The organism is Streptomyces sp. NPDC059256, assembly GCF_042753785.1.
Classification (GTDB): Bacteria; Actinomycetota; Actinomycetes; order Streptomycetales; family Streptomycetaceae; genus Streptomyces.
Genome location: NZ_JBHYZO010000002.1, coordinates 315438 through 373108, shown reverse-complemented (window position 1 = coordinate 373108; position 57671 = coordinate 315438). Strand labels below are relative to the sequence as shown.

The 57671-nt window shown below is 68.5% G+C and carries 48 protein-coding genes and 1 tRNA gene (2 of these 49 cut by a window edge); 17 read left to right on the top strand and 32 right to left on the bottom strand.

What is annotated here, in order from left to right:
* On the top strand, positions 1-522 hold the 3' portion of the coding sequence (locus ACFXJL_RS06185) for a flavin reductase family protein (protein WP_384689625.1). It extends 138 nt beyond the left edge of the window; the window shows 522 of its 660 coding nt (coding positions 139-660); its start codon lies beyond the left edge, outside the window; its stop codon occupies positions 520-522.
* Positions 523-777: 255 nt separating this feature from the next.
* Here the strand turns inward: ACFXJL_RS06185 and ACFXJL_RS06180 are convergent, their stop codons facing one another.
* The 5 genes from ACFXJL_RS06180 to pdhA all read right to left on the bottom strand — a co-directional run bounded on the left by ACFXJL_RS06180 (position 778) and on the right by pdhA (position 7563).
* A complete protein-coding gene (locus ACFXJL_RS06180) occupies positions 778-1950 on the bottom strand; it encodes a molybdopterin molybdotransferase MoeA (RefSeq protein ID WP_384689622.1) in 1173 nt (390 codons plus the stop codon).
* Between the two features lie 578 nt (positions 1951-2528).
* Complete coding sequence (locus tag ACFXJL_RS06175; RefSeq protein ID WP_384689619.1) at positions 2529-3713, bottom strand: DUF6457 domain-containing protein; 1185 nt, start codon at positions 3711-3713, stop codon at positions 2529-2531.
* Positions 3714-3797: 84 nt separating this feature from the next.
* Positions 3798-5411: a dihydrolipoamide acetyltransferase family protein gene (locus tag ACFXJL_RS06170; protein WP_384689616.1), complete on the bottom strand. Its 1614-nt coding sequence runs from the start codon at positions 5409-5411 to the stop codon at positions 3798-3800.
* Positions 5411-6430: an alpha-ketoacid dehydrogenase subunit beta gene (locus ACFXJL_RS06165; RefSeq protein WP_358876947.1), complete on the bottom strand. Its 1020-nt coding sequence runs from the start codon at positions 6428-6430 to the stop codon at positions 5411-5413. Before ACFXJL_RS06165 ends, ACFXJL_RS06170 begins: the two co-directional genes overlap by 1 nt.
* Positions 6427-7563: a pyruvate dehydrogenase (acetyl-transferring) E1 component subunit alpha gene (pdhA, locus tag ACFXJL_RS06160; RefSeq protein WP_384690321.1), complete on the bottom strand. Its 1137-nt coding sequence runs from the start codon at positions 7561-7563 to the stop codon at positions 6427-6429. Before pdhA ends, ACFXJL_RS06165 begins: the two co-directional genes overlap by 4 nt.
* A 189-nt stretch (positions 7564-7752) precedes the next feature.
* On the opposite strand from pdhA, the gene ACFXJL_RS06155 reads away from it, so the two are divergent.
* The gene (locus ACFXJL_RS06155; RefSeq protein WP_383532014.1) at positions 7753-8286 is read left to right on the top strand and encodes an Lrp/AsnC family transcriptional regulator; all 534 of its coding nucleotides are present in this window, start codon (positions 7753-7755) and stop codon (positions 8284-8286) included.
* Positions 8287-8425: 139 nt separating this feature from the next.
* Here the strand turns inward: ACFXJL_RS06155 and ACFXJL_RS06150 are convergent, their stop codons facing one another.
* Positions 8426-9031, bottom strand: a complete 606-nt coding sequence (locus tag ACFXJL_RS06150; protein ID WP_329021305.1) for a TetR/AcrR family transcriptional regulator — start codon at positions 9029-9031, stop codon at positions 8426-8428.
* The gene (locus ACFXJL_RS06145) at positions 9028-10818 is read right to left on the bottom strand and encodes a 3-hydroxyacyl-CoA dehydrogenase (RefSeq protein WP_384689613.1); all 1791 of its coding nucleotides are present in this window, start codon (positions 10816-10818) and stop codon (positions 9028-9030) included. The genes ACFXJL_RS06150 and ACFXJL_RS06145 overlap by 4 nt, the downstream gene beginning before the upstream one ends.
* Positions 10819-10941: 123 nt before the next feature.
* Here ACFXJL_RS06145 and paaN point away from each other — a divergent pair, with 123 nt between their 5' ends.
* Entirely contained in the window at positions 10942-12618 is a 1677-nt protein-coding gene (paaN, locus tag ACFXJL_RS06140) for a phenylacetic acid degradation protein PaaN (protein ID WP_384689610.1), read from the top strand.
* A 173-nt stretch (positions 12619-12791) separates the two neighbouring features.
* Here paaN and ACFXJL_RS06135 read toward each other — a convergent pair whose 3' ends face one another.
* Genes ACFXJL_RS06135 through ACFXJL_RS06125 form a run of 3 tightly spaced genes read right to left on the bottom strand, consistent with a single transcriptional unit; the run spans position 12792 to position 15997 of the window.
* Positions 12792-13577 (bottom strand): TrmH family RNA methyltransferase, encoded by a 786-nt coding sequence (locus ACFXJL_RS06135; protein WP_384689607.1) that lies wholly within the window; start codon positions 13575-13577, stop codon positions 12792-12794.
* A gap of 9 nt (positions 13578-13586) precedes the next feature.
* Positions 13587-14843: an HTTM domain-containing protein gene (locus ACFXJL_RS06130; RefSeq protein ID WP_384689604.1), complete on the bottom strand. Its 1257-nt coding sequence runs from the start codon at positions 14841-14843 to the stop codon at positions 13587-13589.
* Positions 14840-15997, bottom strand: coding sequence for a DUF5819 family protein (locus ACFXJL_RS06125; RefSeq protein WP_384689601.1), 1158 nt, complete (start codon positions 15995-15997; stop codon positions 14840-14842). Before ACFXJL_RS06125 ends, ACFXJL_RS06130 begins: the two co-directional genes overlap by 4 nt.
* 274 nt (positions 15998-16271) lie before the next feature.
* Here ACFXJL_RS06125 and paaA point away from each other — a divergent pair, with 274 nt between their 5' ends.
* The 5 genes from paaA to ACFXJL_RS06100 are packed head-to-tail and all read left to right on the top strand — an operon-like array spanning position 16272 to position 19854.
* Positions 16272-17309: a 1,2-phenylacetyl-CoA epoxidase subunit PaaA gene (gene paaA, locus ACFXJL_RS06120; protein WP_384689598.1), complete on the top strand. Its 1038-nt coding sequence runs from the start codon at positions 16272-16274 to the stop codon at positions 17307-17309.
* The gene (gene paaB, locus ACFXJL_RS06115; RefSeq protein ID WP_358876954.1) at positions 17306-17596 is read left to right on the top strand and encodes a 1,2-phenylacetyl-CoA epoxidase subunit PaaB; all 291 of its coding nucleotides are present in this window, start codon (positions 17306-17308) and stop codon (positions 17594-17596) included. The genes paaA and paaB overlap by 4 nt, the downstream gene beginning before the upstream one ends.
* On the top strand, positions 17593-18309 hold the full coding sequence (gene paaC / locus ACFXJL_RS06110) for a 1,2-phenylacetyl-CoA epoxidase subunit PaaC (RefSeq protein ID WP_384689595.1): 717 nt from the start codon (positions 17593-17595) through the stop codon (positions 18307-18309). The genes paaB and paaC overlap by 4 nt, the downstream gene beginning before the upstream one ends.
* Positions 18303-18797: a 1,2-phenylacetyl-CoA epoxidase subunit PaaD gene (paaD, locus tag ACFXJL_RS06105; RefSeq protein WP_358876956.1), complete on the top strand. Its 495-nt coding sequence runs from the start codon at positions 18303-18305 to the stop codon at positions 18795-18797. Before paaC ends, paaD begins: the two co-directional genes overlap by 7 nt.
* A 1-nt stretch (position 18798) precedes the next feature.
* A complete protein-coding gene (locus ACFXJL_RS06100; protein WP_384689592.1) occupies positions 18799-19854 on the top strand; it encodes a 2Fe-2S iron-sulfur cluster-binding protein in 1056 nt (351 codons plus the stop codon).
* Positions 19855-20003: 149 nt separating this feature from the next.
* Here ACFXJL_RS06100 and ACFXJL_RS06095 read toward each other — a convergent pair whose 3' ends face one another.
* From ACFXJL_RS06095 to ACFXJL_RS06070, 6 genes are all read right to left on the bottom strand, one after another.
* Complete coding sequence (locus ACFXJL_RS06095) at positions 20004-20348, bottom strand: rhodanese-like domain-containing protein (RefSeq protein ID WP_384633974.1); 345 nt, start codon at positions 20346-20348, stop codon at positions 20004-20006.
* Between the two features lie 81 nt (positions 20349-20429).
* The gene (locus ACFXJL_RS06090; RefSeq protein WP_384633977.1) at positions 20430-21263 is read right to left on the bottom strand and encodes a hypothetical protein; all 834 of its coding nucleotides are present in this window, start codon (positions 21261-21263) and stop codon (positions 20430-20432) included.
* Between the two features lie 385 nt (positions 21264-21648).
* On the bottom strand, positions 21649-23175 hold the full coding sequence (locus ACFXJL_RS06085) for a DUF2252 domain-containing protein (protein WP_358876959.1): 1527 nt from the start codon (positions 23173-23175) through the stop codon (positions 21649-21651).
* 442 nt (positions 23176-23617) lie between these two features.
* Positions 23618-24283: a response regulator transcription factor gene (locus tag ACFXJL_RS06080; RefSeq protein ID WP_329021288.1), complete on the bottom strand. Its 666-nt coding sequence runs from the start codon at positions 24281-24283 to the stop codon at positions 23618-23620.
* 248 nt (positions 24284-24531) lie between these two features.
* Complete coding sequence (locus ACFXJL_RS06075; RefSeq protein WP_384689589.1) at positions 24532-26277, bottom strand: sensor histidine kinase; 1746 nt, start codon at positions 26275-26277, stop codon at positions 24532-24534.
* Positions 26278-26581: 304 nt separating this feature from the next.
* A tRNA-Leu gene (locus tag ACFXJL_RS06070) sits at positions 26582-26668 on the bottom strand.
* Positions 26669-27781: 1113 nt separating this feature from the next.
* Here ACFXJL_RS06070 and ACFXJL_RS06065 point away from each other — a divergent pair.
* From ACFXJL_RS06065 to pknB, 6 genes are all read left to right on the top strand, one after another.
* Positions 27782-28624: a DUF3662 and FHA domain-containing protein gene (locus ACFXJL_RS06065; RefSeq protein WP_358876961.1), complete on the top strand. Its 843-nt coding sequence runs from the start codon at positions 27782-27784 to the stop codon at positions 28622-28624.
* Between the two features lie 10 nt (positions 28625-28634).
* Positions 28635-29147: an FHA domain-containing protein gene (locus ACFXJL_RS06060; RefSeq protein WP_329021284.1), complete on the top strand. Its 513-nt coding sequence runs from the start codon at positions 28635-28637 to the stop codon at positions 29145-29147.
* Positions 29148-29283: 136 nt separating this feature from the next.
* Positions 29284-30819, top strand: a complete 1536-nt coding sequence (locus ACFXJL_RS06055) for a PP2C family serine/threonine-protein phosphatase (RefSeq protein ID WP_358876962.1) — start codon at positions 29284-29286, stop codon at positions 30817-30819.
* 26 nt (positions 30820-30845) lie between these two features.
* Positions 30846-32255: an FtsW/RodA/SpoVE family cell cycle protein gene (locus tag ACFXJL_RS06050; RefSeq protein ID WP_358876963.1), complete on the top strand. Its 1410-nt coding sequence runs from the start codon at positions 30846-30848 to the stop codon at positions 32253-32255.
* Complete coding sequence (locus ACFXJL_RS06045) at positions 32252-33706, top strand: penicillin-binding transpeptidase domain-containing protein (RefSeq protein WP_358876964.1); 1455 nt, start codon at positions 32252-32254, stop codon at positions 33704-33706. Before ACFXJL_RS06050 ends, ACFXJL_RS06045 begins: the two co-directional genes overlap by 4 nt.
* Positions 33707-34284: 578 nt before the next feature.
* Entirely contained in the window at positions 34285-36282 is a 1998-nt protein-coding gene (gene pknB, locus ACFXJL_RS06040) for a Stk1 family PASTA domain-containing Ser/Thr kinase (protein ID WP_358876965.1), read from the top strand.
* Positions 36283-36546: 264 nt separating this feature from the next.
* Here the strand turns inward: pknB and ACFXJL_RS06035 are convergent, their stop codons facing one another.
* The 5 genes from ACFXJL_RS06035 to ACFXJL_RS06015 form a co-directional block, all read right to left on the bottom strand.
* A complete protein-coding gene (locus tag ACFXJL_RS06035; protein ID WP_384689583.1) occupies positions 36547-37227 on the bottom strand; it encodes a class E sortase in 681 nt (226 codons plus the stop codon).
* Between the two features lie 40 nt (positions 37228-37267).
* On the bottom strand, positions 37268-38590 hold the full coding sequence (locus tag ACFXJL_RS06030) for a class E sortase (protein WP_384689580.1): 1323 nt from the start codon (positions 38588-38590) through the stop codon (positions 37268-37270).
* Positions 38587-39225 (bottom strand): aminodeoxychorismate/anthranilate synthase component II, encoded by a 639-nt coding sequence (locus ACFXJL_RS06025; RefSeq protein ID WP_358876968.1) that lies wholly within the window; start codon positions 39223-39225, stop codon positions 38587-38589. Before ACFXJL_RS06025 ends, ACFXJL_RS06030 begins: the two co-directional genes overlap by 4 nt.
* Positions 39222-39440 (bottom strand): hypothetical protein, encoded by a 219-nt coding sequence (locus ACFXJL_RS06020; RefSeq protein ID WP_358876969.1) that lies wholly within the window; start codon positions 39438-39440, stop codon positions 39222-39224. Before ACFXJL_RS06020 ends, ACFXJL_RS06025 begins: the two co-directional genes overlap by 4 nt.
* A 196-nt stretch (positions 39441-39636) precedes the next feature.
* Entirely contained in the window at positions 39637-40437 is an 801-nt protein-coding gene (locus ACFXJL_RS06015; RefSeq protein ID WP_384689577.1) for a DUF881 domain-containing protein, read from the bottom strand.
* A gap of 139 nt (positions 40438-40576) precedes the next feature.
* Between ACFXJL_RS06015 and crgA the strand changes: the two genes are divergently transcribed.
* Complete coding sequence (gene crgA, locus ACFXJL_RS06010; RefSeq protein ID WP_329021272.1) at positions 40577-40834, top strand: cell division protein CrgA; 258 nt, start codon at positions 40577-40579, stop codon at positions 40832-40834.
* 584 nt (positions 40835-41418) lie between these two features.
* Here the strand turns inward: crgA and ACFXJL_RS06005 are convergent.
* Both ACFXJL_RS06005 and ACFXJL_RS06000 read right to left on the bottom strand, forming a co-directional pair.
* Complete coding sequence (locus ACFXJL_RS06005) at positions 41419-42315, bottom strand: rhomboid family intramembrane serine protease (RefSeq protein ID WP_358876970.1); 897 nt, start codon at positions 42313-42315, stop codon at positions 41419-41421.
* A gap of 111 nt (positions 42316-42426) precedes the next feature.
* Positions 42427-42957: a peptidylprolyl isomerase gene (locus tag ACFXJL_RS06000; RefSeq protein WP_358876971.1), complete on the bottom strand. Its 531-nt coding sequence runs from the start codon at positions 42955-42957 to the stop codon at positions 42427-42429.
* A gap of 331 nt (positions 42958-43288) precedes the next feature.
* Between ACFXJL_RS06000 and ACFXJL_RS05995 the strand changes: the two genes are divergently transcribed.
* Positions 43289-43975, top strand: a complete 687-nt coding sequence (locus ACFXJL_RS05995) for a DUF5324 family protein (RefSeq protein WP_358876972.1) — start codon at positions 43289-43291, stop codon at positions 43973-43975.
* Positions 43976-44018: 43 nt separating this feature from the next.
* On the opposite strand, the gene ACFXJL_RS05990 is transcribed toward ACFXJL_RS05995, so the two are convergent.
* Complete coding sequence (locus ACFXJL_RS05990) at positions 44019-44837, bottom strand: DUF6344 domain-containing protein (RefSeq protein ID WP_384689574.1); 819 nt, start codon at positions 44835-44837, stop codon at positions 44019-44021.
* Between the two features lie 849 nt (positions 44838-45686).
* Between ACFXJL_RS05990 and ACFXJL_RS05985 the strand changes: the two genes are divergently transcribed.
* Positions 45687-47612: a protein-arginine deiminase domain-containing protein gene (locus ACFXJL_RS05985; RefSeq protein WP_384689571.1), complete on the top strand. Its 1926-nt coding sequence runs from the start codon at positions 45687-45689 to the stop codon at positions 47610-47612.
* Between the two features lie 81 nt (positions 47613-47693).
* On the opposite strand, the gene ACFXJL_RS05980 is transcribed toward ACFXJL_RS05985, so the two are convergent.
* From ACFXJL_RS05980 to ACFXJL_RS05945, 8 genes are all read right to left on the bottom strand, one after another.
* The gene (locus tag ACFXJL_RS05980) at positions 47694-48680 is read right to left on the bottom strand and encodes an iron-siderophore ABC transporter substrate-binding protein (protein WP_358876975.1); all 987 of its coding nucleotides are present in this window, start codon (positions 48678-48680) and stop codon (positions 47694-47696) included.
* A 61-nt stretch (positions 48681-48741) separates the two neighbouring features.
* Positions 48742-49743 (bottom strand): ABC transporter ATP-binding protein, encoded by a 1002-nt coding sequence (locus ACFXJL_RS05975; RefSeq protein WP_384689568.1) that lies wholly within the window; start codon positions 49741-49743, stop codon positions 48742-48744.
* Between the two features lie 3 nt (positions 49744-49746).
* Positions 49747-50814 carry an iron chelate uptake ABC transporter family permease subunit gene (locus ACFXJL_RS05970; protein ID WP_358877082.1) on the bottom strand — a complete coding sequence of 356 codons (1068 nt, stop codon included), beginning with the start codon at positions 50812-50814 and terminating at the stop codon, positions 49747-49749.
* A 59-nt stretch (positions 50815-50873) separates the two neighbouring features.
* Positions 50874-51950, bottom strand: coding sequence for a FecCD family ABC transporter permease (locus ACFXJL_RS05965; protein WP_384634007.1), 1077 nt, complete (start codon positions 51948-51950; stop codon positions 50874-50876).
* Positions 51951-52250: 300 nt separating this feature from the next.
* Positions 52251-54920 carry a hypothetical protein gene (locus ACFXJL_RS05960; RefSeq protein ID WP_384689565.1) on the bottom strand — a complete coding sequence of 890 codons (2670 nt, stop codon included), beginning with the start codon at positions 54918-54920 and terminating at the stop codon, positions 52251-52253.
* Positions 54917-56017: a hypothetical protein gene (locus ACFXJL_RS05955; protein ID WP_358876977.1), complete on the bottom strand. Its 1101-nt coding sequence runs from the start codon at positions 56015-56017 to the stop codon at positions 54917-54919. The genes ACFXJL_RS05960 and ACFXJL_RS05955 overlap by 4 nt, the downstream gene beginning before the upstream one ends.
* Positions 56014-57201 (bottom strand): hypothetical protein, encoded by a 1188-nt coding sequence (locus tag ACFXJL_RS05950; RefSeq protein WP_384689562.1) that lies wholly within the window; start codon positions 57199-57201, stop codon positions 56014-56016. The genes ACFXJL_RS05955 and ACFXJL_RS05950 overlap by 4 nt, the downstream gene beginning before the upstream one ends.
* Positions 57191-57671 carry the 3' end of a hypothetical protein gene (locus ACFXJL_RS05945; RefSeq protein WP_384689559.1) on the bottom strand. Its footprint extends 2207 nt past the window's final position, so only the last 481 of its 2688 coding nucleotides appear in the window; the start codon falls outside the window, past its right edge; its stop codon occupies positions 57191-57193. The genes ACFXJL_RS05950 and ACFXJL_RS05945 overlap by 11 nt, the downstream gene beginning before the upstream one ends.

The following is a 57671-nucleotide window of genomic DNA, read 5'->3' as shown; positions in this document are numbered from 1 at the left end:
TCCTTCAACCTCGCCCCGATGTCATCGGCCTGGGCACTGGGACAGGCGATCGTCCTCGGTCTGGGAGGCGAGGGGCAGACCGCGCACAACCTCCGCGAGCGCCCAGAACTCGTGATCAGTATGCCCGCGCCCCCTCAGTGGCAGGCGGTGGAGAGACTCGCGCCCCTCACCGGCCGCTCCCCCGTGCCGGTGAACAAACGCGACAGATTCCGATTCGAGCGGGACAAGTTCGTGGCTGCCGACCTACGGTCCACGCCATCCGAGCTGGTCCGGCCGCCCCGAGTTGCCGACTGCCCGCTCCAGCTGGAAGCCCGTGCCACCAGGGTCCAACCCGATGTCTCCGGCGGATTCCTCATCGTCGAAGCCCAAGTGCTCAGGGTCCACGCGGATCCACGCATCGTCGTCCCCGGCTCTCAGCACATCGACCCGGCCCGGTGGAGCCCATTGATCTACAACTTCCGCCACTACTTCGGGCTCGGCCCCGAGCTGGGCCATAGTTTCCGTTCCCAGACACCCCACTGAAGTTCAGGCAATCCATAGCGGCGCCGCGTGGACGGCCGGATCGGCCGGATCGGCCGGATCGAGGCAGTGTGGACGGCTGCGCAGCCCAACGTCCCCCAGGGCTGATCGAAGCTCTCATCCGGCGAACGACCGAGGCCCGAGCTGACCTACCCAACGGCGGTGAGGGAACGGTGGCGAGGGAACAGCGAGGTGGAGTGGCACAGGTGCAGTACATGACCCGTCTGGCACGTTTCACGTGAAACATGGCGACACGGTTTACGCTCCCAGGGCCCAGGGGAGGTCCAAAAGCTCCACGACCTCTCCGGAGCGAACACCGCCCGGTGGCACCACGGCCAAGCCGTCGGCAGCGACCACACCCCGCAGCATGGCCGGTCCGCCATAGCGCAGCGGTACCAGTTGGCCTTCGCGGAGGACAGCGGGGATGAGTCGAGTGTCCTGTGGGTGGCCCGGCAGCGGCTCCCTCATCGGCGCACGGTGGGGGTCGGTCAGGGGCAACCCCATGAGTCCCCTCAGCAGCGGCTGAACAAGAGACAGCAGTCCAGAGACCGCGGCGAGCGGATTGCCGGGCAACCCCACCAGATATCGGGGGCGACCGCCACTCCCTCGGAGTCCCCAGGCCGCCAGCAACATCGGATGCCCCGGACGAACGGCTACCGAATCGATGAGCAGCTCCGCGCCTGCCTTGTGAAGCACCGGATGGACATGGTCGACCGGGCCTGCCGCAGTACCACCGGTCGTCAGGACGAGATCGGCTTCGGAGGTGATGACGGCCTGGTAGAGCGCATCTGCGTCATCGCCGATGAGCCGGGTACCGATCACATCGACACCGAGCGCGGCAAGCCAGGGGCCGACCAGCGGGCCCAGGGCGTCCCGGATCAACCCGTCGTGTGGCAACCCTTCGGTGAGCAGTTCGTCTCCGAGGATCAGCACCTCAGCACGTGGTCGCACGACGATCGAGAGTTCGTCGTATCCGGCGGCGGCAGCCATTCCCAGGACTGCGGGGGTGACCAGGGCGGAGGCAGGAAGCAACTGGTCTCCGGAGCGGCATTCCTGCCCTCGTGGCCTGATGTCCTGCCCGGGGCTGGTGGAACGGTCCGTGCTGAGCTGTCGATGCTCTGCATCCGTGCGGGCGTGTTCGGTACGGATCACGGCGGTGGCCTCAGGAGGAATACGAGCACCCGTGGCGATCCTGACCGCTGACCCGTCCTCCAAGGGAGTCGTGGCGCCCTGTCCTGCCAGCAGAGAACCGCCGCCGACGATCCCCCAGGGCCCCGGTCCGGCCACCGCCCATCCGTCCATGGCCGAGGTGTCGAAGGGGGGCAGATCGCAGAGTGCGACAAGCGGAGCCGCGAGCAGGTGGCCCAACGACTGCTCCAGGGAGACCTGTCGGATCCGCGGCGGGCAGGCTCGGCCGGCGCGTACCGCCATGGTTCGAGCCGAGTCCCATGCCATGGGTCGCGGTTCACCTCTCCGATCAGCAGCTTCATTCCGGGTTCTCCCGAGGACAGCGGCGGAGGGCTGCTGGCGGCCCACGAGGGCGAGTGCCTCCGCAAAGCCGTCGGGCTCGCCCACCGGCAGCTCCCCTTGCTCGGGGTCGCGGCGATGCGCCGTGTTCCCACCGTCGTCGGAGCGATCCACCGTGTTGTCGCCATTGCCGTCGGGGGCTTCGGAGCGTTCGAGGAGCGCGGCTCGGAGAGATCGTCGGGTGGTGCTCCTGGTCGTCGGCCGAGGCTGAGGCTCATGACTCTCGGTCGTCTCGGTCGGCTGACTCTCGGTCGGCGATTGGTGCGCGGGTGAAGAGCTTCCGATGGATTTCCCGCCAGCTCCGGGTGCGGCACCGGCTCCGGGTGCGGCACCGGCTCCTGATGTACGCGCTCGGGGTGGGGCTTCAGCCCCTGACCTGACATCGGCTCCTGGCGTGGCACCTGCCTCTGGCGTGCTCACCCTGGGCGTGGCTTCAGTCGCTGGTGAGCCCGCTCCTGGAGTGGTCTTGCGAGGTCGACGATTCATCTGGCACCCGTCTCTCCCGGACCGGACTCGGAGGCAGGGGGAGCACCCCGACCGTTGTCTTCGCCCTCACCCGGCACCGGCTGATCAGCGGCAGAACGTGACTCGGCGCGCCGTGGCTGGCCCGCGGTACCGGTGGTGGCTTCCTCGGCCCAGCGGCGAGCGAGCGCCTCGGCCTTACGGGTGGCTGCCGCGACGGCCTCCTCGCCTCGATGGGCTGCTGCACCGGCCGCGTACCCGACCAGGAAGGTTGTCAGGGGCGCGGCTGGCCGTGCCACCCCATGGGCGGCGTCCCGGGCGAGGTCGAGCAGCCCGGAGACATCCACATCGAGTTCGATGTCGAGTTCGTCCTTGACCGCGGCAATCCATTCATCGAGCACATGTCCATGCTCCCTGATGCGGGCCCTGGCGGCGGAGACGTCCTCCCAGGTGTCGCAGTCGAATGCGGCCGATGGCTCATCAGCCAGCCGCCCGAGGTCCAGCTCTCCGGTGAGCAGCCGTAGTGACAGTCCGGACAGGCTCCCGTACTCGGTGGCCAGGAGAGCGATCTCCCGGCGCAACGGCTCGGCCCGGTAGACGGCGACCAATGGCTGCTCACGCCCTGTGGCATCGGTGAGCAGCACTCCTTCTCGGCCGTTCCCTTCACCCTCCAGTGTGCGGATCAGTCCTTGGACGGTCGGTTCTCGCAGGAAGGGCAGATCTGCCGAGAGGACCAGGACGTTTCGAGGCTCGCCCGGCTCCTGGCCCCCGGCACGACCCCCGGCTCCTGCTTCGGCTGCGGCTCCGGCTGCGGCCGTCGAACGTTCACTGCCCGCCCCGCTCCTACCGCGTACATCCCCCTCGCTTCGGCTCCCCGCCGCGACTCGATCGGTATCCCCCGCGCGGCCGGTATCGGCGGCCGACCGCTGCCACTCCCTGGCCAACTGTCGAAGTCCCGCGTCCAGAGCGGCCACAGGACCGCCCCCCGGAGGGTTCTCCTGGGCCCAGACCACCGGGCGCTCGGTACCCCTGCGCCCTCCGACGACCACCGTGCGCCGCGCACCCCGGCAGGCGGCGAGCACCCGGTCGAGCAAGGTGCGCCCACCCACGCTGAGCCCTGGCTTGTCGACCCCGCCCAGTCGTTGTGCCCTGCCTCCGGCCAGCACGATGGCGTCAAAGGCGTCCGTGGATGTCGTGTCGGTCATGGCTGAAGTATCGTGCGCCCGCCACGGTCGGAGAAGCGGCCGGAGCCGCTGCCCGACCCGTATGGCCAGACCGCGTCCGTATGGCTAGAGACCGCGCAGAAGGACCGCCGGCTGCTCCACGCAGTCGGCCACGTAACGCAGGAACCCTCCCGCAGTGCCTCCGTCGCACACCCGGTGGTCGAAGGTGAGCGAGAGCTGAACCACCTGTCGTACGGCGAGCTCGCCCTGGTGCACCCATGGCTTGGGCACGATCCTCCCCACTCCGAGCATCGCGGCCTCGGGGTGGTTGATGATCGGGGTGGAGCCGTCGACGCCGAACACTCCGTAGTTGTTGAGGGTGAAGGTGCCGCCGGTGAGCTCTGCGGGGGTGAGGGCCCCTTCCCTGGCAGCTTCCGTCAGTCGCGCGAACTCCGTCGAGAGCGACTCGGCTGACCGCAGATGAGCGTCCCGAACCACCGGTACGAACAGTCCGCGCTCGGTCTGTGCGGCGAACCCCAAGTGCACCTCGGGGAGGACCACGACCTCGCGGGCTTCCAGATCGACCGTGGAGTTGAGCTCCGGGTGTCGGGCCAGGGCAGCGGCGCAGATCCGGGCGAGGAGAGCCAGCAGTGAGACCTTGGGGCCCCCGGTCGTGTTCATGGCGGCGCGGGCTGCCATGAGTTCGGTCGCGTCAGCGTCCACCCAGCAGGTGGCGTCGGGAATCTCGCTACGGCTGCGGGACAGCTTGTCGGCGACCACCCCCCTGAGTCCGCGCAGCGGTATCCGCTCGCCGCGGGGAGCGCTGTCGACCGAGGCCACGGCCACGGGGGCCGGCTGGGGGACCAGCTTGGGTGCGGGCGGGGTCGAAGCCGTGGCGGCACTGGCTGCCCGCAGGGCGTACTCGACATCGGCACGCAGGATCAGTCCATCAGGACCCGATCCGGGCAGTTGCCTCAGATCCAGCCCGTTGTCCCGGGCGAGGCGCCGCACCAGGGGTGAGATCACTGGCAGGGGCCCGCTCGCTCCGTTCGGATCGGCGGAGTCGCGGTCCAGGGCCTGACTTCCCGTGGTGGAACCCTGGGAACCGGGGTGGGAGGGCGCCACTGAACGTGCGGTTCCCGCACGGATGGCGGTCAGTGCCGGTGTCGTGGCGTTCGTTCGAGCAGGCGCCACGGACCGATCCGGGCCGTGCGGCGCCGCTCCGGGAGCCGTCGGTCGGATCCTGCGGCGCCGTGCGATGGGAGCCCCCGTGCCGTAACCGACCAGGACGTTCCCCGAGCCCTCCGTACGCCCGTCCGATGCCGATCCGGTCGACCCCGATCCGGTCGGCACATCCTCCGGCCGGGACCGGCCCGCATCCGCAGTCGCGCCGGCGGCCTCGGCCGAACCCATCGCGGTAGTGCTCCCGGCGGCCGGTGCGGCATGGTCCGCGGGCTGTCCCCCGGATGTCCCGGTCGCTTCCTCGCCGGCTGTCGCACCCACGGCCACCATCAGCAGGGGCGCCCCCACCGGCAGCTCGGAGCCCTCTTCACCGAACCGGGCGGTCACCACACCCCCGTAGGGACACGGCACCTCCACCATCGCCTTGGCCGTCTCCACCTCGACGACAGGCTGGTCGATCGCCACCACGTCACCCACGGCAACCAACCAGCGCACGATCTCCGCCTCGGTCAGTCCCTCGCCGAGATCCGGCAGCTTGAACTCCAGTACCTGCGCCATCAGCTCCCCGCCTCCCACTGCAATCGCGCCACCGCGTCCAGCACCCGATCCACTCCAGGCAGATGGTGCCTCTCCAGCATCGGTGGTGGATAGGGAATGTCGAAACCGGTCACTCGCAGTACTGGCGCCTCCAGGTGGTGGAAACAGCGCTCGGTCACCCTGGCGACGATCTCTCCACCGGGTCCGCCGAACCCGGTGGCCTCGTGGACGACGACCGCGCGACCCGTGCGACGAACGGACGCACAGACCGTTTCATCGTCGAACGGCACCAGCGACCGGAGGTCGACGACCTCGAGGTCCCAGCCCTCGGCCTCGGCGGCCTGTGCCGCCTCCAGACAGACCGGCAGGGAGGGGCCGTAAGTGATCAGCGTGGCGCTGCGACCCGCCCGCCGGACCACGGCCCGGCCTATGGGCTCCACGGCAGCCGGCTCCTGCGGTGACCAGGCCGCCTTCGACCAGTACAGCCGCTTCGGCTCCAGGAAGACCACCGGATCGTCCGAGGCGATGGCGGCGCGAAGCAGCCCGTAGGCGTCCTCGACGGTCGCCGGGGTGACGACCTGGAGCCCCGGAGTGGCCATGTAGTAAGCCTCGGACGAGTCACTGTGGTGCTCGACCCCGCCGATGCCACCGCCGTAGGGCACACGCACGGTGATGGGGAGCGCCAGCCCTCCCCTGGTGCGGTTGCGCATCCGTGAGACATGGCTGATCAACTGCTCGAACGCCGGATAGGCAAAGGCGTCGAACTGCATCTCGACCACCGGTCGCAGGCCGTACATCGCCATGCCGACCGCCGTACCGAGGATGCCGGCCTCGGCCAGCGGGGTGTCCGTACAACGGTCGTCGCCGAACTCCTTGGCGAGCCCGTCGGTGATCCGGAAGACACCGCCGAGGGTGCCGACGTCCTCACCGAGGACATGGACGGTCGGGTCCTCCGCCATGGCATCGCGCATCGCGCGCTGGAGCGCCAGTGCCATGGTCGCCGGTTTGGCGGGGGCGGAGTGCGCCGCGGCCGTGGTCATCGCTGATCCCCCCCTGCTTCCAGCTCGGCGCGCAGCTGCGCCTCCTGCTCCCGTAGCTGACTGCTGCGTTCGGCGAAGACATGGGCGAAGAGATCCATCGGATCGAGCACCGGATCGGCGTTCATCCGCTGCCGCAGATCGGCCGCCATGGCTTCGGCCGCCTCCGACGCGGCCTCCTTGACCGTGTCGTCGAGCAGTCCGCGCCGGGTCAGCTCCTGCTCCATCAGACGGATGGGGTCGTGCTCCCGCCAGGCGTCGATCTCACCGGAGGCGCGGTAGCGGGTGGCGTCGTCGGCGTTCGTATGTGCGTCGATGCGGTAGGTGATCGCTTCGATCAGCGTGGGACCACCGCCCCGTCGGGCCCGCGCGACGGCTTCGACCAGGACCTGGTGCACAGCGGGTGCGTCATTCCCGTCGACCAGACGGCCCGGCATTCCGTACCCGACGGCCTTGTGGGCGAGGGAGGGTGCCGCGGTCTGCTTGGCCAGCGGAACCGAGATCGCAAAGCCGTTGTTCTGCACGAGGAAGACGACGGGCGCCTGCCAGACCGCCGCGAAGTTCAGTGCCTCATGGAAATCACCCTCGCTGGTACCGCCGTCGCCGACCATGGCGAGCGCGACGACGTCGTCCCCCTTGAGCCTGGCCGCATGAGCCAGCCCCACCGCGTGGGGCAATTGGGTGGCCAGCGGGGTGCACAGGGGCGCTATCCGGCGCTCACGCGGGTCGTACCCGGTGTGCCAGTCACCCCTCAGCAGGGTGAGCGCATCCACCGGATCCAGACCGCGCGCCACGGCCGCGAGCGTGTCCCGATAGCTGGGAAAGAGCCAGTCCCGCTCCTCAAGTGCGAGCGCGGCGGCGATCTCGCACGCCTCCTGCCCGGTGCTGGAGGGGTAGACGGCGAGCCTGCCCTGCTTGGTCAGCGCCGTCGCCTGGGTGTTGTAACGACGGCCGCGGACCAGTTGCGCGTACAGCGTCAGCAGCAGTTCGGGGTCGACGTCCGCAGCGGCCTCCGTGCCGAGCACGCGACGCGGCTCCGGGTCGGGAAGCAGGGGGGCGGGATCGATGCGGGGCTTCCACGCCGGGGGCGGGGTGGGTCGGTAGGCGACGGCACCGGGCAGCTCCTGGACCGTCATGCTGCTCTTGCGCAATGCGAGCACCTCCTCGTGGGAGCGATGACGAAGCGGCCCGAATGTGGCGCGCCTCACCTACCGATTGTTCGGTCGTTGGCGCAATTTGGCTACAGGCGGCTTCAGCCTGTGGACAAACGGTTCTCCACAACCTGTGATGGAAACCGGTCGTCCATGCTGGGGAGGCGGGGGGATATGGCAGCTGAACAAATGGCTGAAGGCGGGGACCACGGCGGACGGGTCCCTCCGTCTCGCGCGCTGGACCCCATCGACCGTGACATCCTGCGCATCCTTCAAACCGACGGTCGTGCCTCAATTCGTTCGGTCGCCGAACGCGTCCACGTCTCCCGCGCCAATGCGTACGCACGGATCAACAGGCTCATCCACGACGGCGTGATCCGCGGCTTCAGCGCCCGGGTCGATCATGAACGGGCGGGGCAGGGAGCATCCGCGTACATCACGCTCAAGATCGTCCAGAACTCGTGGCGTACGGTCCGCGAACAGTTGGAGGCCCTGCCGGGCGCGGCGCACATCGCCCTGGTCAGCGGCGACTTCGATGTACTGCTCCTCGTACACGCCCCGGACAACCGCACCCTGCGCGAGCTGGTGCTCACCCGTCTCCAGGCCATCCCCGAGGTCCTGTCCACGCGCACCCTGCTGGTCTTCGAGGAGACGGACCTCCACCCGATGACGCCCACCCTCTCCACGTCCGGCGAGGAGCCCGTCTAAGACCTCTCAGAGCAGGTGGGGCGCTGTTCCCAGCAGTGACCCTCGCGGCTGCGCGGTCCGGCCCTGGACGACGCAGCGGCCGGCATCGGACACCTCGATGAGCTGCGGAAAGCCATTCGCGTCGGGGCGCCACAGTGGATCAGGCGTGGCCGGCGGTCCCGTCCGTACGCAGCCCGTCGAAGGCCAGCCGTACGACCGTCTCGGCGAGCTGGACGTCATGACCGCCGCCCGGGTGGGGTCGGTACCACTCCACCAGGGAGTTCACCATCCCGAAGAGCAGCCTGGTCGCCAGCCGCATGTCCACGTCCCCCCGCAGATCGCCCTCGGCTGCCGCCGCCTTCAGCAGATCGGCGACCCGCTGGTCGAACTCCCGGCGCCGTTCCAGGGCCCACCGCTCGGTCTTGGTGTTGCCCCGCACCCTCAGGAGCAGCGTCACATAGGGCAACTCCGCCATCAGCACCTCCACGGTGCGGCGGGTCACGTACTCGACCCGCTCGATGGCCCGCCCCCGCTGGGCACCCGGCTCCTCCAGCACGGCGAACAACGAGTCGAGCGCCCGGCTGACCGCCCTGCGCAACAACTCCTCCTTGCCCGAGACGTGGTGGTAGATGGAGGACTTGGAGATCCCGGCCGCCTGGGAGAGGTGCTCCATAGAGGTGCCGTCGTAGCCGCGATCGTTGAATATCCGTACGGCGACGGTCAGCAATGTCTCCGGGGTGTACGTGTCGCGCTTGGCCGTGGTCATCCGTTCGCTCCTCTGTTCCCGCTGCGCCCGGGACCTGTGTGGCCCGCTTCGTTCCCCCACCGGCCACCGGTCGTCGGGCCGCCCTCTGCATGCCTGCCGGCACCGGTGTGAGGGTGCTGGAAGAGTGCGAGACCGGGCCCGTAGCGACCGCTGGGGATCCGGGTGTGCACATTCTGCAACAGGGTGTGCGCCCAGTCCGGCGGGAGCCTTCGGTGCCAAGCGAGTGGGCCGAGTGGATAGTTGGCGCCGAGTTTCATCGCCGTGTCGATGGCGTCCTCGGTGGCGACCCCCTTGGTCACGGCGTCGGCGGCGAAATCGATCAGCATCGCGACCGTGCGGGCCACGATCATCCCGGGTGCGTCCCCGATGACGCTGACCTGCTTCCCCAGGGCCTGGAAGAGGCCGATCGCCTCACGGAGGGTGCGTTCGGAGGTACGGGGAGAGGGTGCGAGCGCGATACGGGTGGCCTCGCGGTAGTCGAAGGCGAGGTCGAAGTGGACCAGATCGTCGAACTCTCCGGACATGGATCCATCGGTGAGCGCCAGTCGGCCCCCACCGGGAAGCACCAGTTGGCTCCGTACGGCCTCGTCCCCTCGACGCAAAGGGACGTCCGACCCGGAGATCAGTTCCAGCAGTGCGGCAGCCGCACCCAGTCCCCCTTCGGCGATGACGTACGCAGGCGGCTCCGCGGGCGCTGCCACCTGCGGCTCGGGGCTGGGCGCACCCTCCGTGTGGTCGTACCAGCCGCGGCCGGTCTTGCGCCCCAGCAGGCCGGCGTCCACCAACCGTCGCTGACTCAGTGAGGGCGTGAACTTCGGGCTCTGGAAGTTCGCTTCCCACACGGAACGGGTGACTGCCGCGTTCACGTCCTGACCGATCAGGTCCGTCAGCTCGAAGGGACCCATCCGGAATCCGCCCGACTCCCGCAGCACGGCATCGATGGTGGCGGGGTCCGCGATCCGGTCCTCATGGAGGGCGAACCCCTCCGCGTAGAACGGCCGCGCCACCCGATTGACGATGAAGCCGGGTAGATCGGCGCAGCTCACAGGGGTTTTGCCCCAGGCGGCGACGGTTGCCAGGGCATCAGCGGCCGATTGCTGTGCCGTGGCGAAGCCGCTGACCACCTCGACCAGCGGAAGCAGTGGCGCCGGATTGAAGAAGTGGAGGCCCACGAAGCGGCCGGGGAGACGAAGTGCGCCGGCGATGGCCGTCACGGAGAGGGAGGAGGTGTTCGTGGCGAGCAGACAGTCGTCCGCGACGACGTCCTCCAACGATCGGAACAACTCCTGCTTGACGGTGAGATCCTCGACGACGGCCTCGATGACCAAACCCGCGCCGGCGAGTTCGGACGGTTCCGACGCCGCGGTGAGCCGGGGGAGGGCGGCATCCCGTTCGGAAGGGGCCATTCGCCCCTTGGCCACCAGCCGGTCGATTCGGGCGCCGATCGCGGTTGCGGCTTCGGCCGCTCGTCCCGGCGCGGTGTCATAGAGGTGTACGGGATGGCCTGCGGCAAGGGCGATCTGAGCGATTCCCTGTCCCATGGTCCCCGTACCCACGACGGCAACGGGGCGGGCGGGGTCCAGCGGGACGCCCACCGGGGCGCGGCCATCGCGCGGGGCGGTCGGGCGCGCAGCAGCCGGTTCCGAGCCCGCCTGGGGCAGGACCGTCTGTGGTGGGTCGGCGTTCGGCGCGCTCGGGATCGTTCGGCCGAGATCGCCGGGCAGGGTGCGCCCCTCCGTGGGGACGGCAGGTGCCGGAGGAGTTGCGCTCTGCTCGTCGGCAGTCATGGGAGTGATCCTCCCGGATGAGTTATCCACAGGTTTGGCAGGCCCCCTTGTACCGACCGATCGTTCGGTTACTCTAACTCTGTCCTTCCGTTCCTGCCCAGCTCGACGAGGAGTTGGTCCGTCATGCAGCTGACCGAGACCCGGCTGACCGAGAGCCACCGGGCCACGCTCGACCAGGCCCTCGAAGCCATCCGCACCCGTGCCTACTGGTCCCCTCATCCGGAGCACCCCAAGGCATACGGCGAGAGCGCGCCGGCCGATGGGATCGCGGCCTTCGAAGCGCTCCGCCACACCCGATTCGACCTGGACCAGCCGGGCACCGACGGCTGGACCGGCGCCGAGACCTCCCCTTATGGACCCGAGCTGGCCATCGAGTACCCCCATCCCGACATCGAGGTGCTCCTTCCTGCGATGCGCGCGGCGATGCCGGCCTGGCGGGCCGCCGGGCCGGAGATCCGGGCACTGCTCTGTCTGGAGGTCCTGGCCCGCATCAGCGCCCGTACGCACGAGTTCGCCTACGCCGTGATGCACACGAGCGGCCAGGCGTTCATGATGGCGTTCCAGGCGGGCGGTCCCCATGCACAAGACCGTGGTCTGGAGGCGGTTGCGTATGCCTATGCGGAGCAGACCCGGACACCAGCCGCGGCTGACTGGTCAAAGCCCCAGGGCAAGCGGGACCCCCTGAAGCTGAGCAAGACGTTCACCACGGCGGGTCGGGGCATTGCCCTGTTGGTCGGCTGCAACACCTTCCCCACGTGGAACGGCTATCCCGGGCTGTTCGCCTCGCTGGCCACCGGCAATCCCGTGCTGGTCAAACCACACCCCCGGGCGGTGCTGCCGCTGGCCCTCACCGTGCGCGTGGCTCGTGAGGTGCTCGCCGAGGCGGGGTTCGATCCGAATCTGGTCTGCCTCGCCGTGGAGCGTCCCGGTGAGGGCATCGCCAAGACCCTGGCCACCCGCCCCGAGATCAAGATCATTGACTACACGGGGTCCAGTGCCTTCGGTGACTGGCTGGAGGCCAACGCCCGTCAGGCCCAGGTGTACACGGAGAAGGCGGGGGTCAACACCGTCCTCATCGACTCCACCGACGACTACCAGGGCATGTTGTCCAACCTGGCCTTCTCCCTGTCCCTCTACAGCGGGCAGATGTGTACCACCCCGCAGAATCTCCTCATCCCCCAAGAGGGCATCTCCACGGACGTCGGCCCCAAGTCCTACGACGACGTCGTCGGCGATCTCGCTGCCTCGGTGAGTGGCCTGCTCGGTGATGACGCCCGTGCGAACGCCCTGCTCGGTGCGTTGGTCAACGAGGACGTACGAGGGCGTCTGGAGGGCGCCGCCGAGCTGGGAGAAGTGGCGCTGGGCTCCCGGACGATCGTGAATCCTGAGTTTCCCGAGGCGGTTGTGCGGACGCCCGCGATCGTAAAGCTCGACGGGGGCAAGCCCGAGACCGAATCCGTCTATCTCTCGGAGTGCTTCGGTCCGGTGTCCTTCGCGGTGGCAGTGGACTCGACCGCGGACGCGGTCGAACTGCTGCGGCGCACCATTCGTGACCAAGGCGCCATGACGGTGGGCGCCTACACCACCTCGCCGGAGGTGGAGCGGGCGATCGAGGATGTCTGTCTGGAGGAGTCGGCGCAGCTATCGCTGAACCTGACGGGCGGGGTGTATGTGAACCAGACCGCTGCGTTCTCGGACTTCCATGGATCGGGAGGCAACCCCGCGGCGAACGCCGCCCTGTGCGACGGGGCGTTCGTCTCGAACCGATTCCGCGTGGTGGAGGTCCGGCGGCAAGCCTGAGCATCGTGCGGGGCGGCCACCACTGCCCCGCACGACCTCTTGCGCCGGGACTGCGCTCCCCCGTCGCCCAGCCGGCCCGACCTCGCCGGCGCCATCGGCACATCGGCACATCGGCGCCTCGGCGCCACGCGGGTCAAGCGGGCCAAGCGGGCCAAGCGGTCCCGGTACCTCGCTCAGTGGCGCGCTTCGGCGTCCGCAGTGGTCTGGAGCGCCGGGCCACCCCAGTGGAAGAGGGTCATGGCGACGCTGGTAGCGAGGTTGTAGCTGGACACCTGGGGCCGCATCGGCAGGGCGAGCAATTCGGTGGCCTGGTCGCGGAGTTCGGGCGAGATGCCATGGCGCTCGGAGCCGAAGGCGATCAGGGCGTCATCAGGAATGGACACCGATCGGATGTCCTTTCCCTCCGGGTCGAGTACATAGAGCGGACCAGGTGGAAGCCCGTCAGCAGGGAGGTGTTCGACGGCAGTGGCGTAGTGCAGTCCGGCACCCGCTCGGACGGCATTCGGGTGCCAGGGGTCCATGTCGCCGGTGGTGACGACCCCCGTGGCGCCGAAGCCGGCAGCGAGTCGGACCACCGCGCCGACGTTCCCCAGATTGCGCGGATTATCGAGGACGACCACGGGCGATGTCCTCGGAAGCCGCTCCAGGGTGCTCACGTTCACGGCACGGCTGGGCCGGGTCGCGAGCGCCGCGACCCGAGTGGGATGCACGCGTGGGAGGAGTTCCCGCAGGGTGGCGGCTGGGACTTCCCGTACCAAGTCCTGCACCCGTTCCCCGACGTCACCGGCCAGGTCGCCCGCGAGAGCGAGGACCGCGCCCTTGTCGCTGGAAAGCGCCATCTGCACCTCGGCACCGAAGCGCAGAGCGTGCTTCAGGGCGTGGAACCCGTCGAGCAGTACCGCGTCCGGCAGGGTCTCCTGCCAGCGCCGTACCGCTTCGATGGTGTCGTCGTCGCTCATCTGCCCAGGTTACGGGGGTTGGGGCGATGGCTCGGGCGCCGCCTTGGCCATGACCTCATGCCCCGCGGGAGGCGCCCCCTGCGGGCTGGGACGCTCCTGTCCCTCCGTGTGATCGGGCACCCGGCCCCTCCGGAAGCGGGAGCTCACTCGGGACCGGCCTCGGGCCGCCCTGGCCCCGAGCCACACCAGGAAGGCGGTGGGCAGGAACACCGCATCGGCGGCGATCATCGCGAGCGAGAAGAAGGGCAGCCCGAGCAGAACGGCGATGGCGGCGTGTTCCAGGATCATCACCGCGAGGAGCACGTTCTTCACGCGCCGGTTGAAGAGGGTGAAGGGAAATGCGACCTGCACGATGACGGTGCCGTAGGTGAGCACCATCACCATCACGCCCCCCGATGCCAGCAGATCGGAGAGGGCGGGCCAAGGCGTGAAGTAGTCGAGTTGGAGCGGGTAGTACAGCGCGGTGCCGTCCTGCCAGCGAGACCCCTGGACCTTGTACCAACCGGCGGTGGCATAGATCAGACATACCTCCGCCATGACAACGAGCAGCGCGGCGTTGTGGCAGAGGTTGGCGATGGCGTCCAGCAGGAGACGCGGCTGACCGTTCGGGGAGTACCGCCCGAGCAGCCACCAGACGCCCTGTACCGCCCACAGGGCCCACAGAAGCAGCAGGACGTGCCAGCCGGTCTGGTTGAGGAAGGTCCCGATCAGGAGGAAGGTGCCGAGGACCATCCACAGGGCGGGGCCGACGTCGTCGGAGGAGTGCTTGCCGGGCGGTGCCTCGGCCGTGCGGGCAGCGCGCCGGGCGTCCAAGGACCAGACCTGTCCGCAGCGGGTGAAGACGAGGTAGATGGCCACAAGATGGATGACGTTGTCGCCGCCGTCGCCGATGAAGATGGAGCGGTTCTGCAAGGAGAGCACGCCCACCATGAACACCGCGGACATGGTGCGGGTGCGCCAACCGACCATGAGCAGGGCGCTGGAGAGCACCGACATCACATAGACGGTCTCGAACCACAGTCCGCCGTCCGACCACATGAGGGTGGTGAAGGCGTCGTTGCCGGAAATGAGCTGGCGCCCCATCTCCCAGCTCCAGGGCGCGTCCGGACCGTACATCGCCTGGCGGTTGGGGAATTCGCGCAGGAGGAACAGCAACCAGGTGGCGGCGAACCCGATCCGGACGACGGCCGTCTGGTAGGGCCCCATCGCCATCGAGGTCACCGTCTGCACGGCGTCGGCGATCCGGCTGCGGGAAGGGTGGGTCATCGGCCCGCCTCCGTACGTTCGACGCTCTTCTCGCCGTCCTCGCCCGGACGGTCATCGGCGGAGATCGTCCACCACGGCAGTTCTCGATGGGACGGCCGGGTGTCGGTCTGCTCGTCACTCCACTTCGGAGCTTCGACCAGGACGGTCGTCGCACGGAAGCGGACGCGCTCGACCACTCCGCGAAGGTCGTGTGCTTCAAGGCGCACCAGGGCGATGCGCTTCAGATAGCTCTCGGAGAGCCGGCCACGAAGCCCGTTGGGACGGTTCTGGTCATCGTGGGAGTTGGAGTAGAGGTCCCAAGCCCGCCGCAGCTTGTTCTGCTGGACATGGCTGGGCAGCAGATTTCCGCGTATCGACGCGCTGTCCTCGGCGGTGAGATCGATCCACTCGGTGACGATCCGTCCGCCGTCCGCCCTTCGCACTTCCGCCTTCACCTGTACGGAGACGTTCTGTTGGAGCGGGTTGGGAGCGAAGAGTTTCCAGTTCTGCTCGAACTCGGGGTAGATCCAGGCGTCGACGGCCTTGCCGTACTCCTTGGTCACCGTGTTCGAGGGTGCGACATGCAGAAAGACCATGGCCACGTGCGTGGAGGCGAGCAGGGCGATCAGTGCGAGAGCCGCACCGAGGATGGCCTGGTAAGGGCGTGAGAGGGCCGCCATGCCACCGGTGCCGTCCATCGGCGGCATGACGGCGGGGGTGCCGGGGGGAGGTATGGGGCCCTCAGGTACTGCGGAGCCGGGTCGGGACGGACGGGTCGCCTCCAGTGACGGGGCGGATGCCTGCGCCTGCTGGGGTGGGATTGCGCCCCATGCCCCGACGGAGGGCGGCAGGGAGTGGGGAGCGCCGGTCTCCTTCTGCCAGGAGCCATCCGTAGGGGCCGAGCGCTGCGGAGTGGTGGCGCTGCCGCTGAGGGACTCGGGCACGTCGGCTCGGCCCGAGGGGGTTCGTACGGTGTCGAGGTGGGCCGTGGAGCCGTCGGCGGCCGGGTGAAGATCCGCCGCCGGTATCCGGGTCCCGGATTCGGCAGTGGGTGGATCGGCGGGGAGTGGATCGGCAGGGACACCGCCCGATCCGGCCGTCTCCGGAGAATCCACCCCCTCCGCGGCACTCTCTTCCGGAGCGGCGGGGGCCCCGGGCTCCGACTCGGTATCCACAGGGGACTCCGCAGGGCTCCCATTGGAGTCCAAGCGTCGATTCAGCGGACGTTTGTGCTGCTCAGCAGGGCTCGAAGGGGGCCCGTCCACCCGATCGGCCGAATCTCGGGGCCGTTGGCCGTCGGCGCCCTTGGTGCCACCGCTGTCGTACGAGTGCATCCCGCCCCGATCCCGCGTCGCCCCACCCTCGGTCATCCACAGGGTTGACACCTTAAGGGGCAGCGACTCACCATTGAAGTCAATGAACCGAACGATCGGTCGGTAGGGGGTTCGGATGACCGCAGTGACGGTGGATGCGGCAGACGGCTATGAGGCGGTTTTCGACCAAGCCGTCGCTGCCGACGAGCGCATCGAGCCACGCGACTGGATGCCGGACGCCTATCGGGCGACCTTGATCCGTCAGATGGCGCAGCACGCGCACTCCGAGATCATCGGCATGCAGCCCGAGGCGAACTGGATCACGCGGGCGCCCTCCCTCCGCCGTAAGGCGATCCTGATGGCGAAGGTCCAGGACGAGGCAGGACACGGGCTGTACCTCTACAGTGCGGCGGAAACGCTGGGGGTCAGCCGCGACGAACTGCTGGACAAGCTCCACGCCGGCCGTCAGCGATACTCATCCATCTTCAACTACCCCACGCTGACCTGGGCCGACGTCGGAGCGATCGGCTGGTTGGTGGACGGCGCGGCCATCACCAACCAGGTGCCGCTGTGCCGCTGTTCGTACGGCCCCTACGCCCGTGCGATGGTCCGCATCTGCAAGGAGGAGTCCTTCCACCAGCGCCAGGGCTACGAGTTGCTTCTCACGCTCTCCCGAGGGACCCCGGCACAGCACGAGATGGCGCAGGACGCGGTGAACCGCTGGTGGTGGCCCTCCCTCATGATGTTCGGCCCACCGGATGACGAGTCCGCCCACTCGGCGCAATCCATGGCGTGGAAGATCAAGCGCCACTCCAACGACGAGTTGCGCCAGCGCTTCGTCGACATAGCCGCCCCCCAGGCAGAGGCGCTCGGGCTCCGGCTGCCCGACCCCGATCTGCGGTGGAACGAGCAGCGGGGACACCACGACTTCGGCCCGATCGACTGGGCGGAGTTCCAGGCCGTCCTCCGGGGAAACGGACCGTGCAACGAACAGCGCCTCGCACAGCGGCGCACAGCCCATGAGCAGGGCGCATGGGTCCGTGAGGCCGCTGCGGCCTACGCGGACAAGCACGCGCCCCGCGGTGGGGACTCCGTGCGCGGAGCCCAACCGCAGCAGATGCCTCAACCACAGCAGGACCAGGCGGAACGGCCCGTACAGGAGGCAACCCCATGAGCAGCTCGACCGAGTGGCCGATGTGGGAAGTCTTCGTCCGTCCCCGCCGCGGGCTGTCCCACACCCATGCAGGCAGTCTCCACGCTCCCGATGCCGAGATGGCCCTGCGCAACGCCCGTGACCTCTACACCCGACGTGGCGAGGGCGTCTCCCTCTGGGTGGTTCCCTCCACCTCGATCACGGCATCGTCCCCCGACGAGAAGGACCCGTTCTTCGAGCCCGCCGCCGACAAGGCGTATCGGCACCCGACCTTCTACGAGATCCCGGACGGGGTGAAGCACCTGTGACCACCACGGTGAACGCCGCGGCACTCGCCCTCGGCGACGATGCGCTGGTGCTCTCCCAGCGGCTGGGGGAGTGGGCGGGTCACGCTCCCGTCCTCGAAGAGGACGTGGCGCTGGCCAACATCGCACTCGACCTCCTGGGCCAGGCCCGGGTGTTGCTCTCCCTCGTGGGGGACGAGGACGAGTTGGCGTATCTGCGTGAGGAGCGCGACTTCCGCAACCTTCAACTCGTCGAGCAGCCGAACGGCGACTTCGCCGACACCATCGCCCGCCAGCTCTACTTCTCCGTCTGGCAGCACCAGTTGTACCGGCAGCTCGTCTCCGTGGAGGGAGAGTTGGGCGGCCTCGCCGCGAAAGCCGTCAAGGAGGTGGCGTACCACCAGGACCACGCCGAGCAGTGGACCCTGCGCCTCGGAGATGGGACGGCACACAGCCATGAGCGGATGCAGCAGGCGTGCACGGCGCTGTGGCGCTTCACCGGTGAGATGTTCGAGCCCCTTGAGGGGCTGGCCGTCGACTGGGACGCCCTGGAGGCGGCTTGGCTGAGGTCGGTGTCGGCCACCCTGGAGCAGGCGACCCTCACCGTGCCGTCAGGCCCTCGGTCGGGGGGCTGGACGGCAGGGGCAGGTCGTCAGGGTCTGCACACCGAGTCGTTCGGACGGATGCTCGCGGAGATGCAGCATCTCCACCGAAGTCACCCGGGGGCGTCATGGTGACCGACACCCTGCTGGAGGCAGAGCTCCGCAGCCTGGCGGGCGCAGTACCGGATCCCGAGCTTCCGGTGGTGACACTGGGGGAGCTGGGTGTGGTGCGCGGAGTGCAGCTCACCGGCCCCGGCAAGGTCGTGGTGGAGCTGACTCCCACCTACACGGGTTGCCCGGCGATCGAGGCGATGACCGCGGACATCGAGCGGGTCCTCCATGAGCACGGGATGGCGGAGGTCTCTGTGGTGCGGGTCCTCTCCCCCGCCTGGTCCACCGACGACATCAGTGCCGAAGGACGGCGAAAGCTCGCCGAGTTCGGGATAGCGCCACCGCGACCCCACGCCTTGGACGAACCCGTTGCGCTCGCTCTCTCCGTGCGCTGTCCCCGCTGCGGATCGACCGACACCGAACTGCTCAGCAGGTTCTCCTCCACCGCCTGCAAGGCTCTGCGGCGCTGTGTCTCCTGCCGTGAACCCTTCGACCACTTCAAGGAGTTGTGAGATGTTCCATGCGCTCCGTGTCAGTGCGGTCGAGCAACTCACGGATGACTCGGCGGCCGTGACCTTCGCAGTGCCCCCGGAGCTGTCCGAGACCTTTCGCCACACCCCCGGGCAGCATGTGGCACTGCGTCGTGTGGTCGAGGGCGAGGAGATACGGCGCACCTACTCGATCTGCTCCCCAGCATCGACCGCAACTGCCGCACCATGTCTACGGGTGGGCATCCGCATGGTGGAAGGCGGGGAGTTCTCCACCTACGCACTGAAGGAACTGGCGGTCGGGGACACCGTCGAGGTGATGCCCCCGATGGGTCGCTTCCGTCTGACCCCGCGGCCCGGCCACTTCGCGGCGGTGGTCGGTGGCAGTGGAATCACACCTGTGCTGTCGATGGCAGCGACCCTGCTGGAGCGCGAACCTGAAGCCAGGTTCTGTCTGATCCGCAGTGACCGCACGGTGGGGTCGACGATGTTCCTCGACGAGGTCGCAGACCTCAAGGACCGCTTTCCTCAGCGCTTCCAGCTGGTCACCACGCTCTCCCGGGAGGAGCAGCAGTCGGGCTTGCCATCGGGCCGCCTCGATGAGGCACGACTCGCCTCACTACTACCCGCCCTGCTTCCGGTGACCGACGTGGACGGTTGGTTCCTCTGCGGACCCTTTGGGCTGGTCATGGGCGCCGAGCGAGCGCTACGCGGACTCGGAGTCGAGCGAGCCCGTATCCATCAGGAGATCTTCCATGTGGACGATGGTTCTTCGCCCGCTCGTGCGCCGGTAGCGACGCCCACTCATGCCTCCCTCACGGCGACCCTCGACGGTCGGTCGGGCACCTGGCCCGTGCGCGAAGGAGACTCGCTGCTGGAGACCGTCCTGCGCAGCCGCTCCGATGCGCCTTATGCCTGCAAGGGTGGCGTCTGCGGCACGTGCAGGGCCTTCCTCGTCTCGGGCAAGGTCCAGATGGACCGCAACTTCGCCCTGGAGCCGGAGGAGACCGAGGCGGGCTATGTACTGGCGTGCCAATCACACCCGGCGACACCAGAAGTGGTGTTGGACTTCGATCGCTGACGTCCGGGCGACGCCTCGTAGTACAGAAACGCCTCAGCGTTGATCTGCTGACCCCATCGTCCAAGCCAGTGCCTGCGGCACACGGCCCATGTACTCGGACCCCTGGAGGCGAACCCCCGGAACCACCCCCGCCACGGTCGTTCCGCAGCTCACAAGACGTGGGCCTCGGTCCCGTTGTCCGTGACCATCGGACGGCCCGCGCCGTCCCAGGCGAGCATGCCGCCCTCGATGTTCACCGCATCGATCCCCTGCTGCACCAGGTACTGGGTGACCTGTGCGGAACGGCCTCCCACCCGACACATCACAAAGGCCCGGCGCCCGTTCGCAACGGCCTCGGTCACCTCACCGAAGCGCGCCACGAAGTCGCTCATCGGCACATGCAGTGCTCCGTCGACATGTCCGGCAGCCCACTCCTCGGCTTCCCGGACATCGAGCACCAGCCCGTCGGACGGCACCGCCGCGACATCCACCGAGGGCAGCGGAGCGAAATTCATGGTCAAGCCTTCTCTCGTCGAAACGCAGCGAAATGGGAACACCACGCAAGGTGCCGCTTGGACCGGCCACCCCTGGAAAAGCTACTCCACCAGTCGCGACAGTTCCTTCTCCCGTTCAGCGACCTGTGCGAGGAGTTGCTCGGCGATCTCTTCAAGCAGTCGGTCCGGGTCATCGGGAGCCAGACGCAGCATTCCGCCGATCGCACTCTCCTCCAACTCCTTGGCGACAGCGGTGAGCATTTCCTTGCGCTGCGACAGCCACTCCAGCCGGGCGTACAGTTCCTCGGCCTCGCTCTGCCGCTCCTCGACGGGGGCAGGACCTGCGTCCCACTCCTCGGAAAGCGTCCGCAGCGCCTCGGCATCGCCCAGCGCATAGGCGGCGTTCACCCGGGTGATGAATTCCTCCCGGCGCTCGCGCTCAGGCTCGTCCTGCGCGAGATCAGGGTGCGCCCTGCGTGCCAGCTCGCGGTAGAGCTTGCGGGCCTCTTCGCTGGGCCGTACTCGCTTGGGCGCCCGCACAGGCTGGTCGTTGAGCATCGCCGCAGCCTCGGGGGGAATGCCCTCGGAGTCCATCCACCCGTGGAAGAGCTCGTCCACACCGGGCATCGGCATCACCCTGGCTCGGGCTTCCTGGGCCTTGCGCTGATCATCCGGGTCACCCGTGCGGGCAGCCTGAGCCTCGGCGATCAAGGCATCCAGCTCGTCCAGCCTGGTGTACATGGGGCCCAGCTTCTGATGATGCAGTCGAGAGAAGTTCTCGATCTCCACCCGGAACGTCTCCAGCGCGATCTCAAATTCGATCAGCGCCTGTTCGGCAGCGCGCACCGCCTTCTCCAGCCGGTCTTCCGGCCGTGGTCGCGTGTCCTGCACTTCGTCATTCCGGGACGTCTGCCCCCCGGAGGCACCCTGGGTCACCCGCCCAGCCTAGGGCCTCGCTTTCCGATCTTGCAGCGCTGTCCTTCTCACCCTCCGTCGAAAGGCGCTCGGAACACCCCGATTTCCCCTTGTCGAGGGGGCCGAGAATTCCTTGGAACCGCTCCTCGACGCCGCAGACCACCCAGTGCACTGGTGGCCGGCCACCTGTCGGGAACCGTGTTCTCCCCCTGCCCCCGCTGCTGCCTCCACCACGACGCGCTCTACCAGGGGGCCTCGGCTCAACAGAGCGAACGTCGCGGGCAAGCCCATAGCCCCACGGGCTTGCCCCGACCACACCCTCAGCGCCGACTCCTCAAGACGCTCCCCTATGCCGGCTTCCCCACCGCGCCGACTCCTGGAGTCGCCCGGCCAGGCGTCAGCTCACTCACACACCCAACTCGGCGGCTATTCGTCCGCCCTTGATCGCCGTCAGCAGGTCTGCGTGATCCTCTTCCGTACGGTCCGCGTAAACCACCGCGAACCGGGCAAGCGCCTCGTCCAGTTCCTCGCTCTTTCCGCAGTAGCTGGCGATCAGCCGCGGGTCCGCGCTGTGGGCATGCGCGCGGGCCAGCAGGGCACCCGTCATCCGTCCGTAGTCATCGAGCTGAGCAGGCGTGAGCGCGGCGGGATCCACACTGCCCTTGCGGTTTCTGAACTGCCGTACCTGGAAGGGCCGCCCGTCGACCGTCGTCCAACCGAGCAGGATGTCGCTGACCACCTGCATGCGCTTCTGTCCACACACCACCCTGCGACCTTCATGGTCCACTTCAGGCGCCTGGAACCCGGAGGCGGCAAGGTGGGGAAGCAATGCCGAAGGTCGCGCTTCCTTCACCTGCAACACCAACGGATCACCGAGGTGGTCAAGGAGCAGGACCACATAGGACCGCGTACCAACACTGCCCGTGCCGACCACACGGAACGCGACATCGTGGATCTCATAGCGGGCGAGGAGGGGAAGCCGATCCTCCGCGACCGTGGTCAGATACTGCTCCAGAGACGACGCCACGGCCGCTGCCTCCGCGTCCGAGACCCTTCGCAGGACCGGTATCGCATCGACGAACCTTCTGGCCTCACCCGCGCGGTCGGTGACCACTTCCGTCGCCTTGGCTGCGAACCGTGCGCTCGTGTTGTTGCGCGCCTTCTCCGAGACTCGCTCCAACGTACCGAGCAGATCACGCGCATCGGTGTGGGAGACCAGTTCCTCGTCGGCAATCGCGTTCCAGGCTTCCATCGCGGGAAGCTTCGCCAGCAGCCGCATGGTCCGTCGATAGGCACCCATGGCATCGAAGGCGGCATCGCGGCAGACGCCCTCACTGGCCCCCGCGACCCGTCCGGCAAGAACGAGAGAGGCGGCGAGCCTCTTCACATCCCATTCCCAAGGGCCGACAACGGTCTCGTCGAAGTCGTTCAGATCCATGACCAGGCGCCCGCGAACATCTCCGTAGAGACCGAAGTTCGCAGCATGGGCGTCGCCACAGAGCTGGGCGGATATGCCGGTCATGGGCGTGCCCACGAGGTCATGGGCCATCAGACCGGCGGCCCCACGGAGAAAGGCGAAGGGGGAGGCGGCCATCCTCCCCACGCGTATCGGTGTCAGCTCGGGGACCCGCCCCTGGCTGGACTCCTCCACGGCCTTCACGGCATCAGGACGCCCCACGGCGAGCACCAGGGAATCGTGTGACGCCCGTGGCACACGACTCCGCAGCCCCTTGCCCTCCTGCTTGGGCGATGGCCGAGCCTCCACTCCCGCCCCGTCGGTGGACGGCTCACTACCGGTGCGCCACGAAAAGCCCGGTACCTGCGGAATGCGCCCATCTCCCACCACGGCAACACCCTGAGCATCGCCCTCCGCGACACTCGCACCCTCGGTGGAGCCTGTTCGCTTCCCAGGAACGCCCTTGCCGTCGCCCATATCGTGCGATCCCCCCTATGTCGTCACACTGCCAACATCAACCGAGTTGACCGTACCCCCGGCGCCCGGCGACCGTCTCCCCCTGTGGATAACCATTGACAGGTCCCATTCACCACGGTGATCACCCGGCCAGAAGCTCATGTTCTCCACCCTCGATCCGACGGCGTCGCTCTACATCTCACATGCCAAGTGCCGATCCCACTGCCTTGGAGCGGCCATCAAACGTTTCACGTGAAACAGCCAACATCCGACCCAGCGAACCCAACGCGTCCCGGACCCAGTCAAACCCCGGATGAGGTTCTCCACCAGCCGTCCGTCCAGAGCCGACCCATCGCTGGCGGTGACCGGCTCCTGTCGGCCGATCGAAGACCATGCAGCTCAGCTTGGCCCCCACCAGAACCCCCGCCCCGAGACGATGTGTGCCAACGATCCCGATCAGCAATCAGTCGCCCAGTCCGGCGTCGCGCGCCAGCAAAGCAGCCTGCACCCGGTTGTCACAGTCCAGCTTCGCCAGGATCCGACTCACATAGGTCTTCACCGTGGCCTCGCTCATATGGAGGCGCCTTCCCGCATCCGCATTGGAGAGTCCTTCTCCCAGCAACGCGAGGACATCCCGTTCCCGAACGCTGAGCCCGGCCACCCTCAACCGAGCCTGTTCACCGCGAGCCGCGGCCCGACCGGTGGCGAGCTGGTCCACCACATGCCGGGTTGCGCCAGGAGAGAGATACGCATCTCCCGCTACGGCCGCCCGGACAGCTCCGATCAGTTCGGCAGGCGCGGTGTCCTTCAGGAGGAAGCCCGCGCCTCCTGACTCCAGGGCCCGCAGTACGTTGTCCCGCTCACCGAAGGTCGTCAGGATGATGACCCTGGTGTCGGGAACCGCTCGCCGCAACTCGCCCATCGCGGTGAGCCCGTCCATGACCGGCATCTGGATGTCGAGCAGCACCACATCGGCGCTGTGCAGTCGGGCGAGGTCCACCGCCTCCCGCCCGTTCGATGCCTCGGCAACGACTTCGATCTCTCGGTCGGAGGTGAGGATCATTCGAATTCCGGCCCGGATGAGCGGCTCATCGTCAGCGATGACCACACGAATCGGCGCCCCCGTCATATCCAACCCCGTACTCTCCGCCGGAACGCAGCAGCGCCGACCTTCTCCACGGATCCCCAGGGCATCGACCAAGGGCACCCCCTGCCGGCTGCTCCCAGGATCGCGGCAGGACCAACCGGACCCCACGGTATGCCCCGGTCCCACCGGACCCGCCCCGTGGGCCACCCCTCAGATCGGCATCGTCAGCGGTCGACGGTCGACGAAGGTGACCCGCCCCTTCCCACGACCTGACCCAGCGGGTGGCCCCACTAACGTCCGACCTCGTACGCCTTCTTCTCCACGAGCTTGCCGTTCTTGAAGCAGAAGCGGAACACAGGCTCGGAATCGATGGCGCTACCCACCTCGGACGACATCAGCACCAGACACGCGGAGCCCTTTGGAGCCTTGGGTCCCTTGCCGTCCAGCCCCAAGGTTGCGATGGTGTCGCCGCTCGGCAGTTGCTTCCGTACCGAGTCCTCGTCGTCCCCGACCTGGACCTGCTCGTACTGCTCGGGGTCGATCATTCCCTCGGTCACCGTGCTCAACAGGAAGAAGACCCCCACCACGGCCACGACCACCAGGATCAGAAGGGCTGCCAGGGATATCCCGCAGCCCAGCCCGATCCCCCCGGCGCGCCCCCTGCCCACTCTGCCGTCCAGTTTGCTCATCATCGGCGCCATCCCGCCGGCGCCCCAGTCCAGGACCGGAACGCCGTCCGCGGCTACGGCCTTCGGCGCCTGCTGGTGGAAGTCGTCCTCCACCGCGACCAACGGCGTCGCCTCCACCACTCCGTACGGCAGGACGCCCGCCACCCGGAACCCTCCGTCATCGAGGGCGCCGGCGTGCACCATCCCCCCGACCAGCCGGGCCCGCTCCCGCAGACCGGTCAGCCCCTGCCCACCGCTGACCACCTCGTCGGGCTCCTGCGGTGCGGCGGCGCTGACGATCTCCACGACCAGGGAATCCGGCTCGTATCGCAACTCCACGGCGATCGGCGCACCGGGGGCGTGCTTGTAGGCGTTCGTGAGTGCTTCCTGAACGATCCGGTACGCCGCGTGATCTGCCGCGGCGGCGAGCGGCCGAAGCTCCCCCTTGGTCCGCAGCTTCACCGTGTTACCGGCGGCCCGGGCCGCTTCGACCAGGCTCTCGATGCCCGCCGTGCCCCGTACGGCCCGCCCTGATTCATCCACGGGTCCGGTGGGCGCGTGCACCCCGTCCCGCAGGATTCCGACGACCTCCCGCAGTTCGTGCATGGCGGCCACCGAGGCCGTCCGCAGCACTCCGACCCCCTCGCGCTGTCGCTCGGTGAGCTCCGGATCCACCTCCAGCGCGCCCGCATGCACCGAGATCAACGCCAGTTGGTGCCCCAGGCTGTCGTGCATGTCCTGGGCGATCCGCTGGCGTTCCAGAAGCCGGGCCTGCCCCGCCACCATCTGGCGCTCCCAGAGCAGTTGCGCATTGCGTTCCTGCAGGGCGTGCAGCAGAGTCCGCCGCTGGCTCCAGTAGCGGCTGGCGAGGGCCGGTACGACCGCGGTGGCCAGGAAGTAGAGCGTGGTCAGCAGCGCCAGGGTCAGCGGCATCTTCTCCGACCAGGCACCCAGGAGTGAGGAGCCGACGAACAGGACGTAGGCGATCGTGAAGGCCACCAGTGCCCGTCCCGCGCCCACGATCCGGCGCCCGGCCGACCAGGCGACCACGGTCAGGAGCAGCGCGAAGCCGGCTGCCAGGCCCCCCACGGCAGCCGTGATGATCAGCACGAGGGTGGGCAGCCGGCGGCGCAGCAGGCTGAGCACGGCTGCCCCGACCGCGGTGAGCGCGAGCAGCAGCCCGTCGGTCTGGACCAGGTCCTCGATCCCGGCGGCCAGGAGCGAGAGCACCACCGCGAGCACCACTTCGCCGGCGGTGCGTCGCCGGGTCACCGACGGTGCGCCTGGGGGCGGAGTGTGCAGATCGGGCCCGATGAGCCAGATCCAACCCGCCCTCAAGGTGGCCAGAACCTTTCCAAAGACAATCACCTCCGCACCATAGACAAGGGCCCGGATCACCCTCGGCCGACTTTCGTCCCCTCCCCCATAGACGAACGTCGCGCTGCCGAGCCCTGATCATCGACGTGGATGTGTGCGGTCCGCGGAGCGGTCTTGGATCATGTGCCCCCACCGCGCTTCAGCCGTCTCCTCGCATGACGTGGCGCTGTTGTCAGCGTTCGTCCCGGTTGTCGGCTGTTCATCCCGCCAGGTTGCCCCCGGCAGTGGCGACATACGAGAAACGGGCCTCCACCGCGACTTTCGTCACTGTGGAGACCCGTTTCATCGAATCTCATGGTGCGCGAGGGGGGAGTTGAACCCCCACGCCCTTTCGGGCACTGGAACCTGAATCCAGCGCGTCTGCCTATTCCGCCACCCGCGCATTGGGTGTTTGCCACTCGGATCTTCACCGGCCTGGTGTGTCCCCTGGCGACATGCAGAAGATTAGCACGGTGCACAGGGTGGATTCGAATCCGAATGTTTGACCTCCGGCACGGGCGAACAGGCGATGGCGGAGTGGGCCGGCACCGGGCACCACCAGCGGTCGGGACGGTGCGGGCACTGAGCAGAGCGCGAGGAAGTGAGCGCCTCGCACCCGCTCGCGGCCACTCGTGCACAAGACCAGAACGGCTCCTGGCCAAGGGCCCGCAGCGGGCGGGCACCGACGCCGGCGCGCAGCGGCGGAACCTGGATCGAAGACCGATTCAGGAGAAGAACGCCGACGGCCGGCCCAAACCACAAAGAGCCGGTATCCGGGAGAGCCGGAAACCGGGGGAGCCGGGGCGGGGAGCCGAGGAGCCGGGGGCAAAGCATGGGCACAGCGGACCCGGATGGTGCCCCGGGGCGACAGAGCGCCCGGCGATCTTCGCCACCGAGCGCGCCGCATCGAGTGCGCTGCTCGGGGCACCCGGCAGGGCGACCGATTCGTCACGGTCCCCACAACCGGGGCACAACCGTGGCACGAACGGGAAACAAGGCGCGGGGGCGAACAGGTCCCCGACCGCGGAGCCCGTCCCCCAGAACGAGCGGGCCCAGAGGCCGGAGAGGTGAGAGAGGTGATCCCGCGGGCCGTACAAAGTGCGGGCGAGCGGTGCATCCGTGGCCCGACAACTGCAAGCCGGCAGCAGGCACCGAAAAGGCGCCGACTTCGACCGACACCCGCTCCTCAGGCTCTGACCAGCCTCTGAGCGGGCATACCCGAGGGGGAACCCGGAGGGGAACAGGGCAGGACCAGCGGCAGAGCGGCGGATGCATCGAGTACCGGACAACGGAGAGACTATGGAAGACGGCAAGCGACACCGACGCCGCGGAAGGTCGGGCACCCGCTCCTCCTCGGCGTACCCCGGGTGCGGGACACTGTCATAGAGCCGCCTCTACGATCCGTGTGAGAGGTGACACTCATCGACGGTGCAGACAAGGGGAACCAGCCGATTTCCCGACGCGTGGATACGATCAGTAAGCAGTATCAGGACGGCAGCAATGGAGGAGGTGCCCGATGGGAGTCCTGAAGCGTTTTGAGCAGCGGCTCGAAGGCATGGTCAACGGCACCTTCGCCAAGGTGTTCAAGTCCGAGGTCCAGCCCGTCGAGATCGCCGGCGCCCTCCAGCGCGAGTGCGACAACAACGCGACGATCTGGAACCGCGAGCGAACAGTCGTCCCCAATGACTTCATCGTCGAGCTGAGCACACCCGACTTCGAGCGGCTGAGTCCCTACTCGGGCCAGTTGGGCGACGAGCTCGCCGGACTCGTCCGCGACTACGCCAAGCAGCAGCGGTACACCTTCATGGGCCCCATCAAGGTCCATCTGGAGAAGGCCGACGATCTCGACACCGGCCTCTACCGGGTGCGCAGCCGCACCCTCGCGTCGAGCACCTCACAGACTCCCGGTGGTCCCGACACCGACGCCGGCGGCTACGGCTATCCGCCCCGCGCGGTCGGCGGCGCCCCCGCCGGAGCACCGCCCATGCCGGACGCCCCGCCTCCTGGCGGCCGTCCAGGTCCCACGCCGATCGGGGACCGCCGCCCGGCGAGCAGCCCCGGACCGCTGCCCGGGGGGCAGGTGCGGCGCTGGATCGAGATCAACGGCACCCGCCATCAGATTTCCCGCTCGACGCTGGTCCTCGGTCGCAGCACCGACGCCGATGTGCGCATCGACGACCCCGGCGTATCGCGTCGCCACTGTGAGATCCGGACCGGAACGCCCTCGACGATCCAGGATCTCGGGTCCACCAACGGCATCGTGGTAGACGGACAGCACACCACCCGCGCTACGCTCCGCGACGGCTCGCGGATCGTCGTGGGCAGCACCACCATCGTTTACCGGCAAGCCGAAGGGTGAAGCGGGGGCAATGTCAGAGCTGACCCTTACGGTCATGCGGCTAGGTTTTCTGGCCGTTCTGTGGCTTTTTGTGATCGTGGCCGTTCAGGTCATTCGTAGCGATCTGTTCGGTACGCGGGTCACGCAGCGCGGTTCACGCCGCAATGCCGACGCGCGACCGCAGCAGGCGCGTCAAACCGCCGCGCCACCGCAGCAGCGGCAACAACCGAGTGGACGTCAGCGCCGCGGGGCGCCGACCAAGCTGGTGGTGTCCGAAGGCACCCTCACCGGTACTACGGTGGCGCTACAGGGCCAGACCATCTCCCTGGGTCGGGCCCACGACTCAACAATCGTGCTGGACGACGACTACGCGTCCAGCCGGCATGCCAGGATCTACCCGGACCGTGATGGCCAGTGGATCGTCGAGGATCTCGGGTCCACCAACGGCACCTATCTCGACCGGACCCGGCTCACCACTCCGACGCCGATTCCGCTGGGCGCGCCGATCCGCATCGGCAAGACCGTCATCGAGCTGCGGAAGTAGTAGGACATATGACAGCGCGCGAGCGGAGCGAGCGAGCCGCCGCGGTCCCGAAAGCGGACCTGGATCGGCTCCCGACCGGAGGGTGGGCAGTGTGGCGCGAGACCGGCTGTACCCCGAGCCGACGGGCGAGGTGCGCATGAGTCTGTCTCTGCGCTTCGCCGCCGGATCGCACAAGGGCATGATCCGCGAGGGCAACGAGGACTCCGGCTATGCCGGGCCCCGGCTGCTGGCGATCGCCGACGGCATGGGCGGTCAGGCGGCGGGTGAAGTCGCCTCGTCGGAGGTGATCTCCACGCTGGTGACGCTCGACGACGACGTGCCCGGATCCGATCTGCTGACGTCACTGGGGATGGCCGTACAGCGGGCCAATGACCAGCTGCGCCAGATGGTCGAGGATGACCCCCAGCTCGAAGGCATGGGCACCACGCTCACCGCCCTGCTCTGGACGGGCCAGCGGCTCGGCCTGGTCCATGTCGGTGACTCGCGTGCCTATCTGCTGCGCGACGGTCTGCTGACGCAGATCACCCAGGACCACACCTGGGTGCAGCGACTCGTCGACGAGGGTCGGATCACCGAGGAGGAGGCCACCACCCATCCGCAGCGTTCGCTGCTGATGCGTGCGCTCGGCAGCGGTGACCACGTCGAACCCGATCTGTCGATCCGTGAGGTCCGTGCGGGCGACCGCTATCTGATCTGCTCCGACGGCCTGTCGGGCGTGGTCTCCCACCAGACGATGGAAGAGACCCTCGCCAGCTACCAGGGCCCGCAGGAGACCATCCAGAACCTGATCCAGCTGGCCTTGCGTGGCGGCGGACCGGACAACATCACCTGCATCGTCGCCGATGTCCTCGACACCGACTCCAATGACACCCTGGCCGGTCAGCTCAGTGACACGCCGGTCGTCGTCGGTGCGGTCGCAGAGGTTCAGCACCAGCTGAACGACGGTGGAGCGATGCAGACCCCGGCGGGGCGCGCGGCAGGGCTGGGGCGTCCCGTCCCACCGCAGAGCGGGGGATTCGGCCCGCCCGGCAGTGGTGAGGACCCGGGGTACGGCGGAATGCCTCCGGGTGGCTCGTACGACGCGTACAACGACGACGACTTCAACAAGCCCAACCGGGGGCGTTCCTGGTTGAAGAGATCGTTCTTCATCGGGCTCGCGCTCGCGGTGGTCGGCGGCGGTCTCTACGGCGGTTACCGCTGGACGCAGACGCAGTACTACGTCGGCACCGAGGGCGAGAACGTCGCCCTCTACCAGGGCATCAGCCAGGATCTGGCCTGGGTCTCGCTCTCCAAGGTGAAGAAGAACCACCCCGAGATCGAACTCAAGTACCTCCCGCCCTACCAGCGCAAGCAGGTCGAGGCGACGATCACCCAGAAGAGTCTCGGCAAGGCACGCTCCAAGATCAGTGAACTCGCCGCGCAAGCCTCCGCCTGCAAGAAGGAGGAGCAGCGTCGCGATGCGGCCGATCGTGTGAGTGCGGCGCCGCCCGGTGAGGGCGAGGCGGGCGGCACGACCGGAGTGCCCGCCACCCAGAACGCCAAGCAGAACACCGAGCAGAACGTCGACCAGACGAACGTCAGCACGCCGTCCACGGCCTCTCCGTCTCCTGCGCCGGGCCCCACCCTGTCGGAGGACGAGCAGAAGCTGGCCTCGAACTGCGGGAAGCAGTAATTCAGCCGTAGGGGGCCCTCTCCACCATGAGCGTTGTGACCAACACCACCACGATCGGCGCGATCGACGCACCAAGTCGCCGCAACACCGAGTTGATGCTGCTCGGTTTCGCGGTCGCCGTCCCGGTGCTCGCGTACATCAATGTGGGGCTCGCCCTCGACGGCAAGCTGCCCGCCGGTGTCCTCGGCTACGGGCTGGGGCTCGGGCTGCTCGCGGCCGTGGCGCACCTGGTGGTGAGAAAGTTCGCCAAGTACGCCGATCCCCTGCTGCTGCCGCTCGCGGTGCTGCTCAACGGGCTCGGGCTGGTGATGATCTGGCGGCTCGACCAGTCGCCCCGGTTGATCCAGCGCGCGGAGGGCGCTTTCGGTTCCTTCACTCCGGACGCCCCCAAGCAGATGCTGTACTCGGCGATCGGTATCGCCCTCTTCGTGGGCGTCCTGCTGCTGTTGAAGGACCACCGCATCCTCCAGCGCTACACGTACATCTCCATGGCCCTGGCGCTGATCCTCCTGGTCCTGCCGATGTTCTTCCCCGCCCGTAACGGCGCGAAGATCTGGATCAGCCTCGGTCCGATCAACATCCAGCCAGGCGAGTTCGCGAAGATCATCATCGCGATCTTCTTCTCCGGCTATCTGATGGTGAAGCGCGATGCGCTGGCCCTCGCCAGCCGTCGGGTGATGGGCCTGTACCTGCCGCGCGGGCGAGACCTCGGTCCGATCCTGATGGTCTGGGCGATGTCCATCCTGATCCTCGTCTTCGAGACGGACCTCGGTACCTCGCTGCTGTTCTTCGGCCTCTTCGTGATCATGCTGTACGTGGCCACCGAGCGGACCAGTTGGATCGTCTTCGGTCTGCTGATGTCCGCGGCCGGTGCGGTCGGCGTCGCCACCTTCGAACGCCACGTCCAACAGCGCGTCGAGTTCTGGCTGAACCCCTTCGCGGACAAGACCTGGGCACAGAGCGAGCAGATCGGCCAGGCCCTGATGTCCTTCGGCGCGGGCGGCACCCTGGGCACGGGACTGGGGCAGGGCAACTCCGACCTGATCATGTTCGCCGCCAACTCCGACTTCATCCTCTCCAGCTTCGGCGAGGAGTTGGGGCTGGCCGGGATGATGGCGTTCCTGATGATCTACGGGCTGATCGTGGAGCGCGGCGTACGTACGGCACTCGCCGCCCGTGACCCCTTCGGCAAGCTGCTGGCGATCGGCCTCTCCGGAGCCTTCGCCATCCAGGTCTTCGTCGTCGCCGGTGGAGTGATGGGCCTGATCCCGCTGACCGGTATGACGATGCCGTTCGTCGCGGCAGGTGGTTCATCGGTGATCGCCAACTGGGCGCTGATCGCCATCCTGATCCGCATCAGCGACACCGCCCGCCGGCCGGCGCCCGCACCCGCCCCGTCCCCCGATGCCGAGATGACCCAGGTGGTCCGACCGTGAACAAGCCCCTGCGCCGGATCGCGATCTTCTGTGGACTGTTGATCCTCGCGCTGCTCGTGCGCACGAACTGGCTCCAGTTCGTCGAGGCGGAGGAACTGAACACCCACGACCGCAACCGCCGTGTCCTGATCGACCGGTACGCCAGCGAGCGCGGCAACATCATCGTCGACGGCAAGCCCATCACCGGCTCGGCGAAGACCGACGACACGGACTTCGCCTTCAAGCGGACCTACGTCAACGGCCCCATGTGGGCGCCGGTGACCGGGTACGCGTCACAGGCGTTCGGTGCCAACCAGATCGAGAACCTTGAGGACGGCATCCTCACGGGCAACTCCGACCAACTCTTCTTCGACCGCACGATGGCCATGTTCACCGGCGACAAGAAGAAGGGCGGCAATGTGGTCACCACCCTCAACGGAGCCGCCCAGCAGGCAGCCTTCAAGGGCCTCGGCTCCAAGAAGGGCGCGGTCGCGGCGATCGACCCCAAGACCGGCAAGATCCTGGCACTCGCCTCCACCCCTTCGTACGACCCCTCGTCCTTCGCCGGTTACGGCGCGGCAGACGAGAAGGCGTGGAACGCGCTGGAGAAGGACAAGGACAAGCCCACGCTGAACCGCGCGCTGCGCGAGGTGTACCCGCCCGGTTCGACGTTCAAGGTGGTCACGGCCGCGGCGGCGCTGGAGCACGGTGTGCTCAAGGACATCGACGAGCCCACGGACACCCCCGAGCCGTGGAAGATCCCGCTCTCCACCCAGCCGATGAAGAACCACGCCAGCGGCTGCGAGAACGCGACCCTGAACCGGGCCATGGAGGTCTCCTGCAACTCCGTCTTCGCCAAGCTCGGCGATGAGGTGTCGCGGGACAAGATGCTGGAGACGGCCTCGAAGTTCGGCTTCAACGCCGAGCACTTCGTACCGGTTCGCGCTTCGTCCTCCACCTATGACAAGAACATGGACCGGGGTGGCAACGCCCTGTCCTCCATCGGTCAGTTCAACACCACGGCCACGCCCCTCCAGATGGCCATGGTCACCGCGGCGATCGCGAACGACGGCAAGCTGATGAAGCCGTACATGATCGACCAGCTGGAGGCCCCCAACCTCGATGTGATCGAGAAGACCGAGCCGCAGGAGCTCAGCCGCCCCGTCTCCCAGGAGAACGCCCAGCTGCTCCAGAAGATGATGGAGAACGTCGTCCAGAAGGGCACGGGCGGCAATGCCAAGATCAACGGGGTGACGGTCGGCGGCAAGACCGGTACGGCGGAGAACGGATTCAACAACGAGGGCACGCCGTACGCCTGGTTCATCTCGTACGCAAAGACCGGTGACGGCTCTCCGGTGGCGGTCGCGGTCGTGGTCGAGGACAGCGACGCCCGCGGCGGTGACATCTCCGGTGGCGGGCTGGCGGCGCCGATCGCCAAGGCGGTCATGAAGGCGGTCCTCGACAAGAAGTGATCGACCGGCGGTGCCCGTGGTTCTCGTCCCTTCGCCAGAGCGATGTTCGGCGGCAGAGCGAGAACCCGGGCCCCTTCCGTCGGGTCCGAACAGATCGACCGAACCGTGCTGCTCTCCGGGCCGGCTCCGACTGCGGCTCTGATCACCGCCCGTCCTGGCCGTTCCGGAGGCATTCACCCCCTCGGCTCCGTGGGCTACGTCACAGACGTGATCACCCGCGGAGGCCGTTCCGGCCTGTTTCGGCTCAATTCGCAGGGCAGTTTTCCGGGTGATTCACCACGGTCGGATTGCGCACGCCCTCCCGCCGTTCCATCACTCCCGCGAACGAGTGGTGGCAGGCGGTCAGCCGTCATCATTCCTGGCAGCCCGCCCGAAAAGGTCGTTTCGATCGGCTGGAGCACCCGGTTCTCGACCAGCGATTCACCATGGCCCGGTCAGCCCTGGTGAGCTGCTCGCAGAGGGATTCGGAACTCGTATACCGGTCGGATATCGGCTACCCGGGAGGGCCGGGTTACATCCGACGCGACGGGTACCGTATCCCAGGCAGCCACAACTGGTTCAGGGAGAGGTTCACCGCTATGGAAGAGCCGCGTCGCCTCGGCGGCCGGTACGAGCTGGGCTCGGTGCTCGGCCGTGGTGGCATGGCCGAGGTCTACCTCGCCCACGACACTCGGCTCGGCCGCACCGTCGCTGTCAAGACGCTGCGGGCGGACCTCGCCCGCGATCCGTCTTTCCAGGCCCGGTTCCGCCGCGAGGCCCAGTCGGCCGCCTCACTCAACCACCCGGCGATCGTCGCTGTCTACGACACCGGCGAGGACTACGTCGATGGTGTCTCCATCCCCTACATCGTGATGGAGTACGTCGACGGCTCCACACTCAGGGAGTTGCTGCACTCAGGACGCAAACTGCTGCCCGAGCGCACGCTGGAGATGACCATCGGCATCCTCCAGGCGCTCGAATACTCCCACCGCAACAACATCGTGCACCGGGACATCAAGCCGGCGAACGTCATGCTGACGCGCACCGGTCAGGTGAAGGTGATGGACTTCGGCATCGCCCGCGCCATGGGCGACGCCGGGATGACGATGACGCAGACCTCGGCCGTCATCGGAACGGCCCAGTACCTCTCCCCCGAGCAGGCCAAGGGGGAGCAGGTCGACGCCCGTTCCGACCTGTACTCGACGGGCTGCCTGCTCTATGAGCTGCTCACCGTGCGTCCGCCGTTCATCGGCGACTCGCCGGTGGCCGTCGCCTACCAGCACGTGCGCGAGGAGCCGCAGGCCCCCAGCTCCTTCGACCCCGAGATCACGCCCGAGATGGACGCGATCGTCCTGAAGGCCCTGGTCAAGGATCCTGACTACCGGTACCAGTCCGCCGATGAGATGCGCGCGGACATCGAGGCGTGCCTCGACGGCCAGCCGGTCGCCGCGACCGCCTCCCTGGGCGCGGTCGGCTACGGCGGCTACGGCTCGGACGACCAGGCCACCACGGCCATGCGTCACCAGGACCCGGCCGCAGCCCAGACGTCGATGCTGCCTCCGATGAACCCGGACGACGGCGGCTACGGCAGCTACGACGACCGCAGGGGTGATCGTCGACGCCAGCAGAAGAAGTCCAACATGTCGACGATCCTGCTGGTCGCGGCGGGCATCCTGGTGCTCATCGGCGCGGTGCTCATCGGCCGGTTCATCTTCGACGGCGACAAGAAGGTCGGGGACATCGCGGTACCGACCTTCGTCGGCAAGACGGTGGAAGAGGCCCAGGGCCTCGCGACCAATGCCCGCGTCAAGATCGCCCAGTCCGGCTCTCAGCGCTGTGACCAGCCCAAGGACACCATCTGTAGCCAGAACCCGGCCAGCGGACGGATGGAGCAGGGCGAGACCATCCAGTACGTCCTGTCCGAGGGTGCCCCCAAGGTCGAGGTGCCCGACGTGACCGAGAAGTCACAGGAGAGCGCCGAGGAACAGCTGGGGCGCAAGGGCTTCGTGGTCGACGTGAAGCGGGTCGAGTCCGACCAGGAGCCCGGCACGGTCATCAAGCAGGATCCCCCGGCCAACAGCATGGCCGAGCAGAAGTCCACGGTCACCATCACGGTCTCCAAGAGGGCGCAGGTGACGGTGCCTCCGCTGGTGGGGAACCAGTTGGCGAGCGCCCGACAGCAGCTCACCACCTTGAAGTTCCAGGTCCGTGAGGAGTACGTGGACTCGGACAAGCCGAAGGACGAGGTCCTGGAGCAGGATCCGCCCGGCGGCACCACGGCGGACCCGAACAGCACCGTGACCCTGAAGGTGTCCAAGGGCCCCGCACAGCAGAACACGCCGGTGCCGAACCTGTTCGGCCAGACGCTCGCCCAGGCCAAGGTCATCCTGGGGCAGTCGGGCTTCCAACTCGGCGACATCGACGGCTCCGACGACGACAACGCGATCGTCATCTCCCAGGACCCGCAGGGCGGCGCCCAGGGCAATCCCGAGCAGCGGGTGAACCTGAAGACCGCGGGCGGCGGGGGCGACGGGAACGGCGGCAGCGAGGGAGCCATCGAAGGACTGGTCGGCGGAAACATCGGCCGAGGCGACTGATCCCCTGGAAGACCACCGGACCGCATCGATCGAACGGTCTCCGTAGCGCCGAAGTCCCGGCCCCTGTGATCTGGGGGTCGGGACTTCTGTCGTCGCAGGCCAGCCGTTGCCCATGCGGTCGGGGGGCTTCCTGCCGAGGGCCGGACGGCAACGGACGGACGATCGAGCGGGCCCGCCGCCGAACGGTCAGGCGTCAGGTGTCAGGCGGGTCGACTGTCCGTGGGTGGTGGCAGGTACTGGCAGGTGGAGGAGGCGCGGATCGTTTCAGCTCAGCTCAGCGGGCCGGGTCCGGTTGTTGTCGACCTTGACCTCACGCACCAGTTCGCCCCACACGATGTACCGGAAGTCCGAGGTGAAGACGGGTGTGCAGGTGGTGAGCGTGATGTAACGGCCCGGCTTGGTCTTCCCGGATTCCTTGGGCACCGGCTGGAGCACGTCCACATTGAACTTCGACGTCTTCGGCAGCGTCTTGTAGACCTTGTAGACGTACCAGGTGTCCCGGGTCTCGAAGACGACCGGATCGCCGACCTTCATCTTGTGGATGTTGTGGAACTTCGCCCCATGGCCGTCGCGGTGGGCGGCGAGGGTGAAGTTGCCCTTCGCGTCCGCCGGCAGCGCGGACTTGATCGGCTTGGTGTAGTAGCCGGCGGTGCCGTCGTTCAGGTCCTTGAGGTCGGTGCCCTTCTTGACCAGGACCTCACCGTTCTTCATGGCGGGAACGTGCAGGAAACCTATGCCGCCCTTGGTGTCGAGGTCGCCGGGTCCACGACCCTTCGCCCAGTCGTCGCGGATCTCGTTGCCCTGACGGGAGGACTCACGCTCGGCGAGGACGTTGGTCCACCACAGGGAGTAGACGACGAAGAGTCCCAGCACCACGCCCGCGGTGATCAGCAGTTCGCCGAATACGCTGACGACACCGGCGACCCGGCTGCGAGCACGTGACACTGCTTCTCTTCCCGTCTGGCCGACTGGACATCTGGAGTCCCTAGCCTACGAGCGCGTCCGGCTTGCCCTTGCTGCGAGGTCGTTCCTCGACCATCTTGCCCCATACGATCATTCGGAAAGTACTCGTGAACTCCGGTGTACATGTGGTGAGCGTGATGTATCGCCCAGGTCCGGAGAAACCGGACCCCGGGGGTACGGGCCCGATCACGCTGACGTTGGACGGCGGCGTCTGGGGCAGGATGCTCGCCATCTCGTAGGTGTAGTAGGCGTCCTGCGTCTCGACCACGATGGGATCGCCCGGCTTCAGCCGGTTGACGTAGCGGAACGGCTCACCGTGGGTGTTGCGGTGGCCCGCGACGGCGAAGTTGCCCGTACGGTCCGACGGCAGCGCCGTCTTCAACCCGCCCTCGTTGTAGTGGCCGACCATGCCCCGGTCGAGCACCTTCTCCTTGTCGATGCCGGCCGCCACCGGAACGACCACGTCCAGCTTGGGGATGTGCATGATGGCGAAACCCTGACCCGGCTGGAAGGCATCGGGCTTGCGCCCCTCGGCCCAGGCGTCCTGGATCTTGCTCGTCTCGCGGTCGACTTCCTGACCGGCTCGGATGTTGGTCCACCAGAGCTGGTACGTGACGAAGAGCAGCATCAGCACACCGAAGGTGATGAACAGCTCCCCGATGGCCCGGCTGGCGATCACAGCCGGGCTGTCCTTCGCCTCTCGTGCCGCACGACGAGCCTCGACACGGGTCATGGGACGCCCGGGAGGCCCGGAGGCGGAGGTGCTCGCGGCCGGCGCTCCCGGGGGCGGAGCGGCCCGTTTGCGACCGCGGGACTTGGCGGCCCTCCTGCGCTCGGCGCGGCCGGGCCCCGGAGGGCGTTCGGCCCCCGGGGCAGCCGTACCGGGCCGTGCGCCACCCGGGCCGTTGAAGTCGATGACGGGCATGGGCGCCGTGACCGGTTCCGCGGAGGGCACCGGGCGGGCACCGGGCGTGCGCGGGAAGGCGGTCGTCGCGTCCATCGGTCCCACCGGCCGATGGCCCTGTGGAGCCCGTCCGCCCCGGGGTCGCGGGCCGCCGGCCGACGCCGGTCCCGGCTGGCCCGCGCCCGCTCGTCCATCGGCGGGCCCGGGCCGCCCTCCTGGTCCGGCCGGCCGTGGTGGCGGCTGCGGGCGGTCGGACCACCCCTGTTGGTAGTTCTCCGTGTAGGCCCTGGCCCCTGGGGAGGGCTCTCCCGGATGCCCGTACTCCGCCCGCCCCGGCGGCTGCTGCGACCCGTGGACCGGCCGCCCCCGCAGCCACGGCTCCGCGGGGGGTTCCGGGTCCGCCAGGGGGTCGTACTCATCCCCGGGACGCCGGGCGGTCACGCCAGGGCCTTGCCCACCACTGGCGCGAGCCCTGCCGAACGGCCGACCGCCCCTGTGTCGCCGCACTGTTCCAGCCAGTTCGCGAGCATCAGATGGCCGTGCTCGGTGAGCACCGACTCCGGATGGAACTGCACGCCCTCGACGGGCAGTTCACGGTGGCGCAGCCCCATGATGATCCCGTCGGCGGTGTGTGCGGTGACCTCCAACTCGGCGGGCAGTTCCTTCGGCTCCGCGGCGAGCGAGTGGTAACGGGTCGCGATGAACGGCGAGGGCAGCCCCGCGAACACGCCCTTGCCCCCATGGGTGACCAGGGAGGTCTTGCCGTGCAGCAACTCGGGCGCACGGTCCACCACCCCTCCGTACGCCACCGCCATCGACTGCATCCCTAGACAGACCCCGAACACGGGCACTCCGGTGTTGGCGCAGTGGCGCACCATCTCGATGCAGACACCCGCCTGCTCGGGGGCGCCGGGGCCGGGGGACAGGAGCACGCCGTCGAAGCCGTCCTGGGCGTGTGCGAGCTCGACCTCGTCGTTCCGTACGACCTCGCACTCGGCTCCGAGTTGGTAGAGGTACTGGACGAGGTTGAAGACGAAGCTGTCGTAGTTGTCGACGACCAGAATGCGTGCACTCACCGGGCCGCTCCCTCTCTTGCCGCCGTGTCCACTGCCGCTCCCGCTCCGTCGACCGTCACATCGTTGAAGGGGAGCAGCGGCTCCGCCCAGGGAAAGACGTACTGGAACAGCACATAGACGACCATCAGGACCAGCGCGAGCGAGAGAAGCGCCCGCAACCACGCATTGCCCGGCAGATGCCGCCAGATCCAGCCGTACATGCCGTCCCTTTCCATTCGGTGCCCGCTCCAGACTAAAGGGCGGCAGGGGCCAGTGGGTCGGCTGCGCGAAGCTTGCGACCAGCGGTCCGTCACGGTCTGGGTGGTGCGCGCTCGTCCCACGCCCGGGACGCGGGCGCGGTTCAGGGTCGGTCGGAGCTCGAAATCCCGTCCCACCGCAGGGAGAATCGTTCCGTCCGAGCGGTGTCGGCTATTACTCCGCGAGCTTCGCGTGGTGGAGGTCCACGGTGCCCGAGTAGCCGGGCAGGGTGACCGCCTTGCGCTCGTCGACCTTCCAGCCGAGGCCGTACGCCTTCACATAGAGCTGGTAGTTCTGGAGCGCCGGGGACGCGTCCAGCGCCTTGCGCAGCCCGTCCTGGTCCCCGACGGCCGTGATCTTGTAGGGCGGTGAGTAGACCCGGCCCTGGAGGATGAGGGTGTTGCCCACGCAGCGCACCGCACTGGTGGAGATCAATCGCTGGTCCATGACCTGGATGCCCTTCGCGCCGCCCTGCCACAGGGCGTTCACCACGGCTTGCAGGTCCTGTTGGTGGATGACCAGGTCGTTGGCCTGCGGCTCGGGGTATCCGGGCGCGGCCTGGGCTCCGGGGGGAGCGTCGTTCAGGGTGACGGTCAGTGCGCTGCCGGCGACCTTCTGGGTCCCCGCGGCCCGCTCCAGTGCGCCGAGCCTCTTGTCCTCGGCATCGGTGAGATCGTGCTGGCGCTCGGCGAGACCGTCGACGTCGTGGCGCAGCGCGGCCGTGGACTCGTCCAGGTCGCCGTTGCGGGCGCTCCGCTCGCGGATGAGATCGGAGAGCTTCAGCAGCGAATCGTCGGTGCGGAGATTGGTGCCCTTGGCGGTGTTGAAGCTGGTCACGAAGATCACTCCGGCCAGGGCGAAGACGGCAGCGGTCAGCACCCGGCCCGTGCGCCGTTTCAGCGCGCGGACCGTCTCATGGCCATGACCAGCCCGGCTGTCTTCCGGCCCGTGCCGGGAGTCGGCAGAATTGCTCAACGTACCCTTATCTCCTCAGGCGCCGCGGAAGCACTACGCTAACGGACGCTCGGGGGAGGCAGTGGTCCCCGTCGCTCCAGCCCAGCGCCAGCCAAAGTTATCTGCGCGGTCACGCAGCGCATCGACAGGAGAGTCCCTCGTGCCGAAGTCACGTATCCGCAAGAAGTCGGAGTTCACGCCGCCCACGGCGACGAAGCAGGCGACCAGCATCAAGCTGACGAACCGGAGCTGGGTTGCTCCGATCATGCTGGCGCTGTTCCTGATCGGCCTTGCTTGGATCGTCATTTTCTATGTGACCGAGAGCAGGCTGCCGATCGAGTCCATCCACAACTGGAACATCGTCGTGGGCTTCGGCTTCATCGCCGCGGGCTTCGGCGTCTCCACCCAGTGGAAGTAGCTCCACGGAAGTCGCGTCACGGTGGGAGCACACGCGTGAGCGGGGCTGATGCCTGCGCGAGCGCCCTTGTTCGTGTTCGCGCCGTCTCGCCCGTCCGGTGGGCACCGAGGAGTGCCCCTCGGCCGCCCGTGGGCGCCCGTGCGGACGGATTCCGCTCGGAGCCGTGTCCACAGGGCGTCTTCTCCCGTTAGGCGGCTGGGCAGCCCTTGGCGGCCGGGTTTCTCGACAGGTCCGAACGTCTGAACCTGTGGGGTATCCGCGTCGTGCGTCTTGAGCCGCCCGCGGCCTCTTCGTCATGCCCTGAAGCGGGTGGCGTGGTGGCCGCTCAGCGTCGTTGACCCCTTTTCGTCGAGCTCTACCCCCAAGTTATCCACAGAGTTGTCCACAGTGGGGAAAAGGTCAGACGATCTGTGGATAACCTTCAATGTGTTGACGCCGGTGTGACTGCCGTGTGACCGACTAGGTCATCCTGGTGAAGCCTCGGGACCCTTGTCCCTACTGGGGAAACGCGTTTGCGCGGCCGATCGGCCGGTCCTGCCCGACCCCTGCGCAGGATCGGGCACACACTGTGGACAACCGGTGGATCAGATGAGCGCAGCGGTCCTGCCGACCACGGTCACCACGAGCAGCAAGAGCACTGATGCACAGGTGGCCAGCTGGACCAGGGTGCGCCGATCGCGCGGTGCGTAGACCAGTCCGAGCGTGATCAGGACACCCGCGACCAGGCCGCCGATGTGTCCCTCCCAGGAGATGTCGGGCCGGGTGAAGGTCAGCACCAGGCTCACGGCCAGGATGATCAGGACCGGCCGCATGTCGAGGTTCGTGCGACGCGCCAGAACGGCGAAGGCACCCATCAGACCGAAGATGGCACCGGACGCACCCAGCGAGGGCTGGTTGGGAGCCGCCAGCAGATAGGCGAGGGCGCTTCCCCCCAGGCCCGACAGCAGATAGACGGCGATGAACCGGCTCCGCCCGAGGGCCGGCTCCACGATCCTGCCGAGGAACCACAGCCCCAGCATGTTGAAGAGGATGTGTGGGAGCTCCTGGTGCAGGAAGACCGCGGTGATCAGGCGGTACCACTGGCCGTCCGCGACACCCACGACCTCACCGAGCTGGGGGCTGAAGGCCAGTCCGATCAGCTCGGTCTCGGCGAGGAAGCGCTCGCCGAGGGCCAGCACCAGTACGAAGACCGCGACGTTGATCCCGATCAGCACCTTGGTGACCAGGAACGAGTCCTCGGCGATGCTGCCGCCCGCTATGGTGCGCGGACGATTGGCGTCCGGCGCGTGTCCCGTACCGGAGCCGGTGCGCACACAGTCGGGACACTGGAACCCCACCGAAGCACTGATCATGCAGTCCGTGCAGATGGGGCGCTCGCAGCGGGTGCAGCTGATGCCCGTCTCACGGTCCGGGTGTCGGTAGCAGGTGGGCAGGCTCGGACTGCCCTGTGGCCGCTGCGGACTGCCTGGCGCCTGGTCCATGAGATCCCTCAATCCTCCCGAAGCAACACACCGCCCCGTCCATCCAGACGGATGGACGGGGCAGAATTGTTCCCCGTATCACCGGGAACACGTCCGACCGGGTCGCGGTGCTCAGCCGCGCTTGTCGATGACGACGGACTCGATCACCACATCGCTGGTCGGGCGATCGGAGCGCGGATCGGTCTCGGTGGTCGCGATCAGGTCCACGACCTTCTTGCTGGCCGCATCGGTGACCTCGCCGAAGATGGTGTGCTTGCGGTTCAGCAGGGCTGCGGGCACCACGGTGATGAAGAACTGTGAGCCGTTCGTCGCCGGGCCGGCGTTCGCCATGGCCAGCAGGTACGGCTTGTCGAAGACCAGTTCCGGATGGAACTCGTCCGCGAACTCGTAGCCCGGGCCGCCCATGCCGTTGCCCAGGGGATCGCCGCCCTGGATCATGAAGTCACGGATGACACGGTGGAAGATGGTGCCGTCGTACAGCGGGGTGCTCGTCTTCTCGCCGGTCGTTGGATTCGTCCACTCACGGGTACCGCTGGCGAGCTCGACGAAGTTCTTCACCGTCTTCGGTGCGTGGTTCGGCAGGAGCCTGATCTCGATGTCGCCGTGGTTGGTCTTCAGGGTGGCGAAAAGCTGCTCGGCCACGGTCACGTCCTTCGTCGATGAAGCTCGATACGGCCTCGATCCTCGCACGAAGCGGATGAGCTCGGCCAAGTCCCGGGGTGTCCGTGACCCCCGAGCCGCCGGCGCACGGGCCGTCCGGTCCCGGCACGGAAATGTGCGCATCCCGGATGGGCATCGAGGTCCCCGGGTAGGGGTGGGAGACATCGCGCCACCGCCCGGATTGACCCGGATGCCCGCCCCGCATGCCGGGACGCCGGTCAGCAGGCATGATTTCGGAACAGGCGGAAAGGCGAGAAATGCCGCGCTGGGGACTGCCCCAGGGCTAGGAACGCCACCGAGGAGGAGGATTCCCGTGACCCGCATGGACAGCGTGCGCGCCGCGACCGATTCGGCGAGGGAGAGCGTGCTGCACGCCGCGGAAGTGGTGGCGCCATACGCCGGAACGGCCAAGGACCAGGCCGCGCTCTACGCACACGAAACTCGCGTACGGATCGCACCCAAGGTCAACAAGGCCGCGAAGCAGGCCCGCTACCAGGCCCGTACTCAGTACGACGCACTCGTCGCACCGCATGTGCCGCCGAAGGTCGACGAGGCTGCACACCGAGCCGCACTGCAAACTCGGAAGGCCGCTCGTCAGGCGGCGGAGTACACCAAGCCGCGCATCGAGTACGCGGTTGCAGCCGCAGGTCCCGTACGGGAAGAGGCTGCATCTCGCTCCGCTGCCGCGCTGGCCGCGCTACGCGGACAGGTGACGGCGAAGGAAGTTCATCGGCTGATCAGAAAGCACGAGCGACGTTCGAAGGTCGCACGCTTCGGCAAGGGGCTGGTGATCGTCTCAGTGGTCACAGGGGGCGCCTTCGCCCTCTGGAAGTGGTGGGACCGGCAGGCCAATCCCGATTGGTTGGTGGAGCCGCCCGCGGCGACCGAGGTCTCGGAGCGCGATCCGCTGGCTGCCGTCGACGGCAGCCCGGAGGCACTGGATCCCGAGGTCCAGGCGAAGCAGGACGAGGCGGAGGCCAAGGGCCAGGACGAGCGCTGACCGCCGTGTGAGGTGCCGGGAGGGCAGAAGTTCTCCCGGTGCCTCATGCTGCCTTCAAGGCGCTCGATGTGCCCGGGTCGTCCTCGTCGGTGCCCGCATCGGCGTTCGGGGCGCGGAACCGGTCCAACTCAAGGACCCGCTCACGCCGCGCGGACGCACGGTCCGAGCACTGGTCGATGCCACGGACACGATCCGGACGGAGGGTGCCCCTGTGCGTCGAGTCGATGGCGCGGTGGCCGTCCTGGTCGAGCCAGTCGCCACAGCGGGCAGAGGGCGCGACGACGGGTGGGGGCTCGGCGGGCGAGCTCACATCGATGGTCAGGGGTGCATCAGCGCTGGCGTTCGTCGCAGGGTGGCCGCCGACACCGGTCGGGCCATGGGCAGAGGTCGAGCGGGGGGCAGCACCCGCATCGACGGCCAACCGGGCGTCGGCACCACGGCTGAGCCAGCGGGCCCTGCCGAGGCCGAACAGCGAACCCAACCGGGATCCGGAGGTCGTCGCTGCGTCGGCGTCCGCTTCGAGTACGGGCAGTTTGCGCACCGACGGGGACGAGCCGTGGGCTTCGGCCCTGATGCGCTGCTTGATGGTCGGCGGGAGCGACCGTTCGCGCACCGCCGGGCGCCAGCACCTCCGCTGTGCCGGGACCAGTGCCCGTGCGGCATCGGAGGTGGTTCTGGGGCCGACGACGGCGGCGCTGTCGTCCGGGCGCTCCTGCTGCGGGAGCACCGGCAGCGCGGACGGCCGGGCGGTCGGCAGTACGGCGGCGGGGGCGTGCTTCTTGGTGAGTCCGATCGACGCGAGCAGCGCGAAGAATGCAGTGATGAAGGTGGTCCACAGATCTCTGACCTTGACGACGGCCATGATCCCTCACTTCCCATAGTTCGTGTTGGGCGATCTACATACCTTCCTTATGATGTGTACGCACCCCGAGTTGCGAAGGACCGACGCAGCCGCTACGCAGTTCTTCTGATGAACACCACCCGGTCGGCTCAATCAAGGCCCGGGGACGGCTGCCGGGAACGGCGAATGACCGTGCGTCAGCCGAAAGCGCCGACCGTCAGAAAGCACCGAGAGTAGTTGTCTTTCGATCGTCGGAACCGCTCGGGGAATGAGGGCTCGGGCCGTCTCTCCAGGACTTCCCAGGGGCATCCAGCAAGGCCGACCTCGCGTACAGCGCCCTGTCTCCGGGGCACAGCTGATCACTTTCGGTCATCCCCCGGACCGCTGCCATAGGACCGCGCGGTACGCAACCGGAGCGAGCACATGAAGTCCTGACTGCCTTCCGGAATCCATCGCGTCCCGGAGCTCGATGGGCTCCGCGAGCCGTTCCGATACGGCCGAACGAGACCGGTTCGGGGTAATACCACCGAACACGACCGGAATGCCTTCCGGAATCCGACGGACCCCGGAAGGAACCGAGCCCGATCCAAGCGATCCCATGCCGCCCCCCATCCGTCCGGCCGATGGGCGCGCATCCGACTCGACCGATGCGTGCCCACCCGGAGAGCCGATCGCGGCATTTATCGGCGTCATTCTCAGGGTGCGGCTCTGCTCATTCTTCGGAGGTATTGGAAGTCATTCCCCGGTTGTACTCGCCATGCGCTATCAAGTCAGTTGCCAGAAATTCGGACAGCTATCAGAACCGGCTCAACCCCGCGACTCCCCGCGGGCTCCTCCTGGTCGAAAGGCAAGCGATCGAGGAGGAACCCCTTGGGTATCCAAGGCTGGAGAACTGCCGCAGCGGCCACCGGTATTGCCGGTGTCCTCATCGGCACGGCCGTCATACCGGCCGTTGCTGCACCGACCGCCGCACCGAAGACAGATCTGCGGGCGGACGTGAACCGCGACGGCAACGTCGACACCACCGGAACGACCGATACCGCGGGCGAGGACGGCTGGACCCGCCACCGGGGCGCGGTGGTGCTGCCCAACATCGACGACGACACCAAGCGCTGTCCGATCCGAAACGCGGCGGGCAAGCCGCTGACGGACGCCCAGCTCGCCGCCTGCCACGATGCGGCGGACAGCGTGCTGAACGGCGCGAGCGACGCCGCGGACCTGGCCCGGTTGAAGACCGTGCCCGCCCCCGACGTCTCCCGTCAGGCCACCGGCGCGGTCACGATCGTGGGCGGGGGCAAGGCCAGACTGTTCGTCAACCGTGGCGGGAAGTGGCAGCACTTCAAGCCGTCCGACCGGCTCACGTCGGCGGAACTCCGCTCCGGCGTCGAGCTGGGCATCGAGGCCACCGATGTGGTGCGGGACGCCAAGGTGTGGGACGGCAAGGTCCGCGTCCGGCTAAGCATCACCGACGGCACGGCCACCGCTTCGGACGAGGTTCTGCTGAAGACCGCGCCCGTACTGACCCACCATCACCTCCAGAAGGCGCAGGAGGTCCTGGTCACCAAGGTCGGTCCGGACGTCACCTACCCGGAGCTGGTCGCCGAGCAGCACAAGTTCGTCGCGAACCTGGAGCGCGAGGTCAAGGCGGCGGGCATCACCAAGCCGGTGAAGAAGTTCACCAAGTACGGCGACCCCTGGGCACAGGACTTCGTCGAGCCCGGCTACGTCAGCATGACCGGCCCGGGCGGCAAGACCCACGCCATGCGGGTGCTGATCCGCTCCGCCCAACTGGACCGGGAAGCCGGGCGCGAGCTGTTCGAGAAGCTGCGCGGCAAGGACGTCGGCGTGGTGCAGGTCGCCGACGCGTTGAGCAGCGAGGAGTGGACGCTGAACTCCATGGGCAACCTGGAGACCGTTCCGCCCTACGCCCACCAGGGCAAGGAGTACCCGGCCGGCCGGATCATCATGGGACACCGGCCCGACTCCAAGTCGCTGCCCGCGAAGTCGATGCGGACCTTCCTCGCTTCGCAGGGCATGCAGTCGCCGCTGCTCCTCGACACATCCTGGCTCGCGGTCGGCCACGTGGACGAGTTCGTGCAGTTCCTGCCCGCGAAGACGGCGCGCGGCTGGCGGATCGGCATCACGGACCCCCAGGCCGGGGTGGCTCTGCTGAAGAAGGCCAAGGCCGATGGCCACGGCAAGAAGAAGATGTTCTCGGTGCCCGGTAAGTTCGGTTCGCCCGCACCCCCGGAGACCATCGCCCAGGTGCTCGCCAGCAAGACCTTCCAGGCGGACAACAAGCTGGCCAGCGAGCGCATCGAGGCCAATCTACGGACGCTGAAGGCGGAGACCGGTGTCACCGACGCCGAGGTCGTGCGGGTGCCCGGCCTGTACTACCGCGGCTCGCTGGACGGCACGACCGCCGCGGGGCAGCGGGACAGGAAGCTCCAGCGGCTCGGCGGCGACTACTTCAGCAAGACCAAGATGGGTCCGCAGGCCAAGCAGTCGGCCACGGCCAAGGCGGCGCCGGGGGTCTGGCAGAACCTGGCCTATGTGCCCGGCGCGGTCAACGGCGTGGTCCTGAGCGACTCCCGCTATCTGTCGGCCAAGCAGTGGGGGCCGGTGATCGGCGGGAAGGACATCTTCGGCGCGGCGGTCTCCGCCGCCTATGCGAAGGCCGGCTTCACGACGGCGTACATCGACGACTGGTACACGTACCACATGGGCGCGGGTGAGGTGCACTGCGGCACCAACACGCTGCGGGACATGTCCCGGGCCTGGTGGAAGCGTCCCTGACGCAGCCGCTCGCCCTGCTCCGAGGAATGCCGAGGCCCCCGCACCAGAAGGTGCGGGGGCCTCGGCCCGAAGCGGAACAGGTCACTTGGTGAGGGCGGCCTGGAGCTCGTCGAGGATCTTGTCGGCGCCGCTGTATCCGATGCCCTGGATCCACAGCTCGTCCTGGACGGGGAAGACCTTGCCGGCCTTCACCGCCGCGAGGTTCTTCCAGACCGGCCCGCCGAGCACCTCGGTCGCCTTGGCCTTCTTCGGGTCACCGATCGTGGAGTGGAAGATGACATCGGCATCCGCCATGTTGATCTTTTCGGGGCTCACATTGAGCATGAAGCCGTCCTCGGCCTTGTCGGTGACGGCCGGGCGGCCGAGACCGACATCGGCGAGAACCGTACCGATGTAGTTCTCCTTGCCGTAGATGCGGATGTCCGCACCTTCGACGAAGCGAACCATGTTGACCTCGGTGGCGGCGGCCTTCTCCTTGCCGCCCAGCGCCTTGGTGACCTCGGCGACGTGGGCGGTGTAGTCCGCCACCGTCTTCTTCGCCTCGTCCTGCATGTTCAGCGCCTCCGCGTGCACCAGGAAGTTCTCCTTCCAGGGCAGGCCGGTGCTCTCCGTCATCACGGTCGGCGCGATCTTCTTCAGCTCGGCGTACTTGTCACCGTGGCGGAGCTTGCTGGTGAGGATCAGATCGGGCTTGAGCGCGGCGATGGCCTCCAGGTTGGGGGTCATCATCTCGCCGACGAGCTTGACGTCCTTCAGCTGGTCAGCGGGCAGGTGCGCGGGGAAGCCGGTGGCCGAGTCGGTACGGGTGGTCCCTACGGGCTTCACCCCGAGGGTCATGACGGAGTCCAACTCTGCGGTGTCCAGGACGACGACCCGCTGCGGCTCGGCGACGACCTGAACATCGCCCATGACCGTCTTCAGGGTGCGCTTCTCCGCGGCCTTGGAGTCCTTCTTCTCCTTGGTGGTGCCCGAGTCGGAGTCGGAGCCGCAGGCGGTGAGGGCGAGGGCGCCCGCGACCACGGTGGCCAGGGCGGCGGCGCGACGGCGCCGAAGGGAGTTGCTGATCATGGCCTTGCTTTCGGTTCGGGTGACAGAGGGTTGACGAGGAAGCAGAGTTGCTGACGGCAGGTCAGCCGGCGTCGGGATGCCGGGGTCGATCGGATCGAGGAGGTGCCTCGGACGCTGGGGCAGGAACCGGGGCGGGGACCGGCGCGACGACCCGGTCCGCTTGGGTACCGGCTCGGTCCGCTTGGGTACCGGCCGGGGCGCTTCGACGGCGCGGCGGTCCCGGCACCACCAGGGGTGAGCCGGTCACCGGGTCCGGCACGACGACCGCTTCCAGGCCGAAGACCTCCCGGACGAGGTCGGCGGTGACCACTTCGGACGGAGGTCCTTCGGCGACGATCCGGCCCGCCTTCATCGCCACGAGGTGGTCCGCGTAGCGGGCGGCCTGGTTGAGGTCATGGAGTACGGCCACGACGGTTCGCCCGCGTTCGTCGTTGAGCTGGCGCACCAGATCCAGCACCTCCACCTGGTGGGCGATGTCCAGGAAGGTCGTCGGCTCGTCCAGGAGCAGGAGTTCCGTCTCCTGGGCCAGGGCCATGGCGATCCAGACCCGCTGGCGCTGGCCGCCGGAGAGTTCGTCCACCGAACGGTCGGCCAATTCGGTGACCGAGGTGCGGTCCATGGCATCGGTGACGGCTCGCTCGTCCTCCTGGGACCACTGCTGCCACCAGTGCTGATGGGGCTGTCGACCGCGAGAGACCAGATCCGCGACGGTGATGGACTCCGGCGCGACGGGCGTCTGGGGGAGCAGCCCGATCGCCTGGGCGACCTTTCTGCTCGGGATGCGGGACAGTTCGCGACCGTCGAGGAGCACCGAGCCGCCGGCGGGCTTGAGCAGTCGGCCCAGCGCGCGCAGGGTCGTCGACTTGCCGCACGCGTTGGGGCCGACGATCACGGTGACCCGGCCGTCGGGAACGTCGAAGTCGAGCCCTTCGACCACGGTGCGGTCGTCGTAGGAGAGCGTCAGCCCGCGGGTGCTGAGCCTGCTGTCCTTCGACGCCTTCACATCGGCGTCCGCACCACCCGGGCGGGCGCTCGCCGTGACGGGGGAACCGGTGCTGCCCATGCCCTACGCCTTTCCTGCCGCGGTACGCCCGCGAATGATCAGCCAGATCAGATACGGCGCGCCGACCGCTGCCGTGAGCACTCCCACCGGGAGCTCGGTGGGGGAGAACAACCGACGGGCCGCGAGGTCCGCGAGGACCACGACCAGCGCGCCGATCAGCGCCGAGCAGAGCAGCGGGATCTGTGCGGTGCGCGTCAGCCGTCGGGCGGTCTGCGGGGCGAGGAGCGCCACGAAGTCCACCGGGCCCGCCGCACCCGTCGCCACCGAGGCCAACAGCACTCCGACCGTGACCAGACCGAGTCGCACCCGTCCCAGCCGTACGCCGAGCGCGGTGGAGGTGCCGTCGTCGAGCGATACGGTCCGCTGTGCTCGGGCGGCCCAGAGCACGGCGGGGATGAGTGCGAGCAACACCCAGGCGAGGGGTCGCACCTCTTCCCAGCCACGGCCGTTGAGCGAGCCGGTCATCCAGATCTGGGCCTGCTGGGCGACGTGCTGGTCGGCCTTGGTCATGGCGAGTTGGGTGATGGAGCGCAGCGCCACCCCGATGCCGATGCCGATGAGCACGAAGCGGATGGCGTTGAGTCCGCCGCGCCAGGCGAAGAAGTACACGAGTACGGCCGCCGCCAGACCGCCCGCGACGGAGAAGTAGGGCAGCACGGCGTACGAGGTGACCCCGAAGGTCAGTCCGACGACGGTGACCGCGGTGGCGCCCTGGCTGATGCCGATGATGTCGGGGCTGGCGAGCGGATTGCGGGCGACGGTCTGGATGAGCGCGCCGGCGATACCGAACGCGGCGCCGATCAGGAGCCCGACGACGAGTCGGGGCAACCGGAGCGTGCCCACGACGAGTTCATCGGGGGATGGCTGGCCGAGGAGTACGCGTAGGACTTCGGCCGGTGCGACGGTGCTCTCGCCCAGGGAGAGGTAACAGACGCAGGCGGCGGCGAGCAGCAGGGCGAGGACGGTCGCGGTGATGACCGAGCGCCGGTGGATCAGGAAGGAGGCTCGGTGGCCGATGCGTACGAGGCTGTACCCGGCCGGACGGACTCCCGGCTTCCGGGAGGGGGACATGACCGTCGGGTCCGGGTGGTCGAGTGCCCGGTGCGGCGGCGACTGGGTGGGGGAGATGCTCATGCCGGCACCTCCTTGCGCCGGACCAGGACCACGAGGAACGGCACGCCGATGAGGGCGGTCATGACTCCGGCGGGTATCTCTCCCGGCGGGAAAACGATTCTTCCCACCACGTCGGACGTCAGCAGCATCACGGGCCCGATCAGCGCCCCCAGCAACATCACCCGACCGTGGGAGGAGCCCACGAGCCGACGGGCCATGTGCGGTACGGCCAGTCCGATGAAGGCGAGCGGCCCGGCGACGGCCACGGCGGCCCCCGCCAGCAGGGTCGCGCCGACGCCGCCCACGATCCGTACGGCGGCGACGTTCCGGCCGAGCCCCCTGGCCATGTCCTCACCGAGGGCAAGAGCGTCCAGCCCCCGGGCGACGGAGACCACCAACACCGCGCCCACCAGCAGGAACGGCCAGATGCGGTGGATCACTTCGGCGTCCCGGCCGGCGATGCCGCCCACCTGCCAGAAGCGGAACTCGTCCAGGGTGGCGACCCGGGTGCTCAGCACCCCCATGGTCACGGACGCCAACAGGGCGCTGATCGCCGCACCTGCGAGCGCCAGTTTCACCGGGCTGGCCCCGCCGCGACTGCTGTGGGCGACGGCGTACACCGCAACGGTCGCGAGCGCCGCGCCCGCCAGGGCGAACCAGACGTACCCCAGGATGGTGTGGATGCCGGCGAAGGTGATCGCGAGGACCACGCCCGCGGCGGCTCCCTGGCTGATGCCCAGGATGCTGGGGTCGGCGATGGGATTGCGGGTCAGCCCCTGGAGGACCGTGCCCGAGAGCGCGAACGCGGCACCGACCAGGACCCCGATGATCGTCCGCGGTACGCGCAGATCCCGAACGACCTCGCCGTCCTCGCCTCCGCCGCCTTGGAAGAGTGCTTCGAAGACGACCGCCGGGGAGATGTGACGGGCGCCGACGGCGAGGCTCAGCACCACGGCGGCGCAGAGCACGGCCAGTGCCGCCACGAGGACAGCGGCCGTCGCCGCACGGCTGCGCGTCGATTCCGGTCCGGCCGGTGTGGAGGATTCCTCACCGGTGGGCGCGGTACCGACCAGAAGCGGTACTGGGGCTGGCATCTGACACTCAATCGGACGGTGCGGCCGTCGACGCCCGGTCCCCAGGGGCGGTTTCCGGACGCCTGAACCAGCGCGCATGGTTTGGTTAGGCTTGGCTAACCATAAACGTCCCATCGCAGGTCAGAGGGGCAAAAGCCGCACACCAGACATAAAATTTGTATAACACAACTGAACAGCCTGGCTGGTTCCATGCCTCGACCACTCCCGAACCGACCCCGAACAGATCCGCCTCACGGGGGCACAAGGGTGCCATCGGAAGCTCCCTCTTCCCCGCTTGGCTCCCTCCTTGGACCGAGGTGCTCAGCCGGTCGCCGATCCCCCGCCCGACATCCCGGAACCTCGTTCTTTCAGCCCGAGCGCCAACTCGCGCCAGACGAGGTTGTGCAGGACGGGCACCTCATCGGAGGGGCAGTAGAGCAGGAGCATTTCCAGGAACTCCGTTGGCAGCCCATCCCGGGAGGCGGCCAACTGCCGCAGGAAACGGCCCACCCGTTCCGCGACCGCATCGCCCGCCAGAAGCTTCTGTAGGGAACGGAACAGCCAACAGGCCACGTCGATCACTCGTTGGCCATGCAGGGGCATCAGGGCTTCATCGTCCGGTGGAGGCGGGACCTCCAACAGGAACCGGCGATCGAGCAGCAGTCCGCACAGGGTCTCCGACTCTTCCTCCGTACGGGACATCTCGGCGAGCTTCCTCAGCACCATGTTCTGCGCCTGGTACGACAGGAGCCTCTCTTCGGCGATGACCGCGAGCAGATCCTCGTCGCTGCATCTCTCCAGGTCCTGGAGCACCTTCACCTTGAGGTCTCCACCCGCATGGTCCCCCGCCGTGGCATAGCTGAGGTCCTGGTGCAGTTGACGGCGCTGGGGGGGGGTCAAGACCTGTCTGGGCTTGCGCTTGCCCACCCACTTGGTCGTACGGGGGAAGGGGGAGGAGAGGCCGAGCAACTCCTCGGGTTTCACGTGAAACATCTGGTTCTGATGGCTCGGCTGGGGGCCGCTCTGGGGCGGTGGAGACGTCGGCCGTGGCGGGATGCTTGCTTCCGCACGCTGGGTGGCGCTGACCGGATCGGCCCGGACAGCCGGGGCGTAGCCCGACGGCAGCGCGGAGAAGTCCGCGCCGACCGACGGCTCATCGGATGCGTACTGCCTGGAAACGTCCTGCCCGGACGGATAGATCGCTGCGTCTGGTGTACCTGGTACGTCTCGCGCATCCCGCGCGTCCCGCGCGTCCCGTGCATCCCGTGCATCCCGTACGGGGCCCTTGGCGAAGAACCCCCCGTCAGCGCCGCCGTCCCACTGCTGCCCGGTGGACATCGAGCGGGCCGAGGACGAGCCGTGCGCCGCGGCGTCCGGGGTCCAACCCGCCGAGGCTGACCCAGGCGCCGTCATCGAACCGGAACCCGTGGTCGACGCTCGGCCCGCATCGTGCCCGCCCGCTGCGGACTCGATCGAGTAGGTTCCGGAAGCCGCCCCATCCAACTGGTTCGAGGTGCTGCCACCGACTGCCGTGCCACCACTGTCGATGCCGGTCTGCGGCGACTCCAGCGCACCGCTGCCGTCCACCTGAACCGGGACGCCCCGACGGCCTCCCTTACCGGTGGACGAGCGGTTCGAGCCGGTCGCCTGCTCAGTACCGGTGACCGGCCGTCCCCCCGTACCGGAGGGCGTCCCGGCACACCCGGCAGTCGGTCGCCCCTCGTCCGCCCGGGGCCCGGAGCCGGGCAACTGCCCACCCGTGCTCCCCGATCGGGACGGTACGGAGTGCGTCCGTGACCCCGGGTGCGACTCCCCGCCCCGCTCGTACCCCGGGTGCGACTCCCCGCCCCGCTCGTACCCCAGGTGCGACTCCCCGCCCCGCTCGTACCCCTGCTCGTCGTCGTAGCCGGGGTGACCGTCGGGCCGCGCCGCGCCCGCCGACCGGCCCGACGGTCCCCCGGTGCGCCCTTCGCCGTGCCCACCCGCGGTGGTGTGCCAGTCCGTGCCCCGCTGGGGGCGTACCGTCCGGTCCCGGGGCGGCAACCCCCTCAGCGCACGGTCGACGGCCTCGTACCGCTCCTCGTCGTCCTCGATCTCCGCCAGCGCACCCCGCAACCGCTCCAGGGGCCGCTGGTACTTCTCCCGGGCGCCGTCCGCCGCCACTCCCCCCGCACCGATGTGGTCGACGTAGTGCCGAACCAGTTCCCGTGCCAACTCGGCCGCCCGGTCGGAGCCCTGCTCGGTCAGATCGATGCGCCGCAGCCGGACGTCCTCCTCATGAGAGGCACGCCAACTGGGCACAAAGGTGACCCGCAGTGGATGGGAGTCGATCGTCGCGTACGAGGCATAGGTCCAGCCCTCCCCGCCGAGCGTCGCCCCGAACACCTCGCACAGCCCTCGTAGCGCCACGAGTGCCGGATCGGGCGCCTGGTCGGAGCCGACCGTCCCGGCGCCTTCGAGCCCACGGGTCAGGGCGGAGACCCGCCCCGAGGGAGTGCGCAGCAACTGCGCCACGAGACACTCCAGCGGCCCGACCAGCGAGAAGACCGCCTCGTCCAGCCGCGGTATGGCGTGGTTCGCCATCGCGTCGAGCCGGTCGTAGGGGATGGGGTTCAACGTTCCGGACGCCTGCGTCCAGGTGTCGTCGCCCCAGGGAGAGGCACCGAGCCCCAGACAGAAGCTCGCCGTGAGGAGCCTGGTCGGGCTGATCAGTGCGTGACAGACCGTGCTGCCACGACCCTGGGCGTCCGCCTTGGGCCGACGCCTGACCAGCACCGCCCGGTCGTTCCAGATCACCCGGACGATGCTGCGCTGATCACCGCCGCGGACCCGCAGGATCGGGCCGAGTTGCTCCGCCATCTCGCGTGCGTCCCGCTCCCCGCAGGACTGGGCGACGGCGGAGATCCCCGCTCCAGCACCGCTTCGGTTGCCCGCCCATCGAAAGACGATCTGGTGGATCAGGGCGTCGCCCTCGTCGTGCGGCACGGTCACATCCCCACCGCTCCCGGGCCGTCGCCGCCGGCGTCACCGAGCACCCCGCACATCGACAGCACGGACACCAGCGGTTCGAGCACCCGCCGTGGCCGGGTGCCGTGCGGAAAGCTGTCCTTGTGCCCGTGGCTGCCCGTGGCGGAAGCGAAGTGCAGGGTGCAACGCAGTACGCCGTCGAAGGGCTGCACCCAGGCGGGCCCGCAGTGGTGCCGCAGGAAGGCGTAGGCGTCCCGGCTCTCGTCGCGCAGTTTGGTGGCGGACAGCCGGGCGGGCGGTGGCTCGGCCAGCCAGCGGTCGACCGGCGGTTCGAAGCGCAGCAGATCGGACTTGTTGATCACGACGGCCGCTGCGACACCGTGGTACGGCCCGCTGCGCGGCAACCGGTCCAACACGGTCTGGAACGCGGGGTCGCCACCGCTGGCGAGGCCCAGTTCACCGCGCAGCGGGTCGAGATGGGGCAGGGGCACCGCCCGCAGCGGATCGACGACGAAGACCAGGGCATCCACACCCAGCATGAACCGGAGCATGGCGTCAGTGCGCCGCAGGTCCTCACCGCTGAGGTCGAAGAAGGCCACCGGCCGGGTGCTGCCGTCTGGACCGCTCAGCAGCAGGGCGGCCACGAAGGAGGCGAACGACTCCGGCGGGGTGTGCTCCAGCATCCGACCGGAGCGCAGCCGGGTGACGTGCTCCTCGATGAAGACCCGGTGGTCCTGGGGATTGACGGACTGCCAGGTGATTCCGTAGCGCTCCAGGCCGCCGTCGATGATCTCGGCGATCATCTGGGTCAGCAGATGGGTCTTGCCCGTCGCGGAGTCACCGACCATGGCGACCGTCAGCGGGTCGCCGTGGGTGAGGTAGGGCGCCGGGATGTAGTGCTGCGGCACCCCGTCGGTGTTGCGGCAGCGCTGGTAAGCGGAGCGCAGGGTGTCGGCCCGGCGCAGCGGACTGTTCTGCGTGGACAGGTCCAGGGCCGCGTACTGCTGTCGATCGTCGCGGACGAACAACTGCCGCTCGTCGAAGCCGATGGGCTCCAGGCAGTAAGGGCAGAGCGTCTCCCGGGCAGGTGCCTGGCCCGGGGGTGAGGCGGAGGTCGTCATCGGTGCTGGTCTCCTCGGGAGCCTCGGCCGGGGTTCTTGGGGGTGGCGCTACCGCCGACGTGCCAGGCGTCCTGTTCCTTGCGGTCTTCGACGCGTCGACTTCCGGTCCTGCGGCCACCGCCGGGCGGGTAGTCGGGCGGCGGCGGACCGCTGCTCGCGCCCCGGGCGGACCGCACCAGCGAGGCGTGTTTGCGCCGCATGGCCTCGTCGAAGTCCCTGCGGTGCGGCTCCAGGGGGTCGGGGAGCGCGGTGGTGAGCGTCTGGGTGTCCGCGTCCGGCATCAGCCGGGAGAGCAGGGCAGCGGCGGATGGTCGATCGGCTGCGAGGGGGGCGAAGACGGGGGTGAGGGTCTGGGCGAGCGACCGGTGCCGGGCGAGGTCGGGCGAAGGTCCGTCCGCGCTGCCCTGCCGGCCCGTCACGATCTGGTGGAGCACCTGCCCGACGCTCCACAGCGCATCGCGCGCATCGACCTCGCCCACACCCGCCCGCTGCTCGGGCGAGGCATAGGGAGGCACTCCACAGGGGGTGCGCGCCCGGCCGATGCGGGTGATCGAACCGAGGTCCCAGAGTTGGGCCCCCTGCCCGTCCCAGCGCACGGCGGCCGGCACGATGCCCTGGTGCACCAGCCCCACGGCCTCCATCAGCCGCACCGCGAGCACCAGATCGCGTTCGATGATCCGCTGTTCGCCGGTGGACACGCCCTGGTTGAGCCCGGACACGGGACGGCCCCGGGGGGCCGCGTAGAGGATGAAGGGCTCCGGCGCATTCATGTCGTAGCCCACGGGCATCGGGAAAAGGCCCCGAAAGCGCGTGCCGCCGTAGGCCCGGTTCAGGGCCAGCGCGGCGGCGGTCTCGGCCTCCAGCAGGCCGTACGCGGTGTGGTTGCCGTTCTCTGATGCGGGCAGCCGCACCTGTACGCCCTTCCAGTCCTCGCTCTGGACCGGGCGGGCGAGGACGGGCGGGCGCACCAGGCGCGGCCGGTCGGGGCCCAACTGCACCCGCAGGGTGTGGTGTCCGCCCTGAGGGGTGACGAAGCCCAACTCGTGGCGGACCCGGGCGCCGCCCTGGCCCGCACCGTTGTCGCCCATGGGGCCGTCCGCCGAGGAGCGGCCCGGTGCGAACGGATCCCGCGGCCCTGCTCCCCTGGCCTCTCCGTACGCCCCGGGTGAGTGGTCAGTCGCCATGGCGAGGCCCCCTGTGTCGCTGGTCCGGCAGTTCCCGGGCGAACTCGTCGGCCCGGGTCCACACCGTCTGTACCGTTCCCGCACGCAGCGGGGTGAGTTCCAGGACGCCCACGAACCGACCCGAGGACATCCACACCGCGTCGTCCAGCGCGGTTTCGCCGTCGCCTCCGAACTGGCCCGACCGACCGGACCGATCGGACTCCAGCACCGGCCGGACGGCCGCGGGGGCGAACCTCAACAGGCGCGCCGCCGACGGGTCACGGCTGAGCAGAGCCAGTTGGGACGGGGAGCACAGCGGACGCAGCCTTCGCCCCGCCAACTCCGGGATGAGCGCCTCCCACACCCGCTGGGGTCCCACCCCGAGCAGTGCCATCGAATCACCACGGTCACGACCGCGGCGGGCGAACGCGGGCACGGGCAGGACGCCGTTGCTGCGCAGTTGTCGGTGCACCGATTCGATGCCCCTGCGG

Coding starts and splice junctions, on each gene's coding strand:
- ACFXJL_RS06180 (WP_384689622.1), bottom strand. CDS start 1,950: ATGGCGGTACGCGCCGGCCGAGCCTGCCCGCCGCGGATCCGACAGGTC.
- ACFXJL_RS06175 (WP_384689619.1), bottom strand. CDS start 3,713: ATGACCGACACGACATCCACGGACGCCTTTGACGCCATCGTGCTGGCC.
- ACFXJL_RS06170 (WP_384689616.1), bottom strand. CDS start 5,411: ATGGCGCAGGTACTGGAGTTCAAGCTGCCGGATCTCGGCGAGGGACTG.
- ACFXJL_RS06165 (WP_358876947.1), bottom strand. CDS start 6,430: ATGACCACGGCCGCGGCGCACTCCGCCCCCGCCAAACCGGCGACCATG.
- pdhA (WP_384690321.1), bottom strand. CDS start 7,563: ATGACGGTCCAGGAGCTGCCCGGTGCCGTCGCCTACCGACCCACCCCG.
- ACFXJL_RS06155 (WP_383532014.1), top strand. CDS start 7,753: ATGGCAGCTGAACAAATGGCTGAAGGCGGGGACCACGGCGGACGGGTC.
- ACFXJL_RS06150 (WP_329021305.1), bottom strand. CDS start 9,031: ATGACCACGGCCAAGCGCGACACGTACACCCCGGAGACATTGCTGACC.
- ACFXJL_RS06145 (WP_384689613.1), bottom strand. CDS start 10,818: ATGACTGCCGACGAGCAGAGCGCAACTCCTCCGGCACCTGCCGTCCCC.
- paaN (WP_384689610.1), top strand. CDS start 10,942: ATGCAGCTGACCGAGACCCGGCTGACCGAGAGCCACCGGGCCACGCTC.
- ACFXJL_RS06135 (WP_384689607.1), bottom strand. CDS start 13,577: ATGAGCGACGACGACACCATCGAAGCGGTACGGCGCTGGCAGGAGACC.
- ACFXJL_RS06130 (WP_384689604.1), bottom strand. CDS start 14,843: ATGACCCACCCTTCCCGCAGCCGGATCGCCGACGCCGTGCAGACGGTG.
- paaA (WP_384689598.1), top strand. CDS start 16,272: ATGACCGCAGTGACGGTGGATGCGGCAGACGGCTATGAGGCGGTTTTC.
- paaB (WP_358876954.1), top strand. CDS start 17,306: ATGAGCAGCTCGACCGAGTGGCCGATGTGGGAAGTCTTCGTCCGTCCC.
- paaD (WP_358876956.1), top strand. CDS start 18,303: ATGGTGACCGACACCCTGCTGGAGGCAGAGCTCCGCAGCCTGGCGGGC.
- ACFXJL_RS06100 (WP_384689592.1), top strand. CDS start 18,799: ATGTTCCATGCGCTCCGTGTCAGTGCGGTCGAGCAACTCACGGATGAC.
- ACFXJL_RS06095 (WP_384633974.1), bottom strand. CDS start 20,348: ATGAATTTCGCTCCGCTGCCCTCGGTGGATGTCGCGGCGGTGCCGTCC.
- ACFXJL_RS06085 (WP_358876959.1), bottom strand. CDS start 23,175: ATGGGCGACGGCAAGGGCGTTCCTGGGAAGCGAACAGGCTCCACCGAG.
- ACFXJL_RS06080 (WP_329021288.1), bottom strand. CDS start 24,283: ATGACGGGGGCGCCGATTCGTGTGGTCATCGCTGACGATGAGCCGCTC.
- ACFXJL_RS06065 (WP_358876961.1), top strand. CDS start 27,782: ATGGGAGTCCTGAAGCGTTTTGAGCAGCGGCTCGAAGGCATGGTCAAC.
- ACFXJL_RS06060 (WP_329021284.1), top strand. CDS start 28,635: ATGTCAGAGCTGACCCTTACGGTCATGCGGCTAGGTTTTCTGGCCGTT.
- ACFXJL_RS06055 (WP_358876962.1), top strand. CDS start 29,284: ATGAGTCTGTCTCTGCGCTTCGCCGCCGGATCGCACAAGGGCATGATC.
- ACFXJL_RS06050 (WP_358876963.1), top strand. CDS start 30,846: ATGAGCGTTGTGACCAACACCACCACGATCGGCGCGATCGACGCACCA.
- pknB (WP_358876965.1), top strand. CDS start 34,285: ATGGAAGAGCCGCGTCGCCTCGGCGGCCGGTACGAGCTGGGCTCGGTG.
- ACFXJL_RS06020 (WP_358876969.1), bottom strand. CDS start 39,440: ATGGAAAGGGACGGCATGTACGGCTGGATCTGGCGGCATCTGCCGGGC.
- ACFXJL_RS06005 (WP_358876970.1), bottom strand. CDS start 42,315: ATGGACCAGGCGCCAGGCAGTCCGCAGCGGCCACAGGGCAGTCCGAGC.
- ACFXJL_RS05990 (WP_384689574.1), bottom strand. CDS start 44,837: ATGGCCGTCGTCAAGGTCAGAGATCTGTGGACCACCTTCATCACTGCA.
- ACFXJL_RS05980 (WP_358876975.1), bottom strand. CDS start 48,680: ATGATCAGCAACTCCCTTCGGCGCCGTCGCGCCGCCGCCCTGGCCACC.
- ACFXJL_RS05975 (WP_384689568.1), bottom strand. CDS start 49,743: ATGGGCAGCACCGGTTCCCCCGTCACGGCGAGCGCCCGCCCGGGTGGT.
- ACFXJL_RS05970 (WP_358877082.1), bottom strand. CDS start 50,814: ATGTCCCCCTCCCGGAAGCCGGGAGTCCGTCCGGCCGGGTACAGCCTC.
- ACFXJL_RS05965 (WP_384634007.1), bottom strand. CDS start 51,950: ATGCCAGCCCCAGTACCGCTTCTGGTCGGTACCGCGCCCACCGGTGAG.
- ACFXJL_RS05955 (WP_358876977.1), bottom strand. CDS start 56,017: ATGACGACCTCCGCCTCACCCCCGGGCCAGGCACCTGCCCGGGAGACG.
- ACFXJL_RS05950 (WP_384689562.1), bottom strand. CDS start 57,201: ATGGCGACTGACCACTCACCCGGGGCGTACGGAGAGGCCAGGGGAGCA.